This is a genomic window from Kocuria sp. SM24M-10, assembly GCF_001027955.1.
Classification (GTDB): Bacteria; Actinomycetota; Actinomycetes; order Actinomycetales; family Micrococcaceae; genus Kocuria; species Kocuria oceani.
Window position 1 is genome coordinate 1 of the sequence record NZ_LDNX01000125.1, and the last position, 56265, is coordinate 56265.

Annotated in this window: 57 protein-coding genes and 4 pseudogenes (1 of these 61 only partly in view); 21 read left to right on the forward strand and 40 right to left on the reverse strand. The window is 67.7% G+C overall.

Features of this window, described 5'->3' with window-relative positions:
- Positions 1-94: 94 nt before the first annotated feature.
- The 7 genes and pseudogenes from ABL57_RS23340 to ABL57_RS14475 all read right to left on the reverse strand — a co-directional run.
- Positions 95-184 (reverse strand): annotated as a pseudogene (locus ABL57_RS23340) (multicopper oxidase domain-containing protein); the annotation flags it as partial.
- A 103-nt stretch (positions 185-287) separates the two neighbouring features.
- Positions 288-551 carry an SHOCT domain-containing protein gene (locus ABL57_RS14450; protein WP_047804183.1) on the reverse strand — a complete coding sequence of 88 codons (264 nt, stop codon included), beginning with the start codon at positions 549-551 and terminating at the stop codon, positions 288-290.
- Between the two features lie 73 nt (positions 552-624).
- Entirely contained in the window at positions 625-1296 is a 672-nt protein-coding gene (locus ABL57_RS14455; RefSeq protein ID WP_047804184.1) for a DUF305 domain-containing protein, read from the reverse strand.
- A gap of 38 nt (positions 1297-1334) precedes the next feature.
- Complete coding sequence (locus tag ABL57_RS14460) at positions 1335-3581, reverse strand: heavy metal translocating P-type ATPase (RefSeq protein ID WP_047804185.1); 2247 nt, start codon at positions 3579-3581, stop codon at positions 1335-1337.
- 52 nt (positions 3582-3633) lie between these two features.
- Positions 3634-3966: a heavy-metal-associated domain-containing protein gene (locus ABL57_RS14465; RefSeq protein ID WP_047804186.1), complete on the reverse strand. Its 333-nt coding sequence runs from the start codon at positions 3964-3966 to the stop codon at positions 3634-3636.
- Between the two features lie 94 nt (positions 3967-4060).
- Positions 4061-5206, reverse strand: coding sequence for a cell wall metabolism sensor histidine kinase WalK (locus ABL57_RS14470; RefSeq protein ID WP_047804187.1), 1146 nt, complete (start codon positions 5204-5206; stop codon positions 4061-4063).
- Positions 5203-5904, reverse strand: coding sequence for a response regulator transcription factor (locus ABL57_RS14475; protein ID WP_047804188.1), 702 nt, complete (start codon positions 5902-5904; stop codon positions 5203-5205). The genes ABL57_RS14470 and ABL57_RS14475 overlap by 4 nt, the downstream gene beginning before the upstream one ends.
- A 158-nt stretch (positions 5905-6062) precedes the next feature.
- Between ABL57_RS14475 and ABL57_RS14480 the strand changes: the two genes are divergently transcribed.
- Entirely contained in the window at positions 6063-6950 is an 888-nt protein-coding gene (locus ABL57_RS14480; RefSeq protein WP_047804189.1) for a F510_1955 family glycosylhydrolase, read from the forward strand.
- 750 nt (positions 6951-7700) lie between these two features.
- Here the strand turns inward: ABL57_RS14480 and ABL57_RS14490 are convergent.
- The 6 genes from ABL57_RS14490 to ABL57_RS14510 form a co-directional block, all read right to left on the reverse strand.
- Complete coding sequence (locus tag ABL57_RS14490) at positions 7701-7952, reverse strand: hypothetical protein (RefSeq protein WP_047804191.1); 252 nt, start codon at positions 7950-7952, stop codon at positions 7701-7703.
- Positions 7953-8155: 203 nt separating this feature from the next.
- Complete coding sequence (locus ABL57_RS21390) at positions 8156-8308, reverse strand: tyrosine-type recombinase/integrase (protein ID WP_238986067.1); 153 nt, start codon at positions 8306-8308, stop codon at positions 8156-8158.
- Positions 8309-8377: 69 nt separating this feature from the next.
- The gene (pyk, locus tag ABL57_RS14495) at positions 8378-9868 is read right to left on the reverse strand and encodes a pyruvate kinase (protein WP_047804192.1); all 1491 of its coding nucleotides are present in this window, start codon (positions 9866-9868) and stop codon (positions 8378-8380) included.
- Between the two features lie 225 nt (positions 9869-10093).
- A complete protein-coding gene (locus tag ABL57_RS14500; RefSeq protein WP_047804193.1) occupies positions 10094-11266 on the reverse strand; it encodes a glycerate kinase in 1173 nt (390 codons plus the stop codon).
- Positions 11267-11513: 247 nt separating this feature from the next.
- The gene (locus tag ABL57_RS14505; RefSeq protein ID WP_047804194.1) at positions 11514-12611 is read right to left on the reverse strand and encodes a tartrate dehydrogenase; all 1098 of its coding nucleotides are present in this window, start codon (positions 12609-12611) and stop codon (positions 11514-11516) included.
- A gap of 127 nt (positions 12612-12738) precedes the next feature.
- Positions 12739-13665, reverse strand: a complete 927-nt coding sequence (locus ABL57_RS14510; protein WP_238986068.1) for a LysR family transcriptional regulator — start codon at positions 13663-13665, stop codon at positions 12739-12741.
- Between the two features lie 282 nt (positions 13666-13947).
- Between ABL57_RS14510 and ABL57_RS14515 the strand changes: the two genes are divergently transcribed.
- Positions 13948-15576 (forward strand): DASS family sodium-coupled anion symporter, encoded by a 1629-nt coding sequence (locus ABL57_RS14515; RefSeq protein ID WP_238986069.1) that lies wholly within the window; start codon positions 13948-13950, stop codon positions 15574-15576.
- Between the two features lie 645 nt (positions 15577-16221).
- Here the strand turns inward: ABL57_RS14515 and ABL57_RS14520 are convergent.
- The 4 genes from ABL57_RS14520 to ABL57_RS14535 form a co-directional block, all read right to left on the reverse strand.
- Entirely contained in the window at positions 16222-17223 is a 1002-nt protein-coding gene (locus tag ABL57_RS14520; protein WP_238986070.1) for a DUF4352 domain-containing protein, read from the reverse strand.
- 164 nt (positions 17224-17387) lie between these two features.
- Positions 17388-18944 (reverse strand): hypothetical protein, encoded by a 1557-nt coding sequence (locus ABL57_RS14525; RefSeq protein WP_053004993.1) that lies wholly within the window; start codon positions 18942-18944, stop codon positions 17388-17390.
- The gene (locus ABL57_RS14530; protein WP_047804198.1) at positions 18937-19281 is read right to left on the reverse strand and encodes a helix-turn-helix transcriptional regulator; all 345 of its coding nucleotides are present in this window, start codon (positions 19279-19281) and stop codon (positions 18937-18939) included. The genes ABL57_RS14525 and ABL57_RS14530 overlap by 8 nt, the downstream gene beginning before the upstream one ends.
- Positions 19278-20390, reverse strand: coding sequence for a site-specific integrase (locus ABL57_RS14535; RefSeq protein WP_047803179.1), 1113 nt, complete (start codon positions 20388-20390; stop codon positions 19278-19280). Before ABL57_RS14535 ends, ABL57_RS14530 begins: the two co-directional genes overlap by 4 nt.
- A gap of 505 nt (positions 20391-20895) precedes the next feature.
- On the opposite strand from ABL57_RS14535, the gene ABL57_RS14540 reads away from it, so the two are divergent.
- Entirely contained in the window at positions 20896-21687 is a 792-nt protein-coding gene (locus ABL57_RS14540) for an NAD(P)-dependent oxidoreductase (RefSeq protein WP_053004994.1), read from the forward strand.
- A 6-nt stretch (positions 21688-21693) separates the two neighbouring features.
- Here the strand turns inward: ABL57_RS14540 and ABL57_RS22415 are convergent, their stop codons facing one another.
- The gene (locus tag ABL57_RS22415) at positions 21694-21861 is read right to left on the reverse strand and encodes a hypothetical protein (RefSeq protein ID WP_160310802.1); all 168 of its coding nucleotides are present in this window, start codon (positions 21859-21861) and stop codon (positions 21694-21696) included.
- Positions 21862-22436: 575 nt separating this feature from the next.
- Between ABL57_RS22415 and ABL57_RS14550 the strand changes: the two genes are divergently transcribed.
- Positions 22437-23210 carry a hypothetical protein gene (locus tag ABL57_RS14550; RefSeq protein ID WP_047804200.1) on the forward strand — a complete coding sequence of 258 codons (774 nt, stop codon included), beginning with the start codon at positions 22437-22439 and terminating at the stop codon, positions 23208-23210.
- A 340-nt stretch (positions 23211-23550) separates the two neighbouring features.
- Here ABL57_RS14550 and ABL57_RS14555 read toward each other — a convergent pair.
- The 6 genes and pseudogenes from ABL57_RS14555 to ABL57_RS20850 form a co-directional block, all read right to left on the reverse strand.
- Positions 23551-23919: pseudogene (locus ABL57_RS14555) on the reverse strand (transposase); the annotation flags it as partial.
- A 7-nt stretch (positions 23920-23926) separates the two neighbouring features.
- Positions 23927-24337 carry an IS110 family transposase gene (locus ABL57_RS23110; protein ID WP_238986071.1) on the reverse strand — a complete coding sequence of 137 codons (411 nt, stop codon included), beginning with the start codon at positions 24335-24337 and terminating at the stop codon, positions 23927-23929.
- 36 nt (positions 24338-24373) lie between these two features.
- Positions 24374-25015, reverse strand: coding sequence for a transposase (locus ABL57_RS23115; RefSeq protein WP_238986072.1), 642 nt, complete (start codon positions 25013-25015; stop codon positions 24374-24376).
- Between the two features lie 236 nt (positions 25016-25251).
- Positions 25252-25748, reverse strand: a pseudogene (locus tag ABL57_RS23120) (IS5 family transposase); the annotation flags it as partial.
- A gap of 18 nt (positions 25749-25766) precedes the next feature.
- Positions 25767-26465, reverse strand: coding sequence for a hypothetical protein (locus tag ABL57_RS14570; RefSeq protein ID WP_047804201.1), 699 nt, complete (start codon positions 26463-26465; stop codon positions 25767-25769).
- A gap of 128 nt (positions 26466-26593) precedes the next feature.
- Positions 26594-27181 carry a hypothetical protein gene (locus tag ABL57_RS20850; protein ID WP_152683412.1) on the reverse strand — a complete coding sequence of 196 codons (588 nt, stop codon included), beginning with the start codon at positions 27179-27181 and terminating at the stop codon, positions 26594-26596.
- A gap of 630 nt (positions 27182-27811) precedes the next feature.
- Here ABL57_RS20850 and ABL57_RS14580 point away from each other — a divergent pair.
- The 3 genes from ABL57_RS14580 (at position 27812) to ABL57_RS14590 (ending at position 32713) form a co-directional block, all read left to right on the forward strand.
- Positions 27812-28726 carry a hypothetical protein gene (locus ABL57_RS14580; protein ID WP_152683413.1) on the forward strand — a complete coding sequence of 305 codons (915 nt, stop codon included), beginning with the start codon at positions 27812-27814 and terminating at the stop codon, positions 28724-28726.
- Complete coding sequence (locus ABL57_RS14585; RefSeq protein WP_152683414.1) at positions 28723-30933, forward strand: RHS repeat-associated core domain-containing protein; 2211 nt, start codon at positions 28723-28725, stop codon at positions 30931-30933. Before ABL57_RS14580 ends, ABL57_RS14585 begins: the two co-directional genes overlap by 4 nt.
- A 961-nt stretch (positions 30934-31894) precedes the next feature.
- Positions 31895-32713 carry a DUF2382 domain-containing protein gene (locus tag ABL57_RS14590; protein ID WP_047804204.1) on the forward strand — a complete coding sequence of 273 codons (819 nt, stop codon included), beginning with the start codon at positions 31895-31897 and terminating at the stop codon, positions 32711-32713.
- 944 nt (positions 32714-33657) lie between these two features.
- On the opposite strand, the gene ABL57_RS14595 is transcribed toward ABL57_RS14590, so the two are convergent.
- The 3 genes from ABL57_RS14595 to ABL57_RS23410 form a co-directional block, all read right to left on the reverse strand.
- Positions 33658-34644 carry an IS481 family transposase gene (locus ABL57_RS14595; protein WP_047804205.1) on the reverse strand — a complete coding sequence of 329 codons (987 nt, stop codon included), beginning with the start codon at positions 34642-34644 and terminating at the stop codon, positions 33658-33660.
- Between the two features lie 425 nt (positions 34645-35069).
- Positions 35070-35315, reverse strand: a complete 246-nt coding sequence (locus ABL57_RS14600; protein WP_047804206.1) for a hypothetical protein — start codon at positions 35313-35315, stop codon at positions 35070-35072.
- Positions 35316-35648: 333 nt separating this feature from the next.
- Positions 35649-36290: a PepSY domain-containing protein gene (locus tag ABL57_RS23410; RefSeq protein ID WP_047804207.1), complete on the reverse strand. Its 642-nt coding sequence runs from the start codon at positions 36288-36290 to the stop codon at positions 35649-35651.
- Between the two features lie 181 nt (positions 36291-36471).
- Here ABL57_RS23410 and ABL57_RS14610 point away from each other — a divergent pair, with 181 nt between their 5' ends.
- The 4 genes from ABL57_RS14610 to ABL57_RS14625 all read left to right on the forward strand — a co-directional run bounded on the left by ABL57_RS14610 (position 36472) and on the right by ABL57_RS14625 (position 39614).
- Positions 36472-36993, forward strand: a complete 522-nt coding sequence (locus tag ABL57_RS14610; RefSeq protein ID WP_152683415.1) for a hypothetical protein — start codon at positions 36472-36474, stop codon at positions 36991-36993.
- 1029 nt (positions 36994-38022) lie between these two features.
- Positions 38023-38196 carry a hypothetical protein gene (locus tag ABL57_RS21955; RefSeq protein ID WP_238986073.1) on the forward strand — a complete coding sequence of 58 codons (174 nt, stop codon included), beginning with the start codon at positions 38023-38025 and terminating at the stop codon, positions 38194-38196.
- A 126-nt stretch (positions 38197-38322) separates the two neighbouring features.
- The gene (locus ABL57_RS14620) at positions 38323-39117 is read left to right on the forward strand and encodes a GAF and ANTAR domain-containing protein (RefSeq protein ID WP_082157473.1); all 795 of its coding nucleotides are present in this window, start codon (positions 38323-38325) and stop codon (positions 39115-39117) included.
- Between the two features lie 242 nt (positions 39118-39359).
- Positions 39360-39614, forward strand: coding sequence for a hypothetical protein (locus ABL57_RS14625; protein WP_152683416.1), 255 nt, complete (start codon positions 39360-39362; stop codon positions 39612-39614).
- Between the two features lie 443 nt (positions 39615-40057).
- Here the strand turns inward: ABL57_RS14625 and ABL57_RS14630 are convergent, their stop codons facing one another.
- The 4 genes from ABL57_RS14630 to ABL57_RS14645 all read right to left on the reverse strand — a co-directional run bounded on the left by ABL57_RS14630 (position 40058) and on the right by ABL57_RS14645 (position 43140).
- Positions 40058-40270 (reverse strand): hypothetical protein, encoded by a 213-nt coding sequence (locus ABL57_RS14630; protein WP_203225640.1) that lies wholly within the window; start codon positions 40268-40270, stop codon positions 40058-40060.
- 227 nt (positions 40271-40497) lie between these two features.
- Complete coding sequence (locus tag ABL57_RS14635) at positions 40498-40902, reverse strand: hypothetical protein (RefSeq protein WP_152683417.1); 405 nt, start codon at positions 40900-40902, stop codon at positions 40498-40500.
- A 386-nt stretch (positions 40903-41288) separates the two neighbouring features.
- Positions 41289-41963: a hypothetical protein gene (locus ABL57_RS21960; protein ID WP_152683418.1), complete on the reverse strand. Its 675-nt coding sequence runs from the start codon at positions 41961-41963 to the stop codon at positions 41289-41291.
- Positions 41964-41976: 13 nt separating this feature from the next.
- A complete protein-coding gene (locus tag ABL57_RS14645; RefSeq protein ID WP_047804213.1) occupies positions 41977-43140 on the reverse strand; it encodes a glucose-1-phosphate adenylyltransferase family protein in 1164 nt (387 codons plus the stop codon).
- 274 nt (positions 43141-43414) lie between these two features.
- Between ABL57_RS14645 and ABL57_RS14650 the strand changes: the two genes are divergently transcribed.
- Positions 43415-44248, forward strand: coding sequence for an aldo/keto reductase (locus ABL57_RS14650; protein WP_047804214.1), 834 nt, complete (start codon positions 43415-43417; stop codon positions 44246-44248).
- Positions 44249-44416: 168 nt separating this feature from the next.
- A complete protein-coding gene (locus tag ABL57_RS14655) occupies positions 44417-44773 on the forward strand; it encodes a hypothetical protein (RefSeq protein WP_047804215.1) in 357 nt (118 codons plus the stop codon).
- A 224-nt stretch (positions 44774-44997) separates the two neighbouring features.
- Here the strand turns inward: ABL57_RS14655 and ABL57_RS14660 are convergent, their stop codons facing one another.
- From ABL57_RS14660 to ABL57_RS23585, 4 genes and pseudogenes are all read right to left on the reverse strand, one after another.
- Entirely contained in the window at positions 44998-45231 is a 234-nt protein-coding gene (locus ABL57_RS14660; RefSeq protein ID WP_047804216.1) for a helix-turn-helix transcriptional regulator, read from the reverse strand.
- A gap of 126 nt (positions 45232-45357) precedes the next feature.
- Positions 45358-45864 carry an IS5/IS1182 family transposase gene (locus ABL57_RS23575; RefSeq protein ID WP_047804217.1) on the reverse strand — a complete coding sequence of 169 codons (507 nt, stop codon included), beginning with the start codon at positions 45862-45864 and terminating at the stop codon, positions 45358-45360.
- Positions 45819-46001 carry a hypothetical protein gene (locus tag ABL57_RS23580; protein ID WP_371212486.1) on the reverse strand — a complete coding sequence of 61 codons (183 nt, stop codon included), beginning with the start codon at positions 45999-46001 and terminating at the stop codon, positions 45819-45821. The genes ABL57_RS23575 and ABL57_RS23580 overlap by 46 nt, the downstream gene beginning before the upstream one ends.
- Positions 46002-46035: 34 nt before the next feature.
- Positions 46036-46197 (reverse strand): annotated as a pseudogene (locus ABL57_RS23585) (transposase); the annotation flags it as partial.
- A 639-nt stretch (positions 46198-46836) separates the two neighbouring features.
- Between ABL57_RS23585 and ABL57_RS14675 the strand changes: the two are divergent.
- Complete coding sequence (locus ABL57_RS14675) at positions 46837-47112, forward strand: hypothetical protein (RefSeq protein WP_152683419.1); 276 nt, start codon at positions 46837-46839, stop codon at positions 47110-47112.
- Positions 47113-47116: 4 nt separating this feature from the next.
- Positions 47117-47878 carry a hypothetical protein gene (locus tag ABL57_RS14680; RefSeq protein WP_152683420.1) on the forward strand — a complete coding sequence of 254 codons (762 nt, stop codon included), beginning with the start codon at positions 47117-47119 and terminating at the stop codon, positions 47876-47878.
- Between the two features lie 151 nt (positions 47879-48029).
- On the opposite strand, the gene ABL57_RS14685 is transcribed toward ABL57_RS14680, so the two are convergent.
- The gene (locus ABL57_RS14685) at positions 48030-48422 is read right to left on the reverse strand and encodes a hypothetical protein (protein ID WP_152683421.1); all 393 of its coding nucleotides are present in this window, start codon (positions 48420-48422) and stop codon (positions 48030-48032) included.
- A gap of 315 nt (positions 48423-48737) precedes the next feature.
- On the opposite strand from ABL57_RS14685, the gene ABL57_RS14690 reads away from it, so the two are divergent.
- The 3 genes from ABL57_RS14690 to ABL57_RS14700 all read left to right on the forward strand — a co-directional run bounded on the left by ABL57_RS14690 (position 48738) and on the right by ABL57_RS14700 (position 51372).
- On the forward strand, positions 48738-49607 hold the full coding sequence (locus ABL57_RS14690; RefSeq protein ID WP_047804221.1) for a hypothetical protein: 870 nt from the start codon (positions 48738-48740) through the stop codon (positions 49605-49607).
- A gap of 108 nt (positions 49608-49715) precedes the next feature.
- Positions 49716-50756, forward strand: a complete 1041-nt coding sequence (locus ABL57_RS14695; protein WP_047804222.1) for a hypothetical protein — start codon at positions 49716-49718, stop codon at positions 50754-50756.
- A gap of 112 nt (positions 50757-50868) precedes the next feature.
- Complete coding sequence (locus ABL57_RS14700) at positions 50869-51372, forward strand: GNAT family N-acetyltransferase (RefSeq protein ID WP_047804223.1); 504 nt, start codon at positions 50869-50871, stop codon at positions 51370-51372.
- A gap of 196 nt (positions 51373-51568) precedes the next feature.
- Here ABL57_RS14700 and ABL57_RS14705 read toward each other — a convergent pair whose 3' ends face one another.
- From ABL57_RS14705 to ABL57_RS14715, 3 genes are all read right to left on the reverse strand, one after another.
- Positions 51569-52279: a hypothetical protein gene (locus ABL57_RS14705; protein ID WP_203225641.1), complete on the reverse strand. Its 711-nt coding sequence runs from the start codon at positions 52277-52279 to the stop codon at positions 51569-51571.
- 194 nt (positions 52280-52473) lie between these two features.
- Positions 52474-52695: a hypothetical protein gene (locus ABL57_RS14710; RefSeq protein WP_047804225.1), complete on the reverse strand. Its 222-nt coding sequence runs from the start codon at positions 52693-52695 to the stop codon at positions 52474-52476.
- A gap of 118 nt (positions 52696-52813) precedes the next feature.
- On the reverse strand, positions 52814-53113 hold the full coding sequence (locus ABL57_RS14715; protein ID WP_047804226.1) for a hypothetical protein: 300 nt from the start codon (positions 53111-53113) through the stop codon (positions 52814-52816).
- Positions 53114-53310: 197 nt separating this feature from the next.
- Here ABL57_RS14715 and ABL57_RS14720 point away from each other — a divergent pair, with 197 nt between their 5' ends.
- The gene (locus ABL57_RS14720) at positions 53311-53676 is read left to right on the forward strand and encodes a hypothetical protein (protein WP_047804227.1); all 366 of its coding nucleotides are present in this window, start codon (positions 53311-53313) and stop codon (positions 53674-53676) included.
- 173 nt (positions 53677-53849) lie between these two features.
- Positions 53850-54170 (forward strand): hypothetical protein, encoded by a 321-nt coding sequence (locus ABL57_RS14725; protein WP_053004996.1) that lies wholly within the window; start codon positions 53850-53852, stop codon positions 54168-54170.
- Positions 54171-54392: 222 nt separating this feature from the next.
- On the opposite strand, the gene hutG is transcribed toward ABL57_RS14725, so the two are convergent.
- Positions 54393-55388: a formimidoylglutamase gene (hutG, locus tag ABL57_RS14730; RefSeq protein WP_047804228.1), complete on the reverse strand. Its 996-nt coding sequence runs from the start codon at positions 55386-55388 to the stop codon at positions 54393-54395.
- A gap of 140 nt (positions 55389-55528) precedes the next feature.
- Between hutG and ABL57_RS14735 the strand changes: the two genes are divergently transcribed.
- Positions 55529-56265: the 5' portion of an IclR family transcriptional regulator gene (locus ABL57_RS14735; RefSeq protein WP_047804229.1), read on the forward strand. The gene runs 58 nt beyond the window's last position; 737 of the gene's 795 nt are visible here — the first part of the coding sequence; it begins with the start codon at positions 55529-55531; its stop codon lies off the right edge, out of view.

A 56265-nucleotide genomic window follows, 5' to 3' on the forward strand; every position in this document is an offset into this window, starting at 1 on the left:
TGATGTGGGGTGACGGCATGGGGTGGATGTTGACCACGTCCCGCCACCGCGGTGCGGAGACGTCGCGGCCCTCCTCGGCCACGACCTGCAGGGGTCACACGTGCAGGTGCACCGGGTGGTCCAGGGGGCTGGAGTTGGTCAGGGTCCACACCTCCACGGTGCCCACCCGGACCCGCTGGTCGGTGCGCTCGGCGTCGTACCCTTACCCGTCGATCGTGAAGGACATCATGCGGCCCGGTCTTCCTCCGCCGCATCCAGGGACAGCTGCTGGCGGCGGCTCAGCGGGCTCACCGGTCGCCTTCTTCCAGGGTCCGTAGGCGTTCCCGGTACTCCTCGGTGTTGATCTCTCCGCGGGCGTAGCGCTCCTGGAGGATCTCCCGGGACCGGCGCGGGCCTGCACCCGTCGTCGGCGGCGCGGTGCCGCCCTGCCAGGTGCCGCCGCCCGAGCCGCTGGTGAACGCCTTCACCAGCACGAAGACCAGCACCACCGTGCCCCCGATGAGCAGGAGCCAGAACAGCCACATCCACCCCATGCCGTCACCCCACATCATGACGGGTTCCTTCCGTGGTAGTTGCCGCTGTTCCGGGGCCGCCCTGTAGCGGCCCCGGACGACCTGCGGAGTCTCAGGAGCCGCTGGGCAGGCCCTGGAGCAGGCCCTCCATCTCGGTGATCTCGGCCTCCTGGGCCTCGATGACGTCCTGGGCCAGGGCCACGGCCTGCGGGTTCTGCCCCTGCTCGACCTGGTCGCGGGCCATCTCGACCGCGCCCTCGTGGTGGGCGGTCATCTGCTCCAGGTACAGCCGGGAGGCCTCGGTGCCCTGGGCGTCCTCCAGGGCCTGCATGTCCTCCTCGCTCATCATCCCGCTCATCCCCGCCCCGGAGCCGTGGTCCATGCCCTCCATGCCGCCGGACTCCATCATGGGCTCCTGGCCCCAGGCCTCGAGCATGGCGTTCATGCGCTCGATCTCCGGGCCCTGGGCGTCGATCACCTGCTGGGCGAAATCGGCGACCTCGGCCGGCACCTCCTCCTTGGCCAGCAGCGTCTCGCTCATCTCCACGGCCTGCTCGTGGTGCGGGACCATCATCTGGGCGAACATCACGTCCGCGTCGTTGTGCTCTTCGGCGATCGGCTCCTCGGAGGCCGAGGTGGTGCTGGGGGTCTCGGGGGCGGCGGTGGCCGGGGCGGCGGTCTCCGCGCTCGTGCCGGTGTCCTGCTCGTCGGCGCCGGTGCCGCAGCCGGTCAGGGCCAGGGCGGAGGCCAGGGCGAGGGTGCTGAGGGCGGTGGTTCGCTTCATGGGGGTGTCCTTCTCTTCTTGTCGGTTGTGTCGGTGGGTCAGTGGGTGGGGGCAGTCGTGGACTGCTCGGCGGGACGGCGGTCCTCGGCGCTGACGGCGGCCAGATGGGCCGGGTCGAGGTCGAGGCGGCGCAGCAGCTGGGCGTTGAGCGCCACCACGATCGTGGACGCCGACATCAGCACCGCGCCCACGGCCGGGGACAGCACGATCCCGATCGGCGCGAGCACCCCGGCGGCCAGGGGCACGGCGACCACGTTGTAGCCGGCGGCCCAGACCAGGTTCTGGATCATCTTCCGGTAGCTGGCCCGGGACAGGTCGATCATCGACAGCACCGCCCTCGGGTCGTTGCCGGCCAGGACCACCCCGGCCGACTCCATGGCCACGTCGGTGCCGGCGCCGATGGCGATGCCGACCTCGGCCCGGGCCAGGGCAGGGGCGTCGTTGACGCCGTCGCCGACCATCGCCACGGTCATCCCCCGGGACTGAAGCTCGGTGACCTTGGTGTCCTTGTCCTGCGGGAGGACCTCGGCGAAGACCTCGTCGATGCCCAGCTCGGCGCCCACGGCCTCGGCGACCTGCCGGGCGTCGCCGGTGATCATCGCCACGCGCACCCCCCGGTCCTGCAGGGCGGCCACGGCGGCGCGGGACTCGGGGCGGACCTTGTCCTCCAGGGCCAGGGCACCGATGACCGCTCCGTCCCGGAGCACGTGGAGGACCCCGGCGCCGCGGCTGGTCCACTCGTCCACGCCCGCCCGCAACGGCTCGGGGGTGTCCTGGTCGAGCTCGCGCAGCATGTTCGGCCCGCCCACCAGGACCTCGGCCCCGTCGACGGTGGCCTTCACGCCGCGGCCGGTGGCCGCGCGGAAACCGGTGCCCTGCAGGCCCAGCCGGGGGGCCTCGGGGTGCTCGGCGGCGGCGCGCACGATGGCCCGGGCCACGGGGTGCTCGCTGTCGGCCTCGGCCGCCGCCGCCCAGGCCAGCAGCTCACCCTCGGAGACCCCGGGGACAGGGGCCGTGCCGGTGACGGCATGCGCCCCTTCGGTCAGGGTCCCGGTCTTGTCGAAGAGCACCACGTCGATGGTGCGCATCCGCTCCAGGGCCAGCCGGTCCTTGATCAGCACCCCGGCCTTCGCCGCGCGCTCCGTGGAGATCGCGATGACCAGCGGGATCGCCAGGCCCAGGGCGTGCGGGCAGGCGATGACCAGCACGGTCACGGTGCGGATCACCGCGTCGTCGGGGCTGCCCAGGACCGTCCAGGCGATGGCGGTGAGGATGCCGGCGGCCAGGGCGAACCAGAACAGCAGCGCGGCCGCCCGGTCGGCCAGGGCCTGGGCCCGGGAGGAGGACTCCTGGGCGGCCGCGACCATCCGCTGGATCCCGGCCAGGGCGGTGTCGGCGCCGACGGCTTCCACCCGCACGCGCACGGTGGTGTCGGTGGCCACGGTCCCGGCGACCACCGTCTCGCCCACGGTGCGGGCGACGGCCTGGGATTCGCCGGTGATCATGGACTCGTCGAACTCGGCCGTCCCGTCGACGATCTCCCCGTCGGCCGGGACCCGGGCCCCGGGGCGGATGAGCACGACGTCGCCCACGGCCAGCTCGGCGACGGGCACCGTGACTGTGTCGCCGTCGACGACCTTCTCGGCCTCGTCGGGCAGCAGCGCGGCCAGGGCGTCCAGGGCGGAGGAGGCCGCCCCGAGGGCGCGCATCTCCATCCAGTGGCCCAGCAGCATGATGACCACCAGCAGGGCCAGTTCCCACCAGAAGTCGAGGTCGAACCCGCCGATCCCCAGGGTGGTGACCCAGGAGGCGACGAAGGCGACGGTGATGGCCATGGCGATCAGCAGCATCATCCCCGGCTGCTTCGACTTCAGCTCGGTGAGCCCGCCGCGCAGGAACGGGGCACCACCGTAAAGGTAGATGACGGTGCCCAGCACCGGAGGGATCCAGGTAGAGCCCGGGAACTCGGGGACGTGGTAACCCAGCAGGTGCCCGACCATCGGGGAGAAGACCACTACGGGGATCGCCAGTACCAGCGAGAGCCAGAACTTGTTCTTGAACATCGCCGTGGAGTGCCCGGCGTGCTCGCCGTGGGTGTGGACCTGGTGGTCCTCGTCCACCGCCGAGTGGGCGTGGGCGTGCGGCATGGCCTGCCCGTGGGTGTCGGCATCGGCGTGCCGGCCGCGGTGGGCCGCGCCGTGGTGATCGGCGGGGTGGTCCGTGTCGTGGCCGGTGTGCGCCTGGCCCGGGGCGGTGGGGCGGTCGTGGTGCTGCGGGGTGCTCATGGCGTTCCTTTTCGCGCAGGTCCCTGGCGGGCCAGGGCGGTGGTCGGTCTCGTCAGGCGGTGACGAGGGTGTAACCGGCTTCTTCCACTGCGGTGCGGACCGCCTCCGTGCTCAGCGGGTGGTCGGCGGTGACCGTGACGGTGGAGGCCCCACCGGCCACCAGGTCCACGTGCACCTCGCTCACACCCTTCAGGGCGGTGAGCTCCTCGGTGACGCTGGTGGCGCAGTGGCCACAGGTCATGCCCTGAACCTGGTAGGTCGACGTCGTGCCGGTAGCGGAAGCCGTCCCAGCAGCAGGAGCCGCGTGATCGGCGGCGGGGGCGGGTGCGCAGCAGGCGCAGCCGGTGGAGGCCATCGGCAACGGGGAGCGGGTCTCGTGGCTCATGTGAAGCTCCTTCGATCGATTCGGGCGGTAGGACCGGATACGTCCTCACCACCCCCAGGTATATACCCCCCAGGGGTATGTTGCAAGCGTGGGGTCATGCGGCGACCGTGGTTTCACGGGGGCGGTGCCGGGTGGGGCGGGGTAGCTCCACGGTGAAGACCGTCCCAGCTCCGGGACCGGAGGAGCTGACGTTCAGCGTTCCGCCGTGGGCCTCGACCAGGGCCCGGGAGATGGTCAGGCCGATCCCGGAGCCGCCGTGGTCGCGGTCCCGGGCGGTGTCCCCGCGCCAGAAGCGCTCGAACACCTGGGGCAGGTTCTCGGCGGCGATCCCGTCGCCGGTGTCGGCCACGACCAGGCCGAGACGGCCGGGGCCGTGGACGGCGGCGCGCACGGTCACCGTGCCACCGGGCGGTGTGTGGCGCAGGGCGTTGGTGAGCAGGTTGCCCAGCACCTGACCCATCCGCTGCCGGTCCACCTCCACGACCCCGGCGGCATCCTGCGCCTCGAGCACCAGATGCACGCCCTTGGCGGCGTAGGCCTCCCGGTGGGCCTCGACGGCGGTGCGCAGCAGCTCGTCGACAGGTTGTGCGGTGCGCTCCAGCTCGATCCGGCCCTCCTCGGCCCGGGAGACGTCGTGGATGTCCTCGACCAGGCGCGTGAGGCGTCCCAGCTGGTCGGTCATGAGCTCCCCGGTGGCCTCGTCCCAGTGCGTCACCCCGTCTTGGAGAGCCTCGCAGTAGACGGAGAGCACCGAGATCGGAGTGCGCATCTCGTGGGCCAGGTCCGAGAGCATCCGCCGGCGGGTGTCCTCGGTGCGCTGCAGACGGGTGGCCATGGTGTTGAACGAGGTGGCGACCGCGTCCACCTCGGTGCCGGCACCCAGGGCCGGGACCCGGGTGTCGTAGCGCCCGCGGGCCATGGACTGGGCCGCCTGGGTAAGTGCGGCCAGGGGCCGCTGGAGGCGGCGGGTGAAGAACCAGGTCACCGCCGCCGCGCACACCACAGCAGTGCTCAGGGCCGCCCCCAGGATGATGAGGTTGGTGTCACGGTAGGCCTGCTCCACGTGCAGGAGTTCCGGGGAGTTCTCCGAGTGCCCGGCCATGATCAGGTGTTCGTGGAAGATCGGGGGCCCGGCCAAGGAGGCCACGGCCACGGCGGCGAGGATGCTGGCGGCCACCACGATGGCCTGGGCCAGGAAGAACCGGGAGGCCAACCCCCAGCTGTGCCGCCGGCCGCTCACCGGCTCACCATCCGATAGCCGACCCCGCGCACGGTGTCGATGTAGGCGCTCTGATCCTCACTGAGTTTCCGGCGCAGGTGACCGATGTGCACATCCACCAGCCGCTCATCGCCCACCCAGGCCGGGTCCCACACGGTGTCGATGAGCTGACGACGGGACAACGCCTGGTGCGGCCGCGCCGTCAGGGCGGCCAGCAGGTCGAACTCGGTGCGGGTCAACCCCACCGGCTCACCGACCACCCGCGCCTCATGGGCGGTGAGATCGACGGTCAGGTCCCCGAACACCCGGGCCGGCTCCACAGCAGTCACGGTGGTGCGGGGCCGGCGCAGCACCGCGGCCACCCTCGCGACGAGCTCACGCACACTGAAAGGCTTGGTGATGTAGTCATCGGCCCCGGCCGCCAGGCCGGCCAGCTTGTCGTCTTCGTCCCCGCGGGCGGTGAGCATCAGCACGTAGCACTCGGAGAAGCCCCGGATCCTGCGGCACACCTCGATCCCGTCCAGCCCGGGTAACCCCAGATCCAGCACCACCACATCAAAGCTCCGGCTGCGGGCGGCCTCCACGGCGTCGGGCCCGGTGTGGGCGGTGGCCACGTCATAGCCGGCGCGGGTGAGGTAGGTGGCGATCATCCGGGCCAGGGGCTTCTCGTCGTCGACCACCAGCACCCGCCCGGTCACCGCATCGATGCCAGAATCCATGACTTCAGTGTCCCCTCCGTCCGCACCGCATTCGTGCCGGAGACTGGTCGGGGGAGGAATCTTCGCCAAACCTTCACGGAGAACGCCACAGGGTCCCTCCCCGACCGGTCGACAATGGTGGATGGCCCTCGCAGTGTGGTGCGAGGCGGAAAGGACCCATGAACCCCCTGACCCGTAGAACCCTGCTCGTGGGCGGCCTCGGCCTGCTCGGCACCGGCGCCCTGGCCGCGTGTACTTCCCCGGCGGAGAGCCCGGCACCGGCCGGAGCGAGCAGCACCGGCACGGCGATCACCCATGTGCACGCCATCACCCGCGACACGGTGACCGGAGGCGGCGCAGGAGCAGGAGCAGGAGCAGGGGTGATCCTGCTGGCCACCCATGAAGGGCTGTTCCGTCTCCAGGACGGGGAACTGACTCAGGCAAGTCCGGTCGTGGACCTGATGGGCTTCACCGTCACGCCCGAGGGCCGCTATCTGGCCTCGGGCCACCCCGGTATCGGCACCGATCTGCCCGAACCGGTCGGGTTGATCGAATCCACCGATCAGGGCGAGACCTGGGAGGTGCTCTCGAGGGGCGGGGAATCGGACTTCCACACCCTGGCCGCCGGTCCGAACGGGGTGCTCGGCTTCGATGGGCAGCTGCGCGCCAGCTCCGACGGGCGCACCTGGGACACCCTCGAGATCCCCTCCGCCCCGGCCGCCCTGGCGATCGCCCCGGGCACAGGCACCATCCTGGCCACCACCGAGGACGGCGTCATGCGCTCCCAGGACGACGGTGCCACCTGGGACACCCTGGACACCCCGCAGCTGATGTCCCTGATCGCCTGGGCCGACGACAAGACCATCGTCGGGGCCGGGGTCGACGGGAACCTGCTGACCAGCGCAGATGCCGGGGAAACCTGGACGGCCAGTGACCAGCCGATCGGGGAGATCACCGCCCTGGGGGCCGGGCTCACGGAGGAAGGCGAGACTGAGGCCCTGCTCGTGGCCGACGGAACCGTGCTGCGCACCACCGACGGCGGGAACACCATCGAACAGCTGCTTTGACCCCGTTCACGTTCACCCGCTCGTGGACGAGTCTCCCTGGCACGCCCACGTCTCAAGCGTTCACGCACAATGCCCGCCCACAATGCCCGTCAATGTGCGCGCCTGGAGCAGGGCAGCAGGAGCTGTCCCTCAACCGATGCCGGGGCAGAACAAGAGACCCCTGCTCTCTGCAGGGGCCTCTTGAAGGATGCCGGGGGCAGGCTACGCGCACTCGTCGTAGTGGTCCTCATGCTCCGCATGCCGGTGACCGTCGTGGAGATAATCCACATGATCGCCGTGTTCAACGGTCTCGTGCCCGCAGTTCTCTCCGTGAGTGTGTTCTGCTTTGGTGTGCTCGGCCTGCTTGTCGTGACCAGCCATGATGATCCCCCTTGGACGTACGGGCCCAGGACAGGCTCGTCTTTCCAGTGGAGCACCGGCACCAGGATCTGGCAATGCTTCTGCGGGACCACCAGGGCGAGACCCGGCCCTGCCCGAAGTGCACGCTTCTGCTGACGAAGCAGAAATTTCCTGGCGGATCTCCCACCCTAGAACTCAGGGACCAAACGCGCTATCGCTGATTGATCCGCGGACACTGGCTGCATCAGTAGCTCGACGCGACCTTCTTTACATATGGCCGGTTATCAGCCGCTCCACGAGAACGACATTGCAGTTGGGGTTGGCCCGTGCGGGGGCAGGCCCTGTCCTGATGGGCGTGCTGGCCGTGCTGGCACGCTCCCCACAGGGATGCTGTTACCGAGGAGCAATGGGTCAGGAGTCGTCGTCCTGGCTCCACAGCCAATGCAGGTAGATGGCGCCCCATCCCGGGCCCAGGGTGTCCACCAGGGCGTTGGCCACCGTGCGGGCGTCCACCCAGGGGTAGCGCTGACCGATCCGCGTAACTTCCTGGCAGATTCTCTCCGGATCGTGTCCCTCGTGGTGCAGGGCGAGGGCGGCTTCACTGAGCCGGGCCTCGAAGAGCCGTCGATCCGTCAGGGGCACGGGCTCAAAGGTGATAGACATCAGACTCCCTCAGAACAACGATCGCCCCAGGGAGCCGGAGTTGCTCCCACGAGCAGCTCCGCGAATGGTGGAGACATAGTAAGCAACATCACACTCGAATGGCTATTCAAGGCTTTATCTCATGTGCTAACTCCCATGGCGCTCTCGGGGACAGCGCACGCCCCACGGCAACGGTGCAGCGAACTCCTACGGATCCACCGGAGTCAGGAGGGCGTTGACCGCCACCTCAGCTCTCCGGGCAGTTCGTCGAGGTACTTGGAGGTGGTGGTCACCGAAGCGTGACCCAGCAGCTGGGCAACGACCTTCACGTCCCAGCCTTCGGTGAGCATCAGGGTGGCTGCGGTGCTACCGGACATTGCCCGCGGGAATGATGATGCAGTTGAGGTTCCCTTCGCGGGCATTCCTTTCACGTTTCGTGGTGGGTGTTACCGGGTTGGTTCGGCTTCCCGCCACGGTCCTACGTGCTCGCGCTTGCGCTGGCCGCTGAGCAGCTCACCGGCGTCGGCGACGTCGCCCACCCGGTGCACCTTCACGAGGTTGGTGGTGCCGGCGACCCCGGGGGGCGAGCCGGCGCAGATCACCACGAGGTCGTCCTCCCCGGCCAGACCCTGCTCCTGCAGGTGGAGGTCCACCTGCCGGGTCATGTCGTCGGTGTGGTCGACCTTGGCCACCTGGATCGGCTGCACGCCCCACAGCGGGGACATCAGGGCGGTCACCAGCGGCTCGGGGGTGAAGGCCAGGATCGGGTGGGCCGGGCGCAGCCGGGAGAGCCGGCGGGCGGAGTCCCCCGACTGGGTGAACGTGCAGATGTAGCTGACGTCCAGCTGCCGGGCGATGGTGACCGCCGCCCGGGTCACCGCGCCGCCGCGGGTGCGCGGCTCCGTGCCCAGCGCCGGGACGCGCTCGAGCGCCTGGGACTCGGTGGCCTCGATGATCCGCGCCATGGTCTCGATGGTCTCGATCGGGTACTTGCCCACCGAGGTCTCCCCGGAGAGCATCACCGCGTCCGCGCCGTCGAGCACCGCGTTGGCGCAGTCGGAGGCCTCCGCGCGGGTGGGGCGCGGGCTGTCGATCATCGACTCCAGCACCTGGGTGGCCACGATCACCGGCTTGGCCCAGCGCCGGGCCAGCTCGATGGCGCGCTTCTGCACGATCGGCACCTGCTCCAGCGGCAGCTCCACGCCGAGGTCGCCGCGGGCGACCATGATGCCGTCGAAGGCGTCGATGATCTCGTGCAGGGAGTCCACCGCCTGCGGCTTCTCGATCTTGGCGATCACCGGCAGCCGGCGGCCCTCCTCGTCCATGATCTCGTGCACCCGCACGATGTCCTTGGCGTCGCGCACGAAGGACAGGGCGATCAGGTCCACGCCGCGGCGCAGGGCCCAGCGCAGGTCGTCCTCGTCCTTGTCGGACAGGGCCGGGACGTTCACGGCGACCCCGGGCAGGTTGATGCCCTTGTTGTTGGACACCGGCCCGCCCACGACCACCTCGGCCGTCACGGTGGTGTCCGAGACGGCGGTGGCGCGCAGGGCGACCCGGCCGTCGTCGATGAGCAGCGGGTCGCCCACGTTCACGTCCCCGGGCAGGGCCTTGTGCGTGGTGGAGCACAGGCTCGCGGTGCCCTCGACGTCCTCGACCGTGATGGAGAACTCGTCGCCGGGCAGCAGCTCGTGGGGCCCGTCGGCGAAGCGGCCGAGCCGGATCTTGGGGCCCTGCAGGTCGGCGAGGATCGCGACGGTCTGCCCGAGGTCCTCGGAAGCCCGGCGCAGGTTCTCGTAGGACGCGTCGTGCACGGAGTGGTCGCCGTGGCTCATGTTGAGCCGGGCCACGTTCATCCCCGAGGCGATCGCCTGGGAGAGGTTCTCGTAGGAGGAGATGGCCGGACCGATCGTGGCCACGATCTTTGCTCGTCGCATAGGGGGACGTCCTGTCGTCGGTTTAAAAGGGGGAGGGGAGGTCAAGCACGGATGTGGCCGGAGCATCGGCGCGATGCCCCGTGATGCTCCGGCGACGGTGTTCTGGGGCTGGGGGCATCAGCGCGGTCGAGGCGATCCCCAGTGGTGGACCCTGGGGTGCTGGGAACGCGGCGATGTCAGGCGGCCTGACACCGGTGGTGTCAGGCCGCCTGCTCATCGGTGTGTTTAGAGGGCGTCTGCGGTGTGGGTGGTGTGAGCGGCCGGTGTCAGGGCGCGGGCGATGTGCTGGCCGGTCTGGCGCAGCAGGGCCGCGGAGAGACGGGGGTCGGTGGCGCTGTCCTGGTCGGTCATGGCGCTGAGCGCGTAGACCTTCTCGATGCCATGGGCGGGCAACCGGTCTGTGTCCAAGGCGTTGTGCCCCACGACGGCGATCACCGGCACCGGATTCGCGCGGCGGGCCACGACCAGAGGCAGCTTGCCCGACAGCGTCTGGGTGTCCAGCTTCCCCTCCCCGGTGATCACCAGGTCGCAGCCGACGGCGTGATCGTCGAAGCCGAGCAGGTCCAGGAAGAACCCGGCTCCGGAGACCATCCTCGCGCCCAGCAGCATCGCGGCCCAGCCCAGCCCGCCGGCGGCGCCGGCCCCGGGAACGCCGGCGGCCTCCTCAGCGGGCCAGCCGGCCTCCCACAGGCGCCGGAGCAGGCACCCCAGCCCGGCCTCGAGGACCTCGACGTCGTCGGGGGTGGCGCCCTTCTGCGGGCCGTAGACGGCCGCCGCCCCGTTGCGGCCCAGCAGGGGATTCTGCACATCGTTGGCGGCGATCAACTCCACCCCCTCCAGATCGACCAGCCCGGTGAGCTCGACCTCGGCGATCTCACCCAGGGTGGCGCCGGTGGGCACAAAGGCTTGGCCGGCCCGGTCGGAGAACACCGCGCCGAGGGCGGAGAGCATCCCGGCCCCGCCGTCGGTACTGGCGCTGCCACCTAGGGCCAGCACGATCCGGGTCGGACGGTGGGCCAGCACGGCCCGGATGGCCTGACCGAAGCCCACGCTGCTGGACTCGCGCGGGGCCAGGCGGCCGGTGGGCAGCATCTGCAGCCCGGCGGTGGTGGCCACCTCCACCACGGCGGCGGTGCCGTCGAAGGCCACCGTGGTGGTCGCCGGGTCCCCGGTGGGGCCGGTGATCGGGATGGTCAGCGCCTGGAACCCCGCACCCAGGGCCGCGGCCACACTGCCGTCCCCGCCGTCGGCTAGGGGCAGGGTGTGCACCTGGGCCAGTGGGTTGTCCTGGAGCAGGCCGGCGGCCAGGGAATCGGCGACCTGGGCGGCGGTCAACGACCCTTTGAACTTGTCCGGGGCGATCAGGATCCGCGGTGTTGTCAAAGAATTCGTGCTCATCGGGCGGCCTCGTTCACGAGCTCATCGTCGCGGTACCAGGGCTTACGGGCAGCCGTGGGGTGGGTGTCACTGACCATGGTGTGGTCCATCAGTGTTGTCCTCGGTGTCGAGAAGGGAATGCTCCGCGACGGTGCGCTGAGCCCTCAAGGGAAGAGTGGGGCCTGCCCCGGGCATGGGACAGTCAGGGGCCGGCCGGCACGGTGCCGGCCGGCCCCTGAGACGCGCCTCAGGCGGAGGCGGAGGCTGTTCAGGCGGAGGTCAGGGACTTGGCCAGGGCCTCCACGATCGCCTCGGTGATCTCGTTGGTGTCGGCGGTGCCGCCGATGTCGCGGGTGAGGTGCCCGGCGGCGGTGGTGGCCTCGATCGCGGCCTCGACCCGGCGGGCCTCGGCGTGCAGGCCGAAGTGGTCGAGCATCAGGGCGGCACTGGCGATGGTGCCGATCGGGTTGGCGATCCCCTGCCCGGCGATGTCCGGGGCGGAGCCGTGGACGGGCTCGAACATCGAGGGGTACCGGCGCTCCGGGTTCAGGTTCGCGCTGGCGGCCAGCCCGAGGCTGCCGGCCATCGCGGAGCCGAGGTCGGAGAGGATGTCGGCGTTGAGGTTGGAGGCCACCACCACCGAGAGCTCCTCCGGGTGCAGGATGAACTTGGCGCTCATCGCGTCCACCAGCACGGACTCCGTGGCCACGTCCGGGTAGTCGGCGGCCACGCGGGCGAAGACCTCGTCCCAGAGCACCATGCCGTACTGCTGGGCGTTGGACTTGGTGACGCTGGAGACTTTCTTGACCGTGCGGGTGCGGGCCAGGTCGAAGGCGAAGCGGATGATCCGCTCACAGCCCTTCTCGGTGAACAGGGAGGACTGGACGGCGACCTCGTTGCCGGGGCCCCGGCCGGAGAGGTTGCGCCCGCCGAGACCGGCGTACTCGCCCTCGCTGTTCTCCCGGACCACGACCCAGTCGAGTTCGGTGTCATCGGCCTTGCGCAGCGGGGAGACCACACCGGGGAGGAACTTCACGGGGCGGATGTTGGCCCACTGGTCGAAGTTCTGGGTGATGTTCAGCCGCAGCCCCCACAGGGACACGTGGTCGGGGACGTTCTCCCACCCGACGGCGCCGAAGAGGATCGCGTCGAAGTTCTTGAGCTCCTCCAGGCCGTTGGGGTCCATCATCACCCCATGCTCGGCGTAGTACTCGGAACCCCAGGGGAACTCGGTCCACTCGAAGGAGAAGGCCTCGCCGGACTGCTCGGCGATCGCGTCGAGGACCTTGCGGCCGGCGGCGACGACCTCCTTGCCCACCCCGTCGGCGGGGATCGAGGCGATCTTGAAAACCTGGTGCTCAGCCATGGTGGTGCTCTCCTTGTCGAGGTCTATCTGGTGTTGCCCGCATCACATCGCGGTGTCAGGTACCAGTAGAGCGCCCTGGAACGCATAAGGTCCAAGACTCAATTCGCATCCCCTACATAGAGAAGTCCTATGGTACGGAGGAGTGGGCCGCCGTGTGCCGGGCGGCGATCTCCAGGAAGGCCCGGGCGGCCGGAGTCAGGTCTGACGGGCGGCTGAGCACGGCCACGTGGAGCACCGTGGTCGGCTCGATTCCCAGCACGCGCAGCCCTGCCTGGCGTGCCAGTGGGGTCCAGGAGGAAGGCATCACCGCGTGCCCGACGCCGGCCAGCACCAGGGGCAGCACCGAGGTGCGGTGGGCGACCTCGGCGGCGATCTGCACCTGCACCCCGCCGGCCAGGGCGTCGTCGACGAGCCAGCGCATCAGCGAACCCCGCTGAGAGACCACCACCCGGTGTCCGACCAGGTCCTGCCGGCCGATGGCCTCGCCGTCGCCGAAGTCGTCGGCCTTGGGGTTGACGATCAGCACCAGCGGCTGCTGCTCCAGGTGCATCACGTCGACCTCCGCGGAGCGGAACGGCCGATCCGAGCCCAGGATCCCGATCTCCGCGCTGCCGGTGCGCACCGCCTCGGTCACCTCATCGGGGGTGAAGGCCGCGTCCACGCTGACCGTCACTGCCGGGTGGGCCCGGGTGTACACGGCGATCATCGACGTCAGTGGCTCGATGCCGGGGGAGGGCATGGCCACCACGTCCAGGCGGCCGCTGCGCACCCCGCGCAGATCATCGATGGCCGCCCGGGCCGTCTCAAGATCACGGACCACCACCCGGGCCGGGCCCACCAGCTCCTGACCGGCCTCGCTGAGCACCACCCGCCGCCCGATCCGGTGGAACAGTGAGACCCCCAGCTCCCGCTCCAGGCCCTTGATCGTCTGCGACAGTGAGGGCTGGGCGATGATCAGCTGCTCGGCCGCCCGGGTGAAGCCGCCGTGGTCCACCACAGCCAGGAAATATTTCAGCTGCCGGACGTCCATGTCTGCCTTTCGCTTGTCGTGCACCACTGAGCTCCAGGGCTACTTCCGCGACCGACGACTCAGGCCCATCACCACCGCATCCGCGCTCAAGCGCGTGCAGTGATCCGAGATGTCGCTGCGGCGGGATCTTGCCCGAGGCATGGCCGGAGGTGGCGAGGGGGTCGCGGGTTGATCAGAGGCCCGATGGTGTCTGGATCACTGAACCCATTGGTTCTTCCTATCGGCGTAGTAGATAACAGGCCTTGGACGTGATGCAAATCACGGGCGCATGGTGAGTCCATCCCACCGATGGAAAGGACCAGGACCGTGCAGACCCAACAACCCGTCCTCACCGGCCCCATGAGCGCCCCACCCCGCACCGACGTGCGCGCCGCCCTGCTGGGCGGCAAGACCTTCCGGAGCCTCAGCGAGCAGACCCTCTCGCCGCGGGAAGAGAAGTTCGAACGCGGCCGCCAAACCCTGGGCCTGTTCCTCGCCCCGGCGGTGGCGATCCTCTTCGCGCTGCTGCCGCTGAACCTGGATGCGACCCAACAGACCCTGGCCGCGGTGCTGCTGGGCGTGATCATCCTGTGGATCTGCGAGCCCGTGCCCATCCCGGTCGGCGGCCTCATCGGCGTGGCCGCCGTGGTGATCCTCGGCGTTGCTCCGGCCGGGGACGTGCTGGCCCCGTTCGGCTCCACTACGATCTTCACCTTCATCGGCGCGTTCATCCTGGCCCAAGCCATGCTCAAGCACGGCATCGCCCAGCGCCTGGCCCTGGCCGTGCTCTCCATCCCCGGGGTGGGCAAGTCCACCTACCGGATCATCATCGCCTTCGGCGTAATCACCTGCATCCTCTCCGCCTTCGTCTCCAACACCGCCACCGTGGCGATGCTCATGCCCACCGCCCTGGGCATCCTGGCCGTGATCGCCCAGATGATGCAGGACAAGGGTGTGGTGAAGGCCGACTTCGACCCGCTGCGCCTGCGCGTGGGCGCCGCCCTGCTGCTGATGCTCGCCTACGGCGCCTCCGTCGGCGGGCTGCTCACCCCGGTCGGCTCCCCGCCCAACCTCATCGGCCGCGGCCTGATCGAGGAGGCCACCGGCACCCGCATCTCCTTCGCCCAGTGGATGGCGGTGGCCTTCCCCATCTGCGCGGCCATGTTCGTGGTCCTGGCGATCGTGATGTTCCTGCTCAACAAGCCCGAGATCCGCCGCATCGAAGGTGTGGAGGACTACATCCGCGAGCACCGTGCGGCCCAGGGGAAGATGTCCCGGGCCGAGAAGAACACCCTGATCGCCTTCGGTCTGACCGTCACCCTGTGGCTGCTGCCGGCCTTCGTGAGCCTGTTCGCCGGTACCGAGTCGGCCGCCTACATCTTCCTCGACGACCGCCTCGACGAAGGCATCGTCGCCGTGCTCGGCGCCTCCCTGCTGTTCATCCTCCCCACCAACTGGGCCAAGCGTGAGGCCACACTGACCTGGTCGGATGCGGCGAAGATCGACTGGGGCACCATCATCCTCTTCGGCACCGGCATCATCTTCGGCTCCCTGCTGGCCGACACGGGTCTGGCCGAGACCATCGGCACCGGGGCCTCGGAGAACCTGAACATCACCAACGTCGTGGCGATCACCGTGTTCTCCGCCGTGCTGGCCGTGCTGATTTCCGAGACGACCTCCAATACCGCCTCGGCGGCGGTGATCGTTCCGATCGTTATCCCGCTGTGCCAGGCCATCGGTGTGGACCCGTTCGTCCCCGCCATGGCCGCGACCTTCGCCGCGTCCTTCGGGTTCATGCTCCCCGTCTCGACCCCGCAGAACGCCATCGTCTACGGCACCGGGGCGGTGCCCATCACCCGCATGATCCGCACCGGCATCGTCTTCGACATCCTCGGCGTGGCCCTGATCGTCAGCATCGTTCCGGTGATGATCGCCCTCGTCGGCATCGGCGGATAGCGCACACCATCCATGTGCCGAGGGCGGCGCCAGACGGTGTCGAACTCACCAGAGGACGGATTCTTGAGGCCCTACCATAACGGTGGGGCCTCAAGGATTTTCCGTGCCAAAGACTCAGCGAAACCCAGCAGATACCGCGTGTCCTCCAGGAATGGGGCGGTAGCGGCACTCTCTGCTTTACATATGGCCGGCTATCGGACACTAACCGACGGGAGTTCTCGCAGCTGTTGGAACTCCCGTCCGGCCAATTCTCCCGCGGTTCCGCGGCGCACCGGGATTCCCCGGACCGTGCCGGACGTCGGATCGCTCACCGAGGTGCTGCCGCGGCACGGGTCAGCGTAGAACTCCTGCATCAGATGCACGATTCCACGGTGACGAGAGATCCGGATGGACGCTACACCGGGCCAGGTCCCTGCCGCCCTGACCGACGCCGGCGTAGGGCTACTCCGCGGCGACGAGCGGGTGCTCGAGGCGATGTCGGACGGGCGGATGGCGTCAGTAGCCCCGACGACGTAGCCAACTCTCGCCTCCTCAACACCCGTGCCTACCGGTTGACTATGTCCTTCCGAGCAGGGCAACAACGGCTTCCCGGTGCAGCAAAGCCCCCGGTAAATCACCGGGGGCTTTGCTACTCTCTTGCATCTGTTACTGCACGTCGACGAATACCTTGTCGCCGAGCATGCCAGGGGTGACGGCGAGAACGCCTTGGTCAGCCGTCGTGGTCGGCACTTCAAAGGCTGCATTGCCTGTTGCCGTGCCATCCGTGTAGAGCGTGCTCGTGGTATCGATCGCCTCCGGTGCGACAACGGAGTTGTCGAAGCTGTTGACCGTCGTGCTGTCTGCTGTCACGTATTCGACTGTGACGGAAGCCGGTATCTGCCCATCTGGGTCATCGCCCAGATAGGTCGCGGAGTAATTAACGAGCATGTACTCCGAGCCCTCGGCAGGCGGCTCGTTGAATTCATTGGCAGAGACAACTGCGTCCGTAGCGGCGAGGGTGACGGAGTTGACGACGACGCGCCAGTCGTCGGACTCGATCACCGAGCCGATGGGGTAGGGGTTCCCGCGCGTTCCGGCTTCGGCGGCCGCCTCGCCCTCGGCGGCGTCTTCCTCGGCTGCACCATCATCGGCAACCGCGTCATCAGACGGTTCAACGACGGTGGTGTTCCCACTGTCGAACGCTTCATCAAAAGAGGTCGTGACGACGGTCAAGAACACGACGACTCCGACAACCGTGCCCACGATCGAGAGGATCACAGCGGTGATGCCCATCCACTTGGACTTGTCCTTAAGGAACAGGGAAACGAGACCCAGAACAAAGGCAATCGGCAGCAGGATCCAGCCGACGATGAGGGCGCCGGGGATGCAGGCGAAAATGAAGCCGAGCACTGCTGTGATCAGCGCGATGAGTCCCACCACGTTCGACTGCTTTTTCGCCTTGGTCTGCGGAGGCGGAAGCGTCTGCGTCGATGCCCCATGGTCATAATGCGCGGGGAAGGGTTGTTGCGCCTGGTGGGGAGGGATTTGCTGTGATCCCTCCCTGGGAGGTCCTGATGATGTCATTGCCCAATATTCGCAGATGCGAAAGTCCCACAGCGTCAAGACACGACGCCGCCGCCCCGCACGAACTCTTGTCGAGGCGATCATGCTGGAGCAGGCTTCCTCGGCGCTTCCTGCAGTGCGGTTGAGGCGCCGATGAACGCCGTGCACCCAGGTTCCGCCTCGGCCAGACGGGGGCGAGGATAGACTTGAGCTGAGACTTTGTACTAACTGATGGGAAAGTGCGTTATCCGTTTCTTCGGTGATCGAGGTCATCGGGGCTGTTGGCGTTTCAGGTCGATGTAGTCGGACATGGGTGTGGCGGATCGGGCGGCGTGCTGGGCGATGATGTCGGGGCTGTAGCCGAGGAGATCGATCAGGGTTCGTGCGTCGACTTCTTGGGTGAGGTCGCGCAGGGTGGCGTTGCGGGCGCGTTGGGCGTCGATGCCGAGGACTTTGAGCCTGCCGGAGAGAGTGTTCGGGTGCAGGTGCCGGCCCGCACGGGTGCCAGGGAACAGCCACGGCGTGCCGGTGTTGATGGTGTTCTGGTGCCCGGGGTCCTGCAGGTGCTGCCAGAACACCTCGGTGAGCGCTTCGGGAATGGCTGTCGGGGTGGTCCCGAGGGTGAGGAGCATGCCGTCCGGTGTGGCCGTGAGGTGTTCCCGGCGGAGCAGGACGATCTTGTTCAGGGGATGGGCCCACAGCAGCAGGATCAGCCCGGCCAGGCGGGTGGAGCTGGTGACCTGGCGGTGTTCGAGGCAGTTCCGGAGGAGCTCGAGGCGCTGTGACTGGGTGATCATGGGCGTGGAGTGGGCGTTGCGGAACGGCACCTGAAGTGCCCCGGTGCGGTGGTCCTGGTCGTGGTCGAGCCAGCGGATGAAGGCCCGGATGTGCTTGCGGGTACTGGGGCCGGCGCTGAGGTAGTCGTCGAGGTGGAGTTGCTGAAGTTCTTGCGCGGTCGCGTGATGGTGGGCTCGGAGCCAGAGGAGGAACTTTCCGGCTTCGGTGATCTCTTGTTTGGCCGTATGGGTGCTGGCCTGAAGATCGGTGTCGGGCTCGGCCGCCTGGGCGCGGATGCGCTTCAGGTGGTGCCAGGTGGCGAAGCGTTCGATGAGGTGGGCGGTGCCGTCCTCAGGCAGGGCGGCGATCCTGGTGGTGAGCCAGTGTTCGAAGCGTGCGAGGGTCTCGTTGCCGCGGGCGTCCATCATGCGGTGGTGGACGAGCAGAGCCCGGAGGTGTTCGGCGGCGTTCGAGCGGGGGAGACGGTCGAAGGCTTCGTGGGTGAGCGCCAGTTCGCGGGCGCCGATAGCTTCCAGCAGGGTCCTGGCCCGGGTGCCTGGGCGCATGTAGGTGTAGACGCTCTCGGGCCGTTGGGAACTGGTGAGCACTTTGATGAGCCGGTGCAGGCGGAGGTCGTTGCCGGGGGCGAGCACGGTGGTGAGGTCGTCGGTGAGCGCGCAGCGGATGCAGCGCCCGGCCCGGAATCTTTCGGCTTCGCGGTGACAGCGGGTGCAGGTCAGGGCGGTGGTGATGCCGGCGCAGTCACGGCAGATGGGCTCTCGTTCGGTGGAGCGGCCCGGGAGCATGCGGTGTTGCCCGCAGTGCGGGCAGGTGCCGTAGGTGTGGGTGGCTTCGGTGAAGCAGGCCCCGCAGATGGCTCCGTCGGGCCAGTGGAGGCGGATCTTGGCGACCTGCTGGTGGCAGCGGTCGCAGGCGTGGGGCCCGGTCGAGCGGGGTCGGCCGCGTTTGTTCTGGGTGGGGAGGTCGGTGAGCGTGGGCGGCCGGGCGGATCCGTTGCCGTCGGTGGCCGGGCGCCAGGGGTCAGTCATTGTCGTCGTCGATGATGCGGGCGCGCACGGGGCGGTAGTGGCGAAGGTCGGGGAGGTCTTCGCCGGTCCCCGCGCGGTGTTGCCGGACGGTCTTGGCGTCGGTGGCCGTGTAGGTGATCAGGTCGTTGGGCGTGACCTCGAGGGCGTCGCAGAGGGCGACGAGGACCTTGAAGGAGATCCGCTCGGGCTGCTGGGTCACGATGCGCCACACGGCATTGGCGGTGAGGGTGATGCCACGTTCGTGCAGCAGTTCGGCGAGGTCCTTGGCGGTGTGCACGCCGCGGCGTGCCATGATCTCGCGGACCCGCCAGGTGTAGGTGATCTCGCGTGTGCTCATGGGGCTCTCCTGGGTGCGGGCAGCCCGAGGGCTGCCTGGATGGTGCGGTCGTGGGCCCGTTCCAGGGCCAGTCGCTGGTAGTCGGGGGAGGGCAGGGAGTAGATCGAGGTCGTCGCGGCGTGCTCGTGACCGAGCTGGAGTTGGACGAAGGTGACGTCGAAGCCCGCCCCGGTGATCAGCTGTGTGGCGTAGGAACGACGGAAGGAGTGCAGATCGAGCCCGGGCGGGAAACCGAGCTCATCGATGAAGGCACGCAGCCGCCCGAGCAGGTGGGATTCGCCCACGATCGCCCCGGTGCTGGTGGGGAAGAGATCGCTCACCGGGTGCCCGTAGCGGGGCAGCCCGTTGCGGATCCAGTCCTGGATCATTTCCGCTGACCAGGGCCAGACGGTCAGCACGGAGCGGACCTTCTTCGCCGAGCCGCGGTGGGACTTTCCCCAGCGCACGCGCAGCACGCCGTGGCCGCCGAGATAGGGGGCCCGGTTGTTGGACGAGAAGTCCACGACCTGCAGGTGCCGCAGTTCGTTGGAACGCAGCCCCCAGCTGTAGGCCGTCTTGAACGCGATCGCGTCCCGCCAGGCGGCCACCGCACCCTTGCGCCCGGAGACCAGGATCCGCTCGACCTCCAGATCGGCCAGGTCGAACAGCTCCTGCAGCTCGGCCTGGGTGAAAGGACGTTTGGCCGGGCGCGCCTCGGTGGGCTGGGCATGGGTGAGGCGGTTGAGCTCGGTCACGACCTGGGCGAAGACCTGCCCGAACGACCTCGCGGCCTGCTCGCACCAGTCGTAGTGCGGATCGCAGGCGTAGTCGCAGAACAGCTTGATCGCCCCCTGATAGGAGCGCACGCTCCCGTGAGAGAGGTTGCGCACCGCGCGGGCGTGGGAGAAGAAGTCGTCCGCGTCTGACAGCGTCCACTCCCACGGGTAGCGCCCGGAGAAGTCCACCAGGCTCATCACGACGCTGCGCCGGGTGCGAATCGTGGCCGGCGCGAAGTCCTTCGCCCGCTGCTGAGCACCCCACCCATCCAAGACACTGGCCAGGAAGACGTCCGGATCGGGGGCCTGCCCACCGAAGGGAACGAACCGCACGTTCTCGCCATCGTGGCCCATGAGTCGTCCTTGGATGTCAGAAGATGGTTGCGATACTCGCACACAGATTGCGTGTACCGCAATCGTCACCGGGAAAGTCCAGGCCAGAAGCCGAATGGGCATGGTGGATCCAGGCGCCATTCGCATCCCGCACTGCACGTCACCCTGCGGCGATCAAGCAGAATAAGCCCAGGTCAGAAGGCAGTTGGGGGAGCATCGGAGCTGTTACCCGGAACCTCACGATGTGCAGAAACCGCGAATAGAGTCGTTGTGACTTTACATAATACACGTTATCGGCGCTCAACTCACGGGAGTTCTCGCATCTGGTGGATTTCCCGTCCGCCCGATTTCGCCGTGGTTCCACGGTTCGCGGCGGACGTGTTGGGTCGTCGAGCTCGTGAGGCCGGCGTCGTCGACACAGGCCAGCATGGAGGACTCTCGTTTAGTGAGAGATACGCGCGTTCAACTGGGCTGTGGAATGGCTCTTAGTCGTGCTCCTGGGCTCTTCATCGACGATGGATATCCCATGGTTGCGGGCGCCCGAGGCGAGCGGGAGACGATGGCCGTGCAGAATCACCGCGCCGTGAACCCGACACCTTTCTCTGAGCACGCCGAAGAAGACGCCGCGTATAATCAGGTTGCTGACAAACTTTTCGTGATGAAGGTGGGGGAAGTCGTGAAGGTTGCTGTGTTCGGGGCTGCCGGCATCATGGGATGGGAGGTCGTGGATGACCTGCTGTTCCGTGGCCACGAGGTCATCGCTTGCGTCCCTGACCTGGACCGATGCCCTCCCTGGGGGAACGGGGTGGAGGTGGTCGCCGGGGCCGTCACGGACACGGCGATCGTGGAGGCTGTGGTGTCCAGGGCGCAGGCCGTGGTCAACGTTCTGGGCCCGGGCCGGGAGCAAGAGGTTCCGGGGCCGTCCTTGGTGTTGGGGACACAACTTATCGTGGCTGCCATGGCCGCTCATGGGGTGCATCGCTACGTCGGCCACGGCTCTCCTGCGGTCAGGATGTGCCCCCTGGACCAGCCCACCGCCCGGACCCGATGGCGCCGGCGTGTGACCAACTGCTTGCACCCACGGGCGTATTGGGTCCACAGCGCCATGCTGGAGACGGTGACCAACTCACAGCTGGACTGGACGATCGTGCGCTTCATCCGCGCCCGGGGCGGAGACGCCCGCGGGCTGAGGTACGTAGGGTTTTTCGGTCACGACGACATCGGTCACTCCGCCACCGAGGTGGACATCGCCCGGTTCACCGCAGCCCAGGTCCTGGAGACCGCCTACATCGAGGAAGCTCCGGCCGTCAGCAACTGAGCTGGCTCACCATCCCGGGGCTGTGCAGGGTTCTCCGGCGGTGACGGGCTTGTCGGTGCGCAGGCAGTACTGGTCGGTGGAGAGCATCTTCCTGGCCCCCAGACCCCGCTCCCGGATCCACACCACTCCCAGCTCGGGGGCGACTTCCTCCACGACGCCGGCGTGACACAGCATCCCGTTCTCCCAGGCCCCGAGATGATCCCCCGGCCGCAACGCGCTCAACTGACAGGTCGACCCGTTGTCCGGCTCGCGGCCAGTCCTCTCGGCATCCATCAGGCCCACCCTCATCCCGGTCCATTCATCAGCGTGCTTCCCAGTATGGGGTGCCGACGTGTCCGGGAGATGTCACCGCCTCGTCTGCGACACAACGACGGAGCACACGAGGGCAGGTTCTCATCGCCTCCTAAACCTGACGCACACCACGATTCCTTGCCGGCTGCTTTAGTGCCTGGGCCAGCAGTATGGGTTCTGATCGCCAGGTCCACTCCGGGGGTCAATCACTGGGAAGGAGCAGGCACGACATGCCCTAGGTGAAAATGGTGTCTCCCGGCGACGCTGTCCTTTGCGGCCAGGACATGTGTCTGCCCTCGACGCCTGCCTTGCGCCACCCTACTTCTGCCTGGCCGTTCGCTGGACAGTCATTCCAAAAAAGAAGAGCCCCCGCGGCCGATCTGCCGCGGGGGTATCTCCATGTATGAAGCGAGGGACCTTGTCCTCGTAATGGCTACAGCTTACCCCATACTAGGCAGGTGATTCAACGGTCCTCGCTCCTGGAACTCAAAAACAGTCTGCACTCTGTTCGGCTGGCTACCTACATGGATGCCTGCCACAACGACACGGTCAAGGCCCTTGAGCTCTACCGGTGGAACCTGCAACTGGCCTCGGCCTTTCAAGAAGTGCTGTCCATCACCGAGATCGTCATGCGCAACGCCATCGACGGAGCACTGCGAACCTGGAACGCCCACCCTGACCAGCAGCGACGCGTCATCCCCCACGCGTCCCAGCCCCCCAGAGCGAATGTGCTGCCGCCGGGGCCTGCCGATTGGATCCTTGGTGCCGCCTCGCCACTGAACTCACTGATGAGGAGCCCTCGTGACACAGCGCTGAGGCAAGCTCGCGAAGCCCGGTCACGCCGGCCGGCGTCGCATCCACGCAAAGCCGCCCCCATCACCCATGACGATTTGCTGGCTCAGTTCACCTTTGGGGTGTTCACCAAGCTGTTGCCCACTACGGACACCACCCACCGGAACTATGCCAACCGCAAACTGCTGTGGGAGCAGGCCGTGCATCATGCGTTTCCCCACTACACCGATGATCTCGACGGGGAAATCCTCGCCGATCGGGTGGGCCGTCTCCACTCCTTACGTAACCGGGTGTCCCACATGGAGCCGCTTCTGAGCGTCAATGCGGTCGCTCGACACACTGACGCGCTCAAGGTGATTGCAACGGTCAGCTCCCCTACCCGCGACTGGTGCGCAGGGACCAGTCGGGTGCGAACGATACTGCGGGCTTATCCCCTCTGACCTACGGAAGAAGCTGGCACGACGCCCAACCCCCACTCACAGGACGTGTACCTTGAGCTGACTCGGCGACCATGGTTTCTGAGCCTGGGCGGCGTGGTTAGGCTCGCTAGGAGTCCTTATCGGCGAAGTCAACCAGGGCCCACTGTGCATTTCCTTCTACGGCTTGGCGGGTGTCTGTGCCAGCGCTTCGAGGGGGGATGTTCTCGTTCTGCGGCTGTGCATCCATGGACTCAATAAGCTCCGGCGATGGATGCTTCCAGCCGGCGCGGTTGAGGTCGAATACGTACAAGGCAACCATGCCCACCAGCCCGAGGAAACTGCCCAGAGCTAAGACCTGGTCTCATAACTCCGCTGCCTGACGCAGCCTACGGACGTTGATGAGTGTGACGGCGAGCAGGAGCAGCGGCAGCAGCGTGGCTGCAGTGCGGTCGTAACGGATCGCGAGGCGCTTGAACCGCAGCACCCAGGAGATGGTCCGTTCCACGACCCAGCGGTGCCGGCCCAGGTGGGTCTTGGCTTCGATTCCGCGCCGGGCGATCCGGACCTTGATGCCTCGCCGGTGCAGGTAGCGGCGGCACCTCGGGTAGTCGTAGCCCTTGTCCGCGTGCAGCTTTTCCGGCCGGCGGCGGGGTCGGCCCGGACGACCGCGTCGGCCGCGCACACTCGGGCTGGTCTCCAGCAGCGGCTCGAAGAGTTTGCTGATGCTCCTATAGTCGTCAACCTCTGATTTCGCCGGTCGCGGGCCTGACTTGGATGAGGTGGTAGACCTCGCGGATGACATAGCGCTTCAGGCAACGGATGATGTCGCGTTTGGCTTTGCCCTCAGCAGTGCGGCGGGTGACGTAGGCGATGGTGGGTTCGTGGAAGCGCATGCGCACGATGACAGTGCGGTAGATCGCTGCGTTGAGCTGGCGGTGCCCGCCGTGGTTGATCCGGTACCTCCCAGTGCTCATGCCCGAGGACGCCGGGATAGGGCTGATCCCGGCCATCTTCGCCAGTGCGGCCTCGGAGTGGATCCGCTCGGGATTGTCACCGACCACGATGAGGATCTCCGCTGCGGTGTCGACGCCGATCCCGAAGGCGTCCACCAACTGTGGTGCTGTCGCCATGACGAGTTCCTCGATCATTTCCTGCAACTCGTGCGCTTCTTCCTGCAGATACAGCTAACGTCGGGCCAGGGAACGCAGTGTGTGCCGACTCGCGTCGCCCGGCGTCTGGAGGGTCTTCGGGCGCAAGGCGGCCAGGTGCCGGGCGAGCATCACCGGGGTCTTGCCGGTCACCTCCCGACGCAGCTGTTCCGGGGCGTGCACCAGCACCGATTTGAGCGTCACCATGGCCGAGGCACGGGCCTTGACCGCAGTGCCGTGGGCGATCTTGAGCTGGCGGATCATTTCCACCGACCCATCGGCGGACTTCGGAACGGCCGTGGCGTAGCCGGTCAGCACCGCCCTGGCGGCGTTCTCCGCATCAAGGGTGTCGGACTTGCCGTTGAGCCGGCGGGTGCGGCGGTCAGGGCGGTTGACCTCCACGACCTTGTGCCCGGCCCGGCGCACGAAGGAGGCCAGGGCAGTCCCGTAGGAGCCGGTGCCCTCGATGCCAAAGGCGATGATCTGCCGAAAGGAGGCCGCCCAGTCGAGCAAGCGCCGGTAGCCGGCGGCCTCGGTGGGAATGGTCAGGGTCTCGAGGATCCCGCCGATCGGGTCCAGGACCGCGGCGACGTGGAGGTGCTTGTGCGTGTCGACGCCGATCACGACGTGGCCGGAGCGAGTGATGGGGTGCGACTGGGTCTGCGTGGTCACGGTCATGGCCTGTGCTCTCCTTGGGCGGATAGCGTGGTAGCACGCTGTCGCCGGCGGGTGGACAGGACTGTCATGGGGACGCTTCGTGAGGGTGCTCCAGGCTCCTTATCAGGTCACGCCCGTCCGGCGGCAGTGCTTGGTACTGCCCGGCCGGGCGGCTGACAGATCAGCAAGAAGGCACCCGAAGGGCCAGTCATGAGTATGGGTCAAGCCGCACCGGTCAGGACTTCCGAACCTACTCCTGGTTCGACCCTCACAGACTGACAGTCATGGACGTTCGCCGCCGAGGCCAGCACATGCAGGGGCAGGCCGTTCCGGTTGGTGAGCAGGTGGTACTTCGTGCCCGGTTTGCCGCGGTCGGTGGGGTTGGGGCCGGTCAGCTCGCCCCCCTTTTGGCCCGTACGGACACCGCGTCGATGCTGGCCCGCGACCAGTCGAGGATCTCCTGCTCGGAGAGCTCCTCGAGCACAGCCCAGTGCAGCTTTTCCCAGACCCCGGCCTCCTGCCAGTGTCTGAGCCGGCGTCAGGCGGTGTGCCCGGATCCGCACCCTAGGGCCGGCGGCAGGTCCCGCCACCGGCACCCGGTGTGGAGCACGAACAGGATCCCCTCCAGGGCCGCCCGGTCCTCAATCCTGGGTCTGCCACCGGGGCCTCGAGGTGGTGGCTGAGGCGGGATCAGCGGGGCGATCAGCTCCCACAGCCGGTCATCGACCATCCACGACTGCGTCCTCGTCGTCATGCAGGCACTGTGGAACACTCACCGATGAGCGGACAACGACCGACCGGGTTTTGAGACCAGGTCTAAGCTGCTGAGCCAGGCCGGACCCTGCTCCACTCCTTGCGAGCCGGCACCCAGGCCCAGACCCAAAAACACGGCCAAGCACCACAGGCCGAGCGCGATCACCACCAGCAGCCCCAGTCCTTTCCATCCCAAGGTTTTGTGGGTCTGTCCGCGCCGGAAAGCCTTGAGATCTTGGCGTTCCAGCGCTGTCCCGTCTGTGTAGGCAGTAGCGATCCGCTGGCGCTCATACACAGCATTGGCGGTACGGCCTACTCTTCGGCAGATCAGGAGCAGCAACGCCACCACCACACCGGTTTCCCACAGGTGATCCTCGATCAGCCGTCTCACGCTCAGCTGATCTGCGAGTTCGGCGGCCACCTGAAAACACTGCCCCGCGGTCCAGGCCAAGAGGAAAACCACCGTGGCCCCTTCAAGCAGCAACCGCCGCCCGGGGACAGCCTGTAGGGCGACCAAACGTCCCATGGCCTCGCGCTGGAGGCTCCGGGCCACGGCACGGTCCTGCGTCGAGACAACTGCCTGTGCCTGCTCCTGCCAGTATGCGATCTGATGGCGCAGTCGCGTACCGGCGGTGAGCTGGCCCAGCGCCCCGAGTATCCCGGCTACAGAGGCCACCGCCGTCAGGAGGGGGCCGAGGACATCAGCAAGTTCTTTCACGAGGGTCAGTATGGATCGTGGGATCTCACAACATCCGCACGGCGGCCCCTGATCTGCTCCGCTTGTCCTTTCGCCGGCCTTCTTGAGCGTTTCTCGCCGGAACCGTTGTCCATCTACCTGTTGGGCCTTCAGGGGCGGTGGGTGAACCAGGCGCGTACCGGAGCTTTGAATGCGGTGATTAGCCAGAGGATGTCGACGATGAGCACGGCCACGGTGAGAGCGATCAGCACGACCGCCCATCCGCCGAAGATGAGTGACCCGGCGATGCCGAAAAGGCTGCCAATGATGCTCACGATGGCGAAGATGATGCCGAGGATCCGGGCCCAGTTCCGGCCCTTCTTCAGCCCGGTGTAGATCAGGGCGTAGAGGCCCAGGGCGATCACCGCGGTGATGCTCGTGCCCAGCATGGAACCGCTAGCTTGGGAGGCTGCCATCTGCGCCTGCTCGGGGGTGAATCCGAGGTTCTCGTAGACCCCGGTCAGATCCACGGTAGAGGTGACAATCAGGGAGACCACGAGGTTGAGCAGGTAGAACCCGGCCGAGGCCAGGGTGAGTTTCAGCAGTCGGGCGTGCTGGGGCGGAGGCGCGCCCCGGGTGGAGCGGCCGTACTGGTCCTGGGTGGGCTGGTAGTAGGGCATGCCGCCCGGACCGGGGCCGCCCGGGCCGCTGTGAGGGCCAGGGGCGTCACCGGGGGTCTGTGGCGAGGACGTGGTCATGGCATGGGCTCCTGCATCGTGGCCACCAGCCCTCTTGGACGAGGCCGGAGTGGCCGGCGCGGCGGTGTTTCTCGGTGCCCACCCGCAGAGGCTGAGCCCTCCCAGTATGTGCATTTGCGAACATCTGCGCTGCACCAGAGCATGTCCCTACTTTGGTCACCGAGCTCTACCCCGAAAAGACCTCCGCAACGAACCAACATGTCCCTCCCAGGCAGGGCACGACGGGAATATCAGGCGGTAGGGCAGGCCTTTCAAGCCCGCTGGCGATGCTCAGCACCTGGGGTTTCTCGACGATATGCACACGTCGCTGCGCAGGCCTCCCCGCATCTGCGTCTTTGTGACGACCCAGTAGGGCATGGGAGGGCCTTGCCCTAAATTTTTCTTTGCATTAGTGAACGATGGTCGTACTGTCAGCCTCACCTTATTGGGCTGATAGAAAGACACCCCCCCATGTCGCACTCCCTTCGTGGTGGCGCCCCCGTGGCCCCACCACTTCCTTGTGTCCCGCCCGGCGGGCGTACCTCGTCGGCTTTCCGTGTCCGTGGTCTGGTCGCTGCGTCTTTGGCGGTCGTGCTGTCGGTGGGGGCTGCGGCCCCGGCTGCGGCGTTGCTGGTGCCCCAGGCGGTTCCGGTGGCTTCTTCCGATGTGCAGGCCACGCTCGGGAAGCTGGGTGCCCGCCCGGGGGCGACCCGTCTGCCGGTGGCGGTCACCGATCAGGTGAACGCCTCGGTGGATGTGGGCACGGGCAATCTGATGCTCCAGGTCGCCGGGCTCTCGGTGCCCGGGGTCGCCGGGGACACGCTGATCGGGCTCACTGGCAACTCGCTGTCGAAGGAGCAGTCCGAGACCACCGCCGAGCCGCAGCGTTTCGAGCTCACCGCCGGGGCCGCCGGAAAGCTCTTCAGCGTCTCAGGCGGGATGCTCTATGAGGGCCCGGACGGGTACTCGGCGAAGTTCACTCCCGTCTCGGGGTCCACGACGGCCTTCACCGCCCCGGCCGGTGTGAAGGCGGATCTGGTGAAGACCTCCACCGGCTACACCCTCACCTGGCGGTCCTCGGCCACCGTGGTGGAGTTCAACGCTGACGGGAAGACCACCTCGGTGGCTGATCGCAATGGCAACAAGACCACCTACACCTACTCGGGCGGGGTGCTGTCCAAGGTGGTGGGTACCCGAGGTGCTGCTGAGGCGAAGACGGCGACGATCAACACCAGTTCCACCGCGATCACGGTCGCCCAGTCGACCAGCGCGGACTATCGGGTGGTCAAGTTCGTCAAGGACGCCTACAACAACCTGGACGCCTATGTGGATGCCACCGGGGCCCGCACCGAGTTCGACACCTGGGAGGGGAAGGTCACCAAGATCACCACCCCCACCGGGGCGGTGACCGAGATCGCCTACGACGCCACGGACCGGGTCACCAAGATCACCCGGCACAACACCACCACCGGCTCCCTGGGGACCTCTCCATCACCCGCCTGGCGTACCCCTCGACCACCCAGACCCTGGTGGCGGATCCGAATACGAACCAGGCTTCTGCGGTGAGCTCAGTGCCGCGGACCACCTACACCCTCAACGCCAGCCAGCGGGTCACTGCGGCAACTGATGCGATGGGTCGGGCGGTGTCCAAGACCTACACCCCGGACTTCGACACCGCCACCGCCACGCAGGGCAGCGGGGCCACCGCCGGCACCACCACCAACACCTTCGGAGCCAACGACGGAGAGTCCTTGACCAAGTCCGCCTCCCCGGGCGGGGCCGCCGGGCAGGCAAAGTACGACAACACCGCGGCGAACACGAAGTACCTGGCGACCTCGGCCACCGATGACGCCGGCAACACCTCGACCTACACCTACAACGGGGCCGGCAACCCGCTGACCTCCACCGACGCGCTGGCCGCCGAGGCGAAGCTGACCTACAACGCGGACGGGACCGTGGCCACTGCCACCGCCCCGGGCAACGGCACCAACGCCACCCGCTACACCTACGACACGGACAAGCAGCTGACCCGCATCACCCCGGTCACCGGGGCCTCCCTGGGGGCCAAGCAGTTCACCTACGACGTGTGGGGGCGCGTGTCCTCGGCCACCGACGGGCGCGGGAACACCACCACCTACACCTACGACAACGCCGACCGGACCACGAAGATCGACTTCTCCGACGCCACCCCTGATGTCACCTACACCTATGACGGTGATGGGCGTCAGACCAAGCGGGTCGACCGGACCGGGACCACCACCTACGGCTACGACCAGCTCAGCCGGCTGATCACCCGGCAGAACACCGCCGGCGGCGGGCAGATCGCCTACGGCTACGACAAGGCCTCCAACCTGATCTCGACCACCGACACCCGCGGCACAACCCGGTACGAGTTCGACGCCTCCGGGACTCCCACCGCTCTGAAGTACCTGCAGGACGGCACCGAGCACACCCTGGCCTTCGCCACCGATGACCGCGGCCGGCGCACCGATACCTGGATGGACATCAACACCGATCGCACCTGGTGGGCCGCCCACACCCACACCGACTACGACACCACCGGGCGAGTCACCCGGGTGAAATCCACCAAGGGCTACGGCACCAGTGCGGTGACCGTGGCGGATCTGACCTACTGCTACGCGGCCAACACCACCCCCGCCAACGGGTGTGCGACCACCGCGGCGAAAGACCCGGCCAACGACCGGGCGAAAATCCAGTGGGTCAAGGACGCCGTGGACGGCTCGGCCACCGCCTACCAGTACGACGCCAAGGGCCAGCTCACCAAGGCCACACGCACCGGGGGCAAGTCCCCGAAGATCTACACCTACGACTACGACGCCCGCGGCAACCGCACCACCGCCACCGCCTCGGGCCCGTACCCGGCGCAGAACTATTCGTTCAACGCCGCCAACCAGGTCACCAACGGCGGCTTCACCTACGACGGGAACGGCAACATCACCGCCGACCCCAACGGCACCTACACCTACAACGCCGCCCAGCAGATGACCTCCACCACCCAGGCCACCGGCACCCACTCCTACACCTACGCCGGGGCCGATCAGAAAGAGCTCATCGAGCAGGGCACCGACGAGGGGTACTACCACTACGTCTACGGCCGGGAAGACCAGTTCGGCAACCCGGTGATCGAGCAGATCAATCTCTTCAACTCCACCGGCTACGTCGAGCGCGACCCGGTCACAGGGGAACCGCTGATGCTGCGCACCCCGACCGGCATGCAGTCCCTCTACGTCTACGACGGTATCGGCAACCCCCTGGCGCTGATCACCGCCGCCTCCTACACCGCCACCGCCTACAACTACGACCCCTACGGAGTGGCCACCCTCACCGAGAACTCCGGGGGCTGGGGCACCCCAATGAACCCCTACCAGTTCAAGAACGGGCTCTACGACCGCTCCACCAACATGGTCAAATTCGGGCTGCGCTGGTACTCCACCCAATGGGGCCGTTTCTCCCAACAAGACACCCTTGACGCACCCCTCGACCCGGCCAACGCCAACCGCTACGCCTTCGCCGCCAACGACCCCATCAATAACGCCGACCCCACCGGACAAGTAACAGGGGAATGTGTTTGGGATGCCACCATGACCGGCGTCTACGGGGGTCTCTTCATTGGTAGCGCTATCGTCGGTATGGCAGGCGCCCTGCCTAGTGGAGGAGGCTCTGTGGCGGGAGGAATCCTGGGAATGGCTTCGTCATTCGCTGCAATGGTTGACAAGGGGGAGGCGACAGGTGATAGCTGCAAGGAGGAATAAATAATGCGAACCTTCTCAAAAGTAATAGCTGCACTCCTGCTAATCATAGGCATGATTACAGCAATTGATGCCTTATTGCCGAATCCCAACACTGAAACAACTCAGCTGATACTTGGGTTAGTCATGGTGATCGCTGGGGCTTTAATAATCCGTTCACCAAGAAATACATAAACCAACTTAAAAAGTGGAAGGGTGTGTTCAAAATCCGGAACACACCCTTCCATCATTCTTTTTATCAAAACGCCCACACCTACAAGCTACGAACCCGTCACCATATTGAGCTCCAGGAGTTTCGAGCCACAACGCCTGAGGAAACCCGTGATCGCTTGGCGACTGATGCGCCAGTGGGCGTCATAAGGACCTGCTTGATGACCGATATCCGGCCATATGTAAAGCGGAAGGTGGCAACTCGCCTGCGTCCTCGTCGTTGCCGGTCCGATAAGGAGTTGTCCGGACGACCCGGAGGCAGTGATCGCATCCCGAATACAGGGCGCAGCTCGCCTGCAGGAGTCCCGGGCACGGGACCGCGGACACAGTGACAAGCATGCTTCCTATCGGTAGGCTTCATGCTTACGCTGGCCCTAGTGGCCGGTGTACGGGGTGATTGCACGGTCGGGTACGACGGTGCCAGCACCCCGGGAGCCTGCCGTTGCTCCGCGGTGAGGCTGTCGCCTCCGCGCCGCCAGCCATGACGGTGCGGAGGCGTTCCCCGGTGGGCATCAGCCCTGTGGGCCAACTTCAAAGACGCCACCCTGGATCAGCCGCGGCCGCCAGAGGCCGCGCGGCCTACCCCTGGCCACACAGAGGGTTCAATTTCGGCGAAGCCATTGATCAGCAGGCTGATGATCAGTAAACTGGAAGAAAGCGGTCGAACGCACCAACCCGCCCCCTCGGCGGGCACCGCCTGCGCCGGACTCCCGCCCGTGAGTTCGTGCCACGTGAATCATACGAAGGAGCTCTCATGGCCACCTACGACGTCAACACCCTTCTCTCCACTACCGCCTACGACTCGGACGGCGACAAGATCGGCAAGGTCGAGCAGGTCTTCCTGGACGACAATACCGAGGAGGTCACCTTCGTGACCGTCGACACCGGTCTGTTCGGCACCAAGGAGAGCTTTGTCCCGGTCGAGGGCGCCCGGCAGGACGGCGACCGCCTCGTGCTGCCCTACGCCAAGGGCGTGGTCAAGGACGCCCCGAACGTGGACGCGGACCAGCACCTCTCCCCGGCCGAGGAGGAGGAGATCTACCGCTACTACAAGATGAACTACTCCGGCACCGGCGACCGTGACGGCCGATACGCCACGGAGACCGATCGTCACGCCGTTGCGGCGGCCGGAACCGCCGGGAACGACCGGTACGCCGAGGACACCGCGGGGCGGCACGACACCGCCGCTGGGGCTGATCTCGACGACAACGAGGTCATCCGTCACGAGGAGCGCCTGCGTGTCGGCAAGCAGCGCGAGGAGTCCGGTCGTGCTCGGCTGCGCAAGTACGTGGTGACCGAGCACGAGAGCGTCGACGTCCCCGTTGAGCGCGAGGAGGTCCGGATCGAGCGCGTTCCCCTCGACGGCACCGAGGTCACCGGCGGCACCATCGGCGAGGACACCGTGGAGGTCACCCTCCACGAGGAGCGCGCCGTGGTGGCCAAGGAGACCGTGGGCGTGGAGAAGATCGAGCTGGAGAAGGAGACCGTCGCTGAGACCCAGCGCGTCGCCGCTGAGGTCCGCAAGGAGCAGGTCGAGATCGACACCGACACCGATCGTCGCGACCGCATCTGATTACACCCGATCGACTTTGGGGCCCCCGTCACCGTTGCGGTGACGGGGGCCCCGTCGTCGTGCCGGAAGCGGTTCACCCTGCGGCCCGCCGGGCACGGCCGCGTAGTAGACCAGGCCCAGCGGGACCACGTCGCGGTCGCCGCGCACATCCCCGGTAGCCCAGGGCGGGGGCCAGTGCCCCATGAGCATCGGGCCCAGCGCCACCCCACGTCCATGCACAAGAAGTCGGTGGACGTGGACAGCCACACGCCGGTGGACGGGGCCGATCGGACCGCGGCGGCCTGGGCCGCCGACGTGATGTCGGACCTCGGAGCAGCACCTCTTCGTGACTGCACGGGCTCCGTCCCTGACGGCACACCGAAGGGTCTGTCACACAACGAAGCACATCCCCTACCCATGGCCAGCTTGCTGCCTGGCGCCTACCCTGATAAGACGCTGTTCCGATGCACAGCGCCGCGGAAAGGCCCGGGGATGCCATCGGCGTCACCCCTCGACGGCCCCGCATGCCAGGTGATCACACCGGCACGGACGCGCCTTCCGCCCCTGTCCCGCGGGAAGGCGCGTCCCCCACCTACAGGACTGTTCGACCAACGGATAATCCTATTGGTGTGCAGCAGCTAAGGGGTGTTGCCGATCGATTGGCTCCAGCCAGTATTCGTATCGGTACAGGCGGGAAATACGCCGGCTCTTTTTGCCGGCAACGGGCGTAGGATGACGGCACGGATTTGTTCTGGTCCGAGGACGTGGTCCCTGTGGCTTTTTCCCGGGTTTTCCCTTCCTCAGCTACAGCATCAGCCGCGCCCGATCGTCCGATCCCGGAGCCCGCTGATGGGGCCGTCGATCCGTCAGGGGCGCGTGTACCTGCCGAGCAGACGGCAGCTCCTCGCGCCGTCGTAGCCCCAGCGCCGCCGCCTGTCCCGTGCGTCCCCGCTCCGGTGGCGGCACTAGATGTACTGACCGGACAGGTTGGTCAAGCGGGTGATGGGTGGTTTGTTCCCGCAGGCGGTGTGGGGGCGGTGGTGGTTGTACTCGTGGAGCCATCCTGCCAGGGCTTGTCGGCGCTCTGCCTCGCTGGTGTAGCAGCGGGCATAGCCCCACCCGTCGGCCAGGGTGCGGTGGAACCGCTCGATCTTGCCGTTGGTCTGTGGCCGGCGCGGCCGGGTGCGGGTGTGCCGGATCTTCAGCTCGGCGCAGGTCTCGCGCCACCGGTGCGAGACGTAGGCCGAGCCGTTGTCCGAGAGCACCCGCTGGGTGGTGATCCCGCGTGCGGCGAACCAGGCCACGGCCCGGGCCAGCACGGCGGTGGCGGTCGCGGCGGTCTCGTCGTCGTGGACCTCGGCGTAGGCCACCCGGGAGTGGTCGTCGATGACGGTGTGCACGAACGCGTGCCCCATCTTCGGGTGGTGGTACCGGTTCTTCGGCTTGCCCGCGGTCGCGGCCCGGTTCTTCTTGCCCTGCGCGCGGCCCACGAAGCGCCAGCCGCCACCGTCGGGAATGTTCCCGAGCTTCTTGACGTCCACGTGCAGCAGCGCCCCCGGGGTGGGGTGCTCGTAGCGGCGCACAGGCTCGCCGGTGGCTCGGTCGACATGGGTCAGCCGGTGCAGCCCGCACCGGGTGAGCACCCGGTGCGCGGTCGAGGGAGCGACCCCGGTCGCGGCGGCCAGCTGGACCGGGCCGATCCGCTTGCGCAACCGCAGTGAGACGATCCGGCGGGTGAGCGCGACCGGGGTCTTCCGGGGCATGGACCGGGGCCGGCTGGAGCGGTCGGTCATCGGTTCCCCGGCGGCGTACCGGGCCGCCCAGCGCTTCACGGTCGGCCAGGCGCATTGGAACCGGGCGGCGACCTCGGCGATCGGAACGCCCTGATCGATGACGAGCTGGGCGACCTGCAGGCGGTGACGCGGGGTCAGCGCGGCGTTAGCGTGGGACACGAGGGCCTCCTGTGCGCGAGCGGATACCTAGGCAGTTCCACTCCACCGCAGGAGGCTCTCCCCGCGCCACTGATCAGATCAGCGGATCACAACCACTCAACCAACGTCCCCGGTCAGTACAACTAGAGATCGCCTAGGAAGCCAGCCAGGCCGCAGAAGAGGCCGCTCCGGAGATCGAGCAGGCCGCTGATATTGCCGCCGTCGTCTCCCTGTGGACCTTTGCCGGTTTGCTGATCCGGGCGATCATCGCCTCGATCACAGGCCTGCTCAGCTCCCGGTCCGTGACTCGGGACCACACCACAGAATCTCAGGTGCGTGCCTCCCGCAGCTGATCAGCTACAGCAGGTGAGCGCTCCGGCGGCCCCCCGCATGGGCAAGCCCCGCCCGAGAAGTTCCTCGGGCGGGGCTTGGTCGCAGTGTGCGGGTCAGGATCCGTAGTTCTCGAAGATCAAGTCGTCGGTGTTCTTGTCCAGTTGCATGGCGCTGCTGTGCTGGATCAGCCGCGCCACCGTGGACGCCTCGCTGTCGGGCACCACGAGCAGGTACTCCTCCACTCCCTCATCAAGGGTCAGCTCGAAGGTGTACGACCCGGGCTGGCCCTCCCCGGCGTTGCTGCGGATCACATCGACACTGGTGACCCGTCGGATGTTCTTGCCCTGTCCTGCCGGCATCCGCTTCTCCTTCTCACGACGCCACGATCGTGGCGAACTCGGATAGCTCCTGCTGCGGGGGACTCGCCCCTCCGGTTGACCTCAATCGACCCGCACAGGACAACAGGTCATTCGTGACCGCTCCACTGCGCAGCACTGCGAACGCTACCCAATGGACAGCAAGCTGACCAGAGCTTTGGGAGGCCACGTTCCCCACCGACAGCATCCTAGGAAGTGTCCTGTCCCCACCGGGGGGCGAGGGGGTCTGGGCCTCGGCCAGAACCTATCGATCCTGCACAGGGGATTTCCTGCAACACCCTCAGGGCCAGTTGTCCCGGGTTCGGTCCGGTGAGCTCAGCGGTCGACCTTGAGCACGGAGCCGTTGTCGACGTTGATGTACACGTCCACGGAGGTGCCCTGGTCATCATCAGTGTCGACCTCCCACACGGTGGTGCCGTCCTCGGTGTCCAGCTGGGCACCGTCCACGGTGCCGTCCACCTCCTCCAGGGCGGTGCGCACGGCGTCCTCCAGTGGGATCTGGACCTGGGCGAGGTTCTCCCGGTCCTGCTGGTCGAGCTCGTCATCGCTCTCCTGCGGGGTGACCTCCTGCCCGTCGGCGGAGACCTCCACCTCCTGCTCCCGGTCCTCCACGGCCAGCTTCACCTCCCACCCGTCGCCGGCGTCCTTGCGGTCGATCTCGAAGACCTGTCCGCCGGCCACGGACTCCTGCGCGGCTACGACCGCCCCGGCCACCGCCCCGGCCCCGGCCGCCCCCGAGGGGGACGCCGAGGCGCTCTCGCCGGCGGTCGCCGTGCCCGAGGGGGTGGCCGAGGCGGTCTCGTCCGCGGCGACGCTCTCGCCGGCGGTGGCGGTGGACTCGGTGGTGACCTCGCTCGTGGCGGCCCCGCCGGTGGTCGCCTCACCACCGCCCGGGGTGCCCCCGTTGGCGCAACCAGCCAGCAGGAGGGCGGAGAGGGCCAGGGCGCTCAGGGACACAACGTTTTTATCAGTGTGCTTCGTAAATGATCATTGTGGCGGGGACCGCCCATCGGCGCAAGAAGCGCATCTGGCGCAAAGGGCCAGGTCACCGCCTGCCGCGCAGGTGACGCCCTCCACGGTCGCGGCGGGGCGTGTGAGAGCCTGGCTTTGTCCCCACTACTTTCCCGCTGGAGCCCCCATGAACGCTGCTGCGCCCTCTCCTGCCGTTGAGCATCTTCCGGTCGTCGACTCCTTTGCCGTTGTCGGGCGAATCCGCATGACCGCCGGGGTAATCCGGGCGCGTCTGGCGGTCGCCGTGCCGCAAGACACGCCGGTCGGTCCGGACACCCTGATTTCCGCGTTGCTGACCCTGGGTGGGCAAGTGCTGGAGGAGTACCGGCTCACCGATCAGCAGCTGCCCCAGGTGGAGGTCACCGCAGTGGAACGCGTCGAGACCGTCCCGGCGACCGCGGCCGCCACCGGGTTCACCGTCGGAGTCACCAACGACCTGGCGGCCCGGCGCTCCACGCTCGTGCTCGATTCGGACTTCCTGCTCGGCAACGACGGCGGGGTGCTCCTGGCGGCCGCCACGCTGCTGGCCGGAGCCGAGCACCTGCTCGATCCGGAGTCGGGTGGTCGGACCCGCCATACTGGGCGCAGGCACCAGCCCTCCTCGCCCCGTCGACGCCGCTCCGGCGGCCGGGGCCGCGGCCGCCGCTGAGTCCCCACCCCTCTCACATCGCCCCGGACGCGGACCGAGCCCCGAGACCCCTCGGCCAGCCGAGCGCCTGGTCAGGACCGGGCGGGTCGAGGACGGCGCGGTGGTCCTTGCTCCACACTCCGGCCTCTTGCCGGGCCCGCACCCAGCGCTGGCACGTGATGCCGAATCGGCCACGCGGCCCAGTGGGGCGTTTCTTCTGTGGCGTTGACTTCGGCGTCCACGAATGGAATCTCCTCCAATAGCACCCGGTCGCCGGCCCAGGACCTGCCGGTCCGCCCGGTTGTCGCCGATGCAGGGCCCGGAATCAATGGTTCCAGCAACTTCCTACGCCTGATCGCCGACCAGTTCCTGGGGTACCTTCTGCCTCGCCAGGGCGACCATGTTCGCCATCGGCTCGGAGGCCTCCTTGCGCCGCGCTCGAACTATGGAAGCTATTTCCAAGCCACCGCGTCGGAATCAGCACCATCTGCCCAAGGTCCACGGCGGGGGTGCGTCCGACGGGCGACTGCACCGCCGGCACTGGTGCGTCGATCGCTTTTCGCCACCATAGTGACAAGTATGCTTCCTATTGTTTAGGATGGGCCTAGCCGTGGACTTGTCTGGTCGGCGGCAGGGGTGATTGTGCTGCAGTGAGCGGTGCTGACAGCGCCCCGGGGGGGGCCATGCCGATGCTCACCGGTGTGGTGAACGTCTTCGTGGGTTCTGCGTGACCGCACGAAGGCGCCCTCCCCCGAGGACCCCGCGCCGGGAAGGATTCTGCGGCCGGTCGGCGCGGTGCAGTCGGTGGCGCTGAATCGCTGATCGCACCAAGTACTGCTGGTACCCTGCCTGCTTCGTTTCGTCTGCTTACCCAAGGATGTTGCTGCCATGTCTGCCCCCGTACCGTCGTCCTTGACCGCGGCCGCCGAGTCTGCTGAGACGGTGAGGCCACCGGCGCCCGCGGCGGGGCTGGAACAGACGCCGGAGGCGGCTACCGGCCGCACTACTTCGCCCCGGCGGAGGCAGGTACGGTGGCGGGTCGGGGATGCGGTGGAGGTCTCGGTCGGCGGGCTGATCCGTCATCGCGGTGTCGTGGAGGAGTCCGCCCCGGCCCTGGGGGTGGTGTGGATCCGGGAGCACGGTACTGGGACGCGGCTGCTGATCGACCTGGGCGAGCCCGGCGTCCGGCTGCGGCGGTGCGCATTTCCGCAGGCGCCCCGGTGAGTCTCCCGGCTCCGTCCGGGACCCGACCGCCCGGCGGAGCGTCGGGACCGTGGCCGTACCTGCCTCCTCCTGCAATATTTCTGTGCTGTGGCGCCGGAGCTGGTGCCTGATGAAAGGGTGTTGTCGATGATCGATCCTTCCTCGGTGGCCCACCGGGCGATTCCTTCCTTTCCGTCCGTGCCCACCAGCGCGGCCCTGCACCAGGTGCTGGCCGCCAGCGCGGATCTGCGGGAGTTTCTGGAGGAGTTCGCCCAGGTGATGGCCGCCCATTTGAGCTCGGAGGGCACCTCGGTGTGGTGCGCGGTGACCTTGCTGCGCGACGGGAGGGTGGGCACGGTGGCCAGCTCCAACGCCCGGGCCGAGGTGCTGGACGAGATCCAGTACGACTACGGTGACGGGCCGTGTCTGACGGCGGCCCGTCAGCAGCTGCTCGTGCACGTCCCGGACCTGGCGGCCGGTCCGTGGCCGGACTACGGGCAGGCGGCTGCGGCTCAGGGGGTGCGCTCGATCGTGGCCGCCCCGTTCGATCTGCCCGGCCCGGACAAGGCCGCACTGAACGTCTACGCCGGCACCGTCGACGCTTTCAACGAGGAGGCGATCGCTGCGATCACCCAGGAGGTCGTGGCCGCCTCCACCGCGCTGCGGCTGGCCCTGCGGCTGGCCAGGCACCAGGACACCGAGACCGACCTGGTGGCGGCGATGAGCTCGCGCACCGCCATCGACGTGGCGGTGGGCATCCTCATCGCCCAGCAGCACTGCACCCAGGCCGAGGCCTTTGAGCTGCTGGCCGCCGCCGCGGCCCGGCGCGGGGTGAAGGTCCGGGACCTGGCGGTCGAGCTGGTCAAGTCCATCACCGGGGAAGCACCCACCACCCACTTCAACACCCCCAACGCCCCGTGGGCGCAGCAACGCCCCGACTGAGCTCCCTTCCCCGGTCGGGAGAGCGGGCAGAGACAGAGTTTGGCGGGTCCGGTGAGCGGTGGTTACCCTTCTACTTGGTCGAGTAGCTGACCGATCCATGATCATGCTCAGCGAAAGATTCTCCCTATGCCTCCGTGCTTCCTGACGTTGCCTGCCTCAAACCCGTCTGCTGCGCTCATCGGCCATCCGCGACGCAGCATGGCAGGATTCATCCACCGGACGGTTTCGTCCGCGGTGCCCGCGTGAACGGGTTCGCCGGAGGCGGCCGCGCTGCCCTGCCGGTGGTGACCCCGCTCGAGCGGGTTCTCCGGTTGGGCCCGGACGATTCGTTCCCCGAGGAACTGCTGGACCTGCCCGTGGAGCACCTGCAGATCCTGCACAGCCGCATCTGCCGGCAGCTGGACCACGAGCACCTTTCCTTGGACGGGGCGCACCCGATCACCTTGGACCGGATGGCCGAGCTGCGCATCGAGTTCACCTCCCGCCTCGTCCGCTGAGCCTCGTTACGGCTCCGACGGGGAGACCGATTCACCCTGAAGCTTCGCCGGCCGTTCCCTCCTCGGGGACGGCAGGGCGGTCCCCGTCATGACGACGCCAACCCAACTCCGCGGAGATGGGCCGGCGTCGTCATGGTCCGCCCCTGGTGAGACCTGCCCCGAAATGGAAGGAAAGGGCGGACCCGGACCGCTGAACCGTGGTTCAACGTGCTGCGATGCTATCGCAGCACTGCAGCCCATCCACGGGTGGTCCGAGGAGTCCGCCGGGTGCGTCGCGACGTCGGCCTCGCCCCGGACTACCGCTACCCCACCGCCGGGCCCGCCCGCGGGGTCCGGCAGGTGTACCTGCGCCCAGGCAGCTCCCCCGGTCCCTCGCTCATCCACACCGATACCGCTCAGATCCAGGAGACCACCCTGTGGTGGAGCAAACCGGCAATCAGCTCTTACCCCTGGCCCGCTACCGAGAGCACCCAGGTGAGTCCGATCAGCCCCACCCCGGTGGTGCCCAGCACGATCACCGCCACCGCGACCGCCGCGGTGATCAGGGTCGCCCCCGCACCGGCCGGGGCATCGCCGGTGCGGGCCTCGTGGCCGACAATCACCATCAACAGCACGGCAGCCAGAACCAGCATCACCACTGCGATCATCAACACCACGTTGTCCTCCATCTCACGGCAGCAGTCACAATTTTTCCCTCGCAGCCGGGTCTCCAACGGACGTCCCACCAGGTGATCTTCGGTCCGGTCCGCACACCCACCCCGGGGAAAACGCCCCGACGACAGGGCACTTGAGATGGTCGGACCGGGGCGTACCACCCAACACGCCCGGCAGTCCGAGGGGGGGCTGCGTGCAGGCCCACCCGTGGGTGGTCGGGGCGACCGTGCTAGGCGGCCGCCACGGGCCCGGTGCCCAGTCGGTGCAGGGGGGAGACGCCCAGCAGGTCGGCCCCACCCAGGTGCACCGGGTGATGCTCTCTCACCCAGGCGCGCAGCGGATGGGAATCACCACCGACGGCCACCACCACCCGAGCCGCGACCAGGGCCTCGGCGCGCTCCAAGGTGGCGGCGTCGGGCGTGTAGGCGATCAGCACCCGGTCGAAACGGCGGGCCCTCTCGGCCTGGGCGATGGTGCCCATCCGCACTCCCCGGGACTTGAGCCGCCCCAGCTGCTCGATCACCGGCAGCTGGGATGCCTGCGGGACCACGATGGCCAGCGACGCCCAGGTCAGCTCGGCACTGTGACTGAAAACCCAGCTCGCGGCGTGGAACACCCCCACCCCCGCCGCCATGGGGGCAGCCGTATACGCCCGCGGATTGGCAAAGGCACCCCAGGGATCCACCGACACTACTCCTTTTCACTGTTCCTCTTGCGCCGTTCTATGGCGCATGCGTGGCCTCAAGCACCTTGCTAAGTATACTGTCTAGCGGTGGGATGTTCCGTCTCGGAGCCCCCCGCCGGCCTGTTTCCCGTCGTCACCAGGTGACCGCGGCGAGATCACCCTCAGTCGGTCCTGCTCAGTTGTCACGCCGTCCCATACGCGGGGGACGCAGAAGTCGGCGAGCAGGTGGCTTGCCCGATCGATGCGCCGGGCCGATCGGGGGCGTACCGGTGCCACAGGTGGCGCCCGGGCCGGCTCCCACCGGCGGGGTACACGGAAGTGCTCGGTGCCCGCGCTCAGGGTCGTGGGCCATCGGAAGGCAGATGGGCGGTAGCCCACCGGTGGAGCTGCCCGACGGCGTCAGGAGGCCACTGCAGTTGCCAGGTGAGGGCGAGCAGCGACTCGGCACTGAAGTGCCCGCCGTGATGATACAGGTGCTCCAGGCGTCGCAGCAGCATCTGCCACAGCCGCGGCGAGGGGGCCGCCCGGCGCTGGAGGCGGTGGGTGAAGTAGACCATCACCCGGCGCACCTCGGGCACGGGCAGCACCACCTCGGCCGGGCTCAGCACCGTTACCCCCAGCGGTGTAGGGTCGAAGGCGTCCACCCAGGGGGTGAGCACCTCGATGTCCGGGTCCACCACCACAATGGAAGTGGCGGTGGGGATCGCCTCGGCCGCCATCAGGCTCGCCACGGTAGGGCGGTCCACGATCAGGGCACCCACCCATCGATGCAGCCCCCCGGGGTCCCCGGCAAAGCCCACCGTGGCTCCTCGGATGCTCGCCAGCCGCAGGGGCCGGGACTGCTCCGGGGCCACCGGTTCCGGCAGCAGGATCCCGATCGAGGCCCAGCCGAGACGACCGGTCTGGGTGGCGGCCCACTCCCGGGCCCGCCCCCACCCTGTTTTCGCGGCCGCCGGGCCGGCCACATAGGCCCGGGGCCGGTCCCGCCGGACCGGAGGCGAAGGCGACATGACCGGGGGCTTTTCAGTGCCCGGCGGGCAGCTGCGCGGAGCGGTCGAAGTCCTCGGTGGTGGCCACCGCCCCGTCCGCACCGATCAGCGTCACCCCCGCCGCCGAGCCGCGGCGGCTGCCACCGGTGATCTGCGCCCCCACATCGGCCACGACATTGACCAGGCTCACCCCCGGGCCCACCCGCACCCCGTCCAGCAGCACCGAGTGGCGGACCGTGGCGCCGTCTTCGACCACCACGCCGGGACCCAGCACGGAATGCTCCACGGCGCCGCGCACCGTCGAGCCCGCCGCGACCATGGACCGGCGCACGTCGGCGCTACCCTCGATCCGGGCGGGCACCAGCTGCGGCTGGGCCGAGAGGATCGGCCAGTCCGGGTCGTCGAGGGTGACCCCCTCGCCGTCGAGCACCTGCAGGTGCGCGGTCCAGTAGGACTGGATGGTGCCCAGGTCCATCCAGTACCCCTGAAGGCGGTGCTCCACCACGGTGCGGTGGGCCACGAACCAGGGCACGAGGTCGTGGCCGTAGTCCTCGAGCTGCCCCTGCTGCTCGTGCAGCTCCTCCAGGGCCGCCAGCAGCTGCTGGGCGTCGTAGAGGAACATCTCCCCCGCGACGAGCCGGCCCGCCGGCTGCTCGGGCTTGTAGTCGAAGCCGGTCACCCGCCCCTCGCCGTCGGTCTGCACCACCCCATAGCGCGAAGATTCCTCGGCGACTTCGGTGGTGACCATGGTCAGGTCCGCGCCGTGGGCCAGATGGGTGTCCACGACATCGAGGAAGTTGATCGTGTAGAGATGATCCGCGCTGAGCACCAGCACGAGATCGGGATCGAAGTCCCGGATGAGGTCCTTCTGCCGGTAGATGGAGTCCGCGTTGCCCTCGGCGAAGCCCTCCCCCTCCGCGCCCTCGTACGGCGGCAGCACCTGCAACCCGCCGTGGCTGCGATCCAGATCCCAGGGCCGCCCGTTGGCCAGGTGCACGTTGAGGCTGTGCGGCAGGTACTGCTGCACCACCCACACGTCGGAGATGTGGGAGTGCACCAGATTGGACAGCGCGACGTCGACCAGCCGGTAGGTGCCGGCCACGGGCAGGGCCGGCTTCACCTTCTTCTCCGTCAGGACACCCAGCCGGGAGCCCTTTCCGCCGGCCAGCACCAGAGCGAGAATCCGCGGAACGCGCATATGCAACTCCTCCTTGTCGTCTTCCCGGAAGGCCACTGCTCTTCCGGCCCAATCGTCCCGCCGCGAAGCGCGCGACCGACTCGATCCCGTCGATGCACCCCACCCTCGAGGAGACATTCGAACCCGCACCAGACCGGCCCATTCGAAGCTCTACCCTGCAGGCCCTCACTATAGTAAGCTAGCTTACTATAGTGAGGGTGGGTCCGCCACCCTGATCTCGACGGTGATAGCGGCAGCGGCTCCCGCGATCCCCGCCCGACGAAAGGCACAGTCCATGCCCCACACCCCCACCTTGGACCTGCACGACGGCCACACCATCCCGCAGCTGGGCTACGGTGTCTGGCAGGTCGACGCCGACATCGCCGAGGACGTGGTGGGCCAGGCCCTGGCGGCCGGGTACCGGCACATCGACACCGCCATGATCTACGGCAACGAGGAGGGTGTGGGCCGGGCCATCGCCAACAGCGGCATCCCGCGCGAGGAGATCTTCGTGACCACCAAGCTGTGGAACGAGGACCAGGGCTACGACTCCGCCCTCGAGGCGATCGACGCCTCCCTTCAGCGCCTCGGCCTGGAGTACGTGGACCTGTACCTCATCCACTGGCCCACGCCCAAGCGCGGGAAGTACCTGGAGACCTGGAAGGCCTTCCAGGAGATCCGCGACAGCGGCAAGGCCCGCTCGATCGGCGTCTCCAACTTCCCGCAGGAGGAGCTGCAGGAGATCATCGACGAGACCGGCGTGGTCCCGGTGGTCAACCAGGTGGAGCTGCACCCCTACTTCAACCAGGCCGTCCTGCGGGACTTCCACGCCTCCCACGGCATCCTCACCGAAGCGTGGTCCCCCCTGGGCCAGGGCGGGGACCTACTGCAGGACACCGTGCTGAACCGCATCGCCGACCGCTACGAGGCCACCCCAGCCCAGATCGTCATCGGCTGGCACCTGGCGATCGGCAACGTGGTCTTCCCCAAGACCGTCACCCCCGAGCGGATCCGCGAGAACTTCGCGGCCCTGGACGTGCGGCTCGACGCCCAGGACGTCGATGTCATCACCGGGCTCGACCGCGGCCAACGACTCGGCCCGGACCCGGCCACCGTCGAGACTCCCTGACCGGTCGGCGCCCCCGGCCGTAGGGGCAACCGGCGCCACGCCCACTGCCCCTACAGCCGGTGCGGGCCCGACGCGCCAGATAGCACCGGTCAGGCGCCCGCGCCGACACGGAAAAACTCCGGGGTATCCAGCGGCCGGACTTTGCCACAAAAGAACAGGATTCCCGACATGCAACCAACGTTCACCGCGAACCTGGCCTCCACCGCCGAATACCCCACTCCAGCGATGCCCGTGATGGGGGTGGAGTTCCTGGAGGACCCGGAGCTCCGCACCACCGGCATCCCCAGCGGCACGGCTCACCCGGTGGCCTGGATCGAGTACAGCAAACCCACCTTTCTCGGCGCCACCGCCGGCCCCCACCTCGACGAGACCACCTCAGACACCGCTGATGGAACCTCATCGGTAGGCCGATGGGATCTGCGGGAAGCCGACAGTGTCATCCGTGGGGCCGGTTACCGTCGAGTCAGCGACTGGAAGCCCATCGAGCGCGGCACCCGACTGATGGCCTACATCACCCCGCGATGACCCACCGACAGCAACGCGTATCGGTATCACAGCGACCCCGACGGCACTCGCAACAATTGGCACAGCATGGAGGGGTCGCCCACCCAACCGGTGTCAAGGGCACCGTCATGGAAGATAGTTTCCGCTGCCGGCAGACGACAGACCGCCACCTCCTGCCGGACGCCCGGGCTACGAACCAGATGCCGGGCCGGTGGCGATGATCGGGCTCCGGCGGTACCGGGGCGTCAGACGCGCCGGCCGGAGGACGCCCCGATGGGTGAATCACCGGTGTCTTCATGGAAAACGCTTTCGACCGGGCGGGTGAAGTACCGGGCCAAGGCAAGAGCCACCGCCAGCGACGGCTCGCTCCGATCGTTCTCCAGCGCATAAATCGTCTGTCGAGAGACACCCACGGCGATGGCCAACTGTCCTTGGGAGATCTTCCGGGCCGCCCGGAGGGCCTTCAGCTCATTGCGCATACGCTGCCATCTCCCCACCTACGCTCGTCGTATGCCAAGCCACCTTACCGTTTGCAAGAAGCGCACACCCAGCGCGCGCGGATTCTTGACGTACCTGGAGCGGTACGGGCGCATTCAGAAGTGGTTTCAGTAGTTCTTCCGGGGCAGTCGCCGGGCGCAGATGATGGTGATCGCCAAAGTGGCCACCGCGGTGATCGTGGTGGCGCTGCGGTCGTAACGCACGGCCAGGCGTCGGAAGGCCAGCAGCCAGGACATGGTGCGTTCCACGACCCAGCGGTGCCGGCCGAGGCGTTCACTGGAGTCCACGCCGATGCGGGCGATGCGGGCGGTGATCCCGCGCCGGCAAAGGTAGCGGCGCACCCTTTTGTTGTCGTAGGCCTTGTCCGCGTGCAGCTTGACCGGCCGGCGCCGTGGACGGCCGCGGCCTCGACCCTTGACCGGGCTCAACTGTCCAGGATCGGCTCGACCAGCCTGGAGTCGTGGCGGTTGGCTCCGGGGAAACGCCACCGCCAGCGGCAGTCCGTCAGCTGTCACCAGCAGGTGGTACTTCGTGCCGAGTTTGCCGCGATCCGTGGGGTTGGGCCCCGTCAGCTCGCCCCCCCTTTCGCCCGGACGCTCACCGAGTCCAGGCAAGCTCTCGACCAGTCCAGCGCCCCATCGTGCCCGAGCTGCTCGAGCACGGCGTGGTGCAGCTTCTCCCACACCCCGGCCTCCTGCCAGGCCCGTAGCCGGCGCCAGCAGGTGATCCCGGAGCCGAAGCCCAGCTCCACGGGCAGCTTCTTCTTTGGCGTTGCCGTTCTCGGCCACGAACAGGATGCCGTTGAGGGCCGCTCGGTCATCCACGCGCGGTCGCCCAGTGCGCCCGTTCTTCGCCGGCGGGGGCGGTGGGACCAAGGGTTCCAGCAACTCCCACAACTGGTCGCTGACCAGCCGCCCGGAGGCCTTCTGACTCGTCATGGCAGCCATGATCACCAGTCAGGCAGGCACCGCTCAATGCCTCACCCATAACTATTGAAACCGTTTCTAAGCCGGTCTGGGGTCGCGACTGTCTTCATCTAGGAAGGCATCATTGTCGGCCTTGCGGGCTCCCTCGCAGGTCTGTCGATCGGTCTAGCCGCATCAGTGGGATTCTCCGCGGCCCAGGGACGGACAGCGGTAGTGCTCTGAACCGCGTTAGCGCTAGCACCACCCGTCGGCATCCTCAGCGGCGCGCTGTCCGCGTTCCTTACCGCCATCAGAGCAGCACGAATCGATCCCGCCGAGGCAATCCGCTAACATCCATGCGCTGGTTCGCGGCGTGCGCGCCCTCGGGACGCGTCAACGCATTGCTGGAGCGACGATGGGCCGCGCCATGCCACGTCTGCCTCCCATCCTCACGAAGCAGGGACATCGACGCTGCCTCTCTCGCACCAACAGGTCGTGAGCGTGGAAGCCGGTAGGAAGACATCGTTGTGGATCTAGACGAAAGTCATGGATTTGAGTTTGCGAACGCCCTACTGTTGCGGCACGCTTCACCGAGTCGGCGGGGCGACCTCCGAGTTCGAGGAGAATGTCATGCGTCACAAGGTCGCTCGAGGAATAGCCGCGGCTGGTTTCGCCGCCGTCATGAGTCTTTCCTCCCTCGCCCCGGCCGCATCAGCGCCCGCGGCCACCGCCGGATCCGCCGCGTTCCAGGGTGGTGAGTACGCTCCTCTGGACCACGACCTGATCTGGATCCCTTGGGACGACACCATCTACTCCAGCTACAGCGCCTGCATGCGGCGCGGGGCCTACCTGGCCGGGGTCTACACCGACATCGTGGACTACCAGTGCCGTTTGCGGTCCACGGTCAATGTCCGTCCGACACGATTTGGGATGATGCTGGAGGTCAAGCGCTCCTAGGAACGTGGAGGAACCAGCGGTGGACAGTCAATCGAAGGACGCACGGTTCGATCCTCTGGTCCTGGCCGACGGGCAGGAGGCGGTGGCTACCGGGCGCCTGGTGCGCGTGCAGCAGGAAGGCCTCGGGCTGGTGTGGTGGCACCAGGAGCCGTGGCCCGTCGATCTTCTTCTGCCTGCGTCTGCGCCCGTCGTCGTCTTGTTCCCTCGGGGGCCTGGTCGGGACGAAGAACTGATCGACCGAATCGGCCACCGGGTGCTGGCCACCGGGATGTGGTCCGACGGGAAGCTGCACGTGGACACCGTGACCGACATCACCCTGGCGGAATCACCCCTGCAAGTGCCGGTGGAGTCGCAGCCCCCGCCGATGCACCCGGTGGACGAAGCCACCCGAGCCGTCGAGAGCCCCCTGTTCGAGACCGGTGTCATGCTGTGGCGAGTCCGCCGGGTGGCCCCGGGTGGGCTGGAGGAGATCGTGGTCTCGGCCACCGATGTCCCAGCGGCCCTGCGAGCCCTATCGCCCCTGTATGGAGAGCGTCTGCGGGTGTACCAGAGCCCGTGGACCGCCGACGACCTCGCACGCCTGGACGCTGTCATCGCTGCTGTCGAGCCCACCCGGCGTCATGCCGGGGGGGCCGGGGTGAGCCCGGAAGGCATCGTCTACCGGCGCCTGCTGCTGACCTACCTCGACCAGCAGCTGGCCATGACGCTGAGCGCGTTCCCGGAAGAGATGCTCAAGCTGGAAGTGCAGGCCCAACCCCGCAGGTAGGCGTCCAGTGATGAGGTCGTCGAGGGGCGACAGCGTGGCCCACATCGCTGAGCTCATGTCATCGACTTCCCGTTTCCGCAGCGCTGGCGCTCACCACCCTCAAACGACTAACCCGGTGAGAAAGTCTCAATCACTGCTCAGTTTTCTATGGTCACTGAGTCGCCACGGAGCCTGACTCGATCGGGGCGGCGAGGATCAGGTCTTCTGCTCTGACCGGCACACCGGTACCGGCGAGGATCGACAGGTCAACGGTCCAGTTGATGGATTGGCGTCGTTTCCGGACCTCGAAGGCCGCCACGGCTTCCGCTTCGAGGCCCTCCATGGTGGTGGTGTCGTCGGGGTTCAGCATTCTGACGACCAAAGCGTGGCCCAGGATCAGTTCGGGCACCCCTCCGAAGACCAGGGCGTGGCCGAAATGGGTGAACTCATCGCACCGCCGGCAGGAGCAGATGAAGCGGGCCAGCCGTTGGATGCCGGTCTTCTCGTCATAGGAAAACCGTTCGTGCGTGACGTGGTAGATGTTTCGGTCAGGCACTTCAGGCATGCCGCAGAACTCGCAGGTGAAGTCGACGCGGGCCTTGAGCCCTCGGCTGAGGCGACTCCACTGGTACTTCGTGAGAACCTTCCGGCAATTGATGCCAAAGGTCGCGGCGGGGACCAGGTCTACGTAGAGCCCACCCCGTAAAGTCGGTCTTCCCCGGGCACACGGTCGGGCACCGGCCATGGTTTCACAGGTGACATGTTCGCCTCTTTCGTGAAACGCGTGCAGTCGCCGCGACAGACGGGCAGGCAGGCGTATTCCTTACTGATATTAGGGCTCGCCATGTGCCCAGTGATGCCGTCGACCCGAAAGGACGCCATGAAGTATTTCGCCCCGCCCTGGTTCACTGATCCACTGTCCCCGGTATTCGGCACCACCTCGGCCGCCGCCTTCGGGGCGTGGAGCCTGATCGACCCGTCCCGGCTGAGCCCGGCCCGTCGCCGGGCCTACTGGGCCGGAGTGGCGGGAACCACCGCGTGGTGGGCGACGGTGACGACCGATCGGCACCGGACCACGATGGTGCCGGCCAATGTGGTGGCCGGGGTGGCCGCCGGGGCCGCGACGCTGGCGCTGTCCGAGGTGTCCGAGTCCCTGGACGCCCGGATCGTGGGCCGTATGCAGAGTGCGGGGGTGCGTCATCCGCGGCGGTGGCTGGCCGGGCTCTCGGCGGCCGGTGTCCTGGCCGGCTACGCCGGTGACCGTGCCGCCGCCCGCGCCGAGGCGCAGGCGTTAGAGGCGCCCGAAGATTTGGTGCGCACCCGTGCGCTCACCCCGCAGGTCCGTGCGGTGGTCCAGGGAATGCTGGAGGCCGCCGACAATGCCGACGCCCCGGTGTTGCTGGGGCAGCTGGCCCTGGCCCAGGAGTCCTACTTCGACGACGGCGCGGAGGGGTTCCGTCACACGGTGGAGTTCCTGGTGCCCGAGGAGGTGGTGCGGGTGGTGCCCCACCACCAGGGGTACCCGGTCCAGGCCCGGTACCGCGCCGCGGACGGCACGCCCCTGCTGATCAGCCTGCAGATCGCCGAGGGGAAGCTCTCCCATCTGTCCATCGATTTCGCCGACGAGGACCACTTCGAGGACGAGGACGCGATCGACGTCGTCGAAGAACTCATCGACCGGTGGCCGGACCCGGCCGCCCTGCGCTACATGCACGAAAGCGCCGACGGCCACCATCAACCCCTGAGCTGAACGGGGCCCGCCCTCGCGGCAGGTGAGGTGCACGGCCTGGAGAAAGCGCCGGTATCGGGAACATTGGCGCAGAGGGCCCGGGGTGGGCCGCGGGTGGACAATGACGGCATGTCGGAACGATTTGCGTGGGTGCCCGACCTTGAGCGGGGTCAGTGGCTGCGCCCGATGGAAGCCGAGCCGTGGGGCAGCGTCCTGTCGGTGGTGCCGCGCGGTTTCCAGGCCTACGCCCGGCTGTTCCACCCGGTCGCCCGTGACCGGCCCCGGGCGACGAAGAGCTGGCAGGGCCTCGAGGAGGCCACCTACTTCGCCGGTGTCGGTGACATCGAGGCCGCGCTCGAGACGCAGCGGGCCAGCTGGGCCCAGGCCGCGGCATCGTTCGGCACGACCATGCACGCCCAGGCCCAGTACGCCCGCCTCGTCCGGGTCGACTACGGTGCGGCCGACGGCGTGATCGCCGCCGACGGCTGGCGCTACGGCGACACGTCCGAGGGCCGCCTCGACAACACCTCCTTGGCGGCGGCCGCGGCGGTGCTCGCCCGGCACACCAGCATCCCGGATGCCGGGATCGCCGCGATCTGGGAAGGCTGGGGCGGACTGGTCAGTGGGTCCGGAGCCGCCCGCTACGTACTCGTCCCCACCGACGCCCGCCCGGGCCCCGACACCACTGAGGACACGGGGCACGTCACCGCCCCCTCGCTGCGCCAGCGACTGGCCGCTGCCCTCCGTGTGGGGATCACCGGAGCGCAGGCGGCACTGACGGCCCGTCCCCGGGGTGCCCACCGCGACCCCACACCCGGCACCGGGGTGCTGGCCCCGCAGATCGCCGCCGGGCCGCGGTTCGCACTGCACGGGGACACCGGGCGGCACTACGTCCTGTTCGAGGCCGGGGCCGACGACTTCGCCGACCCCACCTGGCCGGCCCGTGCCCCCTGGGTCGGAGAACCCGTGTGGGCGCCCTCCCCCAGCATCCTGTGGCCCGACGACCACGCCTGGGTACTGGCCACCGAGATCGACTTCGACTCCACCCTCGTGGCCGGCACCACGGCACTGGTGCGCGAGCTCGTGCGGACCCCAGGTCTGGAGGTGCTGCCCCTGCGCACCGACGCCGACCTCACCCGGGACGGCGACGTGCTCAACCGCCCCCAGTGACGTCATGGCCTCGGACGCTGCCCGGACATCAACCCCTGCCGCAATGCCTGCAGGCGTGATGCGTGGAACAGGCGTGCAGCTGATAGGGGTCACGGCACGTCATCATGGACTCATGATTCGACGTCCGGGACGCCACGAGCTGGCCCTTCTCCAAGGCATCGAGGTGCGAGCCGGTTTGCTGTTCCTGGAGCTCGGCATGGACGCCGTGGCCGCGGATCCCCCACCGGGTCTGCCCGAGCTGGAGCAGGAGCGCCGCTACGGCCGGATCTGGGTGTCCACCGACGAGGAAGATCACCCGGTGGGCTACCTGCGCCTCCACAGTGTCGATGGCGCCCCGCATGTGGAGCAGCTCAGCGTGGACCCCGCCCACGGCCGCCGCGGTCACGGACGCGCCCTGCTGGAGCAGGCCCAGCGCTGGGCCACCGCCTCGGGCGCACACCGGATGACGTTGACCACCTACCGACACGTCCCCTGGAACGGCCCCTTCTACGCCCGCCAGGGATGGCGCGAGCTGGCACCGGAGGAACTCGGTGACCAGCTCACAGCCGTGCGCGCCGCAGAAGCAGCACACGGACTGGACCGCTGGCCACGTCTGGCCATGGTCAAGGACCTGTGACCACCTTCGCCTGACACAACCACCCAGAACCCCGGCCCTACTGGCTGTCCCCGGGAAGGCCCCAGGACGGCACCACCGCACGTTGCCCACGCCAGGAACCCCCACCACAGCACGGTCCGCCGCTAACCGGGCCATATATAAAGCGACTGCTCGGCCACGATCCGGATTGAACGGGCCGTGCAGGGTGCTTTCATGATCAGCCCTCGAACATGGTCCGTCGGTGCTGAACGGCCGTCCGCTTACGTTGCAGCAGAACCACCGCGGCGCCCAGGGCCATCAGCCCCGCCAGGACGTGGGCGGTGACCACCGCCGGCCGCGGCTGGATCCCCAGTTCGAAATGCAGTAGCACACCAGACCACAGCAGCACCCCGACGGGAAGGGTGAGACGGGAAAGCAGTCCCATGACTCCCGACCGGCGGGCTGCTGAGGTCACGACTCCCAGCGCCACCCCAGCCAGCACCGAGACCGTACCCCACAGCACCAGCTCCCCCGTGGCCCCAGCCATGAGCTCGACCCAGGACGCGTCCAGGTAGCCAAGATCGCCTCCTGGCACGGGGTAGGCCGGAGGTTCCATGGTGCGCAGGCGCACCAGGCTCCAGGCCGCTTCCACGCTGTAGTAGGCCATCGACGCCGCCAAGAGAAACACTGCCGCCGCCGCGGCACTGACCGGCCACCGGCCGTAGCGACGCCCGATCACATACGCCCAACCCCACCCTGCGCCCGCCCATCCGGCCGCACCACCAACGACCGCAGCCACCCCGGTCAGGGGCCCCCACGAGGCCATGTTCAAGGCCACGGTGACAGCGCCGAAGGCCCAGCCGGCGCAGGCCGAGACCAGCAGGCAGCGAAAAAGCAGTGCGGGCAGAGTGACATGCCTATCCAGATCAGGCGCTGCAGGGATCGTCATGACGTCCACGGTACGGCGCATCATGCCTACGCATGGAAGCGAGGCGACACGCGAAAGTTCCCGCGCACCCGCGCCTATGGGAAACGGGAGCATCCCCGTCGCATAGGAACCCCTGCTGCAACGGACGAGCTCTCCGAATTGTCAACGCCGAGGGCCTGGAGCCGACCATTTTTGGCCTCTGGTCTTATGGCTCCCTACGCCTGAGACTGGCGCGTTGCGCTGATGAACGTGCTCATCAGGCCCCTGAGGATCAGGGCTAGTCCAGCGGCCAGACCGAGGTACTCAACGATAAGAATGTGTCCGTTCGAACCGGTCTCATCCACCAGAATCGCCCTGGTGGCGATGCCTGCTACCAAAGCGGCGGTCACTGTGAGGCCTAGCAGCATCAGCGCTAGAGACGGAACCAGTTTGTTCATGAGCTCAATCTATCCACGGGGTCGCAGGGTGCGTCCTCCCGGCTCCGCGAGATAACCGGGTTCCACCCCCGAAGGGGTTCTCGACCGCGCCCTAGAAACCCGTCTCCCAACCAGCACCTCAACGGTCCCAGACGATCTCCAAAGCGCTGGCGTAGGCGTCCGACGCGGATCCGCGCCCCGCTTCGGCGTCGACGGGCTTCTCCCCCGCCGGCCACACCCGCACCGCCCGATACGAATAGCCGTCCTGCTCGGCGCGTTCCCACTCCAGCTCCACCGCCTGACCCGGCACCAGCGCCTGGTGCCCGACCACGGCGAGGACGCTGAAGTGCGCCCAACAGCCCCCGGGAGTCAGCTTGGAGTCCAGGACTCCCCACCCTGCCTCGTCGAACCAGGACCGCACCACACCGGAATCGCTCATTCCACGAGAGTACGACTGATCCCGCAACGACTCATGGACCAGTCCTTGCTGCTACACCCGCAACCTGGCGTCTGTGACGGCTTGCCGGTTCGTCAGATCAACCGGGATGGCGGGTGAACGGAGCTTAGGCTCCACCCATGAACATCCCTGTGCCGGCTTCCCGAGCCTCTGGGACGTCGAGCACCTCGAAACCCGTCATGGAGAACAGCGACTGGGTTTTCATCAGCTGGATCATCGCGGCCGCCGCCTGCCTGCTCGGGGCCCTCAATCAAGCCGCTCACCTGGTGGCCGTTCGCGAAGGCCCGCAGTACGTCTGTGCGGTGAAGGGGCCACCGGACAGCGCCCAGGCACTGGGTGCTGTCGACATGGGCTACATCTCTGGGGAGAGGACGTTCTTCCCACCCACCTTCGTCTGCGGTTATCCCGATCAGATCGGCGGGCAGCCCTCGATCTTCGTGGACATGTACCCGGCCGGGCCGTGGATCTTTTGGATCTCCCTGGCGGTGATCGTCCTCGCGGCTGGGCTCGCACTTGTACTTCAGTACCGGGCCCAGCATCTGTGAGCCCTGAATCACCACAGCATGTCCGGGGCGGATTCGATCTACTAATACGAGCCCCTGAGGAACCCCAACTGCGATGGAACCGTCGGGACGGGTGACGCGCGAATCCACCCGATGCCATCAAGGTCGCTAACGAGCCCTATTTCCGCCTGTCCTCGGGTCCTAGGCTGACGAGCATGCGCGTCATCGAGACGGTTCATGCCGAGCCACAGAGCATCGTCGAATCACCCGTCTATCGTGTGAACTTCTGGCAATCGACGGCGGGAGGAGCATGGAGCCTCGACGCATTCGCCCTGACGCATGTCGAGGACATCCATGAAGTGCTGCGGTGGGTGAATGAGCATGCTCACGGCCGCCGGTTTGAGGTGTTCGCGGAGATGCACCAGGAGCCCGAGGGGCCATTCCAAACACCAAGGAAGAGCGGTCTGGTCCGCCTGCTCGGAAGTGACCCCAATACAGGTGAACCCATCGCGTTCGGTGTCATGGTCCAGGACTAAGTGATTGTCGCGCCTCGTCACCGACGCACCGGGGTGCCGGGCTGAGTGCTCGTCATCCCCGTTTGGACACCGCACTGACCCCAGGGGGCGAACAGGAACGTCTACCGCAGCAGGGTCCGCTGCTAACTGGCCATATGTAAAGCGGGACGGGCGCCCTCATTCCCTTCTACCCGAGCCTAGAAGTGGTGTCCTATTGGTGTTTTCGCGGGTGGGACTTTCGCCTTATCTGTGGTGTTCTGCTGCGGTATGGGCGACTGTGGTGATCAGTCGGGCCGCGGTGCGGGCCGTGCGGTTGTCGATGTCATAGGTGGGATTAAGTTCGACGACGTCCATCAGTGCGAGCTTTCCGCTGGCGGCGACCTGGTGGCAGATGGCGTTGATGACGTCCAGCGGTACCCCGAAGCTGGCCGGGGCACTGACTCCTGGGGCTACCGCGGCGGGGAGAACATCGAGGTCGATGCTCAGGTGGAGCACGTCGATTTGGGCCAGGAACTTTTCGACGAATTCGGACACCTGGCCGGTGTGCGTCGCGCACTGCTCATCGAGCAGATGCTCGACCCCGAGGTCAGCCGCCGTGTCGAAGAGTGCCCGGGTGTTGTTGGGTCGGCTGATGCCGACCACGGCGTAGAGGAAGGGGCGACCGGCGTTGTGCTCGCTTTCGGCGATTTGGCGGAACGGTGTGCCTGAGGTGGGCTGGGGGGCGTTTCGCAGGTCGAAGTGGGCGTCGAGATTCAAGATGCCCACTCGCTGCTCTTCGGCCACCCGGTGGGAGCCGGCCATGCCGAGGTAGCTGCCGTAGGCGGTTTCGTGTCCTCCCCCGAGCACGATCGTGAGTGAGTGCTGGTTCAGCAGCTCGGTGGTCGCCGCACCCAGGCGTCGCTGGCCCGCCTCGAGGTCATCCCCGTCCACCGTGATGTCTCCGGCGTCGAGGACGGAAAAGTCTTCGTGCAGCGCCAGGGGAGCCAGTGCGCTCCGCAGCGCTGCGGGGCCACTGACCGCTCCGGGGCGCCCGTGGTTGCGGCGCACCCCCTCGTCGCTGCAGAAGCCCACGACGGCGATACCCTCCCGTGGCTCCTGCGGGACGTACTGGGAAGCAGTGGCGAGCTCCTCCTGCAGGTGCACGGCCTGATGCCAGCGACGGTGCTGTGGGCCGGTGCCGTCGGTGCGACCCGTCCACCGGGAGGCGGGTGCGGCAGGGTGTGGGGAGGGAAGCTCCACGGGTTCTCCTGACTGATGAAAGGACTGTGGGTACCACTCCAACGGATGCACTGGGGGAATGCCACGCCCCGACGCACAATGGGTCTGGGATCTCAGACCGATTCGTGGGCTGGGTGGTCGATGACCGGAAAGGGTGCGCAATGAGCTCCTCGAAAGTCCCCGCGGCGGAGAACACTTTGCGGATCCTGCAGTACCTGGCTACCCGGCGGGGACCGGTGGGGGCAGGTGCGATCGCCGCGGCCCTGGAGCTGCCGCGCTCGAGTGTCTATCACCTGCTGGCGGTCCTGGAACGTAACGGCTTCGTCTTGCACCTGGTGGAGGAGAAGCTCTACGGGTTGGGGGTCAGCGCGTTCGAGCTCAGTTACGCCTTCGAGCGCCAGGAGCCGTTGGCCCGATTGGGGCGGCCCTTGTTGGCCTCACTGGTGGACCGCCTCGGCGAAAGCGCGCACCTGGGGGTGCTGCAAGGCCAAGACGTGGTCTACCTCGTGGAGGAACGCGCCCGCTACCGCCCCTCTCTGGCGACTGACGTCGGAGTGCGCCTGCCGGCCCATCTCACCGCCACGGGTAGGGCTCTGATGGCCGCCCTCCCGCCGGCACAGGTTCGTGCCCTCTATGCCGGTCCACAAACTTTTCCCACCCGCACCGGCAAGAACCCCATCACCTCCTACGGCGCCCTCAAAGAGACCTTGGGTCAGGTCCAGCGGCTGGGCTACGCCCTGGAGCAGGACGAGGTGACCGAGGACTTCAGCTCCCTGGCCGTCGTGGCCAGGGACCACACGGGCTGGCCGGCGGCAGCCATCACGGTCACCTTCATGACCCACCGAGTTCCCGAGGACCGGTGGGCGCAGATCCTGGGCGCCATGCACCAGAGCGCCAA

Coding starts and splice junctions, on each gene's coding strand:
- ABL57_RS14715 (WP_047804226.1), bottom strand. CDS start 53,113: ATGAGCGATTCCGGTGTGGTGCGGTCCTGGTTCGACGAGGCAGGGTGG.
- ABL57_RS14700 (WP_047804223.1), top strand. CDS start 50,869: ATGATTCGACGTCCGGGACGCCACGAGCTGGCCCTTCTCCAAGGCATC.
- ABL57_RS14720 (WP_047804227.1), top strand. CDS start 53,311: ATGGAGAACAGCGACTGGGTTTTCATCAGCTGGATCATCGCGGCCGCC.
- ABL57_RS22415 (WP_160310802.1), bottom strand. CDS start 21,861: ATGCTGTGTCACGCCGGCGTCGTGGAGGAAGTCGCCCCCGAGCTGGGA.
- ABL57_RS14650 (WP_047804214.1), top strand. CDS start 43,415: ATGCCCCACACCCCCACCTTGGACCTGCACGACGGCCACACCATCCCG.
- ABL57_RS23115 (WP_238986072.1), bottom strand. CDS start 25,015: ATGACCGTGACCACGCAGACCCAGTCGCACCCCATCACTCGCTCCGGC.
- ABL57_RS14450 (WP_047804183.1), bottom strand. CDS start 551: ATGATGTGGGGTGACGGCATGGGGTGGATGTGGCTGTTCTGGCTCCTG.
- ABL57_RS14530 (WP_047804198.1), bottom strand. CDS start 19,281: ATGAGCACACGCGAGATCACCTACACCTGGCGGGTCCGCGAGATCATG.
- ABL57_RS14635 (WP_152683417.1), bottom strand. CDS start 40,902: ATGGCGGCGGGGGTGGGGGTGTTCCACGCCGCGAGCTGGGTTTTCAGT.
- ABL57_RS14535 (WP_047803179.1), bottom strand. CDS start 20,390: ATGGGCCACGATGGCGAGAACGTGCGGTTCGTTCCCTTCGGTGGGCAG.
- ABL57_RS14655 (WP_047804215.1), top strand. CDS start 44,417: ATGCAACCAACGTTCACCGCGAACCTGGCCTCCACCGCCGAATACCCC.
- pyk (WP_047804192.1), bottom strand. CDS start 9,868: ATGCGACGAGCAAAGATCGTGGCCACGATCGGTCCGGCCATCTCCTCC.
- ABL57_RS14480 (WP_047804189.1), top strand. CDS start 6,063: ATGAACCCCCTGACCCGTAGAACCCTGCTCGTGGGCGGCCTCGGCCTG.
- ABL57_RS14460 (WP_047804185.1), bottom strand. CDS start 3,581: ATGAGCACCCCGCAGCACCACGACCGCCCCACCGCCCCGGGCCAGGCG.
- ABL57_RS14520 (WP_238986070.1), bottom strand. CDS start 17,223: ATGATCGCCTCGACAAGAGTTCGTGCGGGGCGGCGGCGTCGTGTCTTG.
- ABL57_RS20850 (WP_152683412.1), bottom strand. CDS start 27,181: ATGACCACGTCCTCGCCACAGACCCCCGGTGACGCCCCTGGCCCTCAC.
- ABL57_RS14525 (WP_053004993.1), bottom strand. CDS start 18,944: ATGACTGACCCCTGGCGCCCGGCCACCGACGGCAACGGATCCGCCCGG.
- ABL57_RS14620 (WP_082157473.1), top strand. CDS start 38,323: ATGATCGATCCTTCCTCGGTGGCCCACCGGGCGATTCCTTCCTTTCCG.
- ABL57_RS14465 (WP_047804186.1), bottom strand. CDS start 3,966: ATGAGCCACGAGACCCGCTCCCCGTTGCCGATGGCCTCCACCGGCTGC.
- ABL57_RS14695 (WP_047804222.1), top strand. CDS start 49,716: ATGTCGGAACGATTTGCGTGGGTGCCCGACCTTGAGCGGGGTCAGTGG.
- ABL57_RS23110 (WP_238986071.1), bottom strand. CDS start 24,337: ATGATCGAGGAACTCGTCATGGCGACAGCACCACAGTTGGTGGACGCC.
- ABL57_RS14705 (WP_203225641.1), bottom strand. CDS start 52,279: ATGACGATCCCTGCAGCGCCTGATCTGGATAGGCATGTCACTCTGCCC.
- ABL57_RS14660 (WP_047804216.1), bottom strand. CDS start 45,231: ATGCGCAATGAGCTGAAGGCCCTCCGGGCGGCCCGGAAGATCTCCCAA.
- ABL57_RS14490 (WP_047804191.1), bottom strand. CDS start 7,952: ATGTCTATCACCTTTGAGCCCGTGCCCCTGACGGATCGACGGCTCTTC.
- ABL57_RS14540 (WP_053004994.1), top strand. CDS start 20,896: ATGGTTGCGGGCGCCCGAGGCGAGCGGGAGACGATGGCCGTGCAGAAT.
- ABL57_RS14685 (WP_152683421.1), bottom strand. CDS start 48,422: ATGCCTGAAGTGCCTGACCGAAACATCTACCACGTCACGCACGAACGG.
- ABL57_RS14505 (WP_047804194.1), bottom strand. CDS start 12,611: ATGGCTGAGCACCAGGTTTTCAAGATCGCCTCGATCCCCGCCGACGGG.
- ABL57_RS14645 (WP_047804213.1), bottom strand. CDS start 43,140: ATGCGCGTTCCGCGGATTCTCGCTCTGGTGCTGGCCGGCGGAAAGGGC.
- ABL57_RS14675 (WP_152683419.1), top strand. CDS start 46,837: ATGAGTCTTTCCTCCCTCGCCCCGGCCGCATCAGCGCCCGCGGCCACC.
- ABL57_RS14610 (WP_152683415.1), top strand. CDS start 36,472: ATGAACGCTGCTGCGCCCTCTCCTGCCGTTGAGCATCTTCCGGTCGTC.
- ABL57_RS14475 (WP_047804188.1), bottom strand. CDS start 5,904: ATGGATTCTGGCATCGATGCGGTGACCGGGCGGGTGCTGGTGGTCGAC.
- ABL57_RS14600 (WP_047804206.1), bottom strand. CDS start 35,315: ATGCCGGCAGGACAGGGCAAGAACATCCGACGGGTCACCAGTGTCGAT.
- ABL57_RS14725 (WP_053004996.1), top strand. CDS start 53,850: ATGCGCGTCATCGAGACGGTTCATGCCGAGCCACAGAGCATCGTCGAA.
- ABL57_RS14590 (WP_047804204.1), top strand. CDS start 31,895: ATGGCCACCTACGACGTCAACACCCTTCTCTCCACTACCGCCTACGAC.
- ABL57_RS14710 (WP_047804225.1), bottom strand. CDS start 52,695: ATGAACAAACTGGTTCCGTCTCTAGCGCTGATGCTGCTAGGCCTCACA.
- ABL57_RS14455 (WP_047804184.1), bottom strand. CDS start 1,296: ATGAAGCGAACCACCGCCCTCAGCACCCTCGCCCTGGCCTCCGCCCTG.
- ABL57_RS21960 (WP_152683418.1), bottom strand. CDS start 41,963: ATGTCGCCTTCGCCTCCGGTCCGGCGGGACCGGCCCCGGGCCTATGTG.
- ABL57_RS14690 (WP_047804221.1), top strand. CDS start 48,738: ATGAAGTATTTCGCCCCGCCCTGGTTCACTGATCCACTGTCCCCGGTA.
- ABL57_RS21390 (WP_238986067.1), bottom strand. CDS start 8,308: ATGTCCGGTAGCACCGCAGCCACCCTGATGCTCACCGAAGGCTGGGAC.
- ABL57_RS14500 (WP_047804193.1), bottom strand. CDS start 11,266: ATGAGCACGAATTCTTTGACAACACCGCGGATCCTGATCGCCCCGGAC.